This window comes from Acidovorax sp. NPDC077693, assembly GCF_044542805.1.
Lineage (GTDB): Bacteria > Pseudomonadota > Gammaproteobacteria > Burkholderiales > Burkholderiaceae_C > Acidovorax.
Window position 1 is genome coordinate 103084 of sequence record NZ_JBITVD010000017.1, and the last position, 42401, is coordinate 145484.

Annotated in this window: 42 protein-coding genes and 3 tRNA genes; 25 read left to right on the plus strand and 20 right to left on the minus strand. The window is 68.8% G+C overall.

Annotated features, from left to right (window positions below):
* Positions 1-249 precede the first annotated feature (249 nt).
* Positions 250-705, plus strand: a complete 456-nt coding sequence (locus tag ACIGHN_RS22155; protein ID WP_396506110.1) for a GNAT family N-acetyltransferase — start codon at positions 250-252, stop codon at positions 703-705.
* A 135-nt stretch (positions 706-840) separates the two neighbouring features.
* On the opposite strand, the gene ACIGHN_RS22160 is transcribed toward ACIGHN_RS22155, so the two are convergent.
* Positions 841-1482 carry an NrsF family protein gene (locus ACIGHN_RS22160; protein WP_396506111.1) on the minus strand — a complete coding sequence of 214 codons (642 nt, stop codon included), beginning with the start codon at positions 1480-1482 and terminating at the stop codon, positions 841-843.
* A complete protein-coding gene (locus ACIGHN_RS22165; RefSeq protein ID WP_396506113.1) occupies positions 1482-2048 on the minus strand; it encodes a sigma-70 family RNA polymerase sigma factor in 567 nt (188 codons plus the stop codon). Before ACIGHN_RS22165 ends, ACIGHN_RS22160 begins: the two co-directional genes overlap by 1 nt.
* A 225-nt stretch (positions 2049-2273) precedes the next feature.
* On the opposite strand from ACIGHN_RS22165, the gene ACIGHN_RS22170 reads away from it, so the two are divergent.
* The 4 genes from ACIGHN_RS22170 (at position 2274) to ACIGHN_RS22185 (ending at position 4894) form a co-directional block, all read left to right on the plus strand.
* Positions 2274-2570, plus strand: a complete 297-nt coding sequence (locus tag ACIGHN_RS22170; RefSeq protein ID WP_396506115.1) for a DUF2282 domain-containing protein — start codon at positions 2274-2276, stop codon at positions 2568-2570.
* A gap of 184 nt (positions 2571-2754) precedes the next feature.
* On the plus strand, positions 2755-3618 hold the full coding sequence (locus tag ACIGHN_RS22175; RefSeq protein ID WP_396506116.1) for a DUF692 domain-containing protein: 864 nt from the start codon (positions 2755-2757) through the stop codon (positions 3616-3618).
* Positions 3609-4421, plus strand: a complete 813-nt coding sequence (locus tag ACIGHN_RS22180; protein ID WP_396506117.1) for a DNA-binding domain-containing protein — start codon at positions 3609-3611, stop codon at positions 4419-4421. The genes ACIGHN_RS22175 and ACIGHN_RS22180 overlap by 10 nt, the downstream gene beginning before the upstream one ends.
* Complete coding sequence (locus tag ACIGHN_RS22185) at positions 4418-4894, plus strand: DoxX family protein (RefSeq protein ID WP_056422348.1); 477 nt, start codon at positions 4418-4420, stop codon at positions 4892-4894. The genes ACIGHN_RS22180 and ACIGHN_RS22185 overlap by 4 nt, the downstream gene beginning before the upstream one ends.
* A gap of 22 nt (positions 4895-4916) precedes the next feature.
* Here ACIGHN_RS22185 and trxC read toward each other — a convergent pair whose 3' ends face one another.
* Positions 4917-5363 (minus strand): thioredoxin TrxC, encoded by a 447-nt coding sequence (trxC, locus tag ACIGHN_RS22190; protein WP_396506119.1) that lies wholly within the window; start codon positions 5361-5363, stop codon positions 4917-4919.
* Positions 5364-5546: 183 nt separating this feature from the next.
* On the opposite strand from trxC, the gene otsB reads away from it, so the two are divergent.
* The 3 genes from otsB to otsA are packed head-to-tail and all read left to right on the plus strand — an operon-like array spanning position 5547 to position 9513.
* Positions 5547-6284: a trehalose-phosphatase gene (otsB, locus tag ACIGHN_RS22195; RefSeq protein WP_056414092.1), complete on the plus strand. Its 738-nt coding sequence runs from the start codon at positions 5547-5549 to the stop codon at positions 6282-6284.
* Positions 6281-8086, plus strand: a complete 1806-nt coding sequence (locus tag ACIGHN_RS22200; protein WP_056164483.1) for a glycoside hydrolase family 15 protein — start codon at positions 6281-6283, stop codon at positions 8084-8086. Before otsB ends, ACIGHN_RS22200 begins: the two co-directional genes overlap by 4 nt.
* 47 nt (positions 8087-8133) lie before the next feature.
* Positions 8134-9513 carry an alpha,alpha-trehalose-phosphate synthase (UDP-forming) gene (gene otsA / locus ACIGHN_RS22205; protein WP_396506121.1) on the plus strand — a complete coding sequence of 460 codons (1380 nt, stop codon included), beginning with the start codon at positions 8134-8136 and terminating at the stop codon, positions 9511-9513.
* Positions 9514-9671: 158 nt separating this feature from the next.
* On the opposite strand, the gene ACIGHN_RS22210 is transcribed toward otsA, so the two are convergent.
* On the minus strand, positions 9672-9866 hold the full coding sequence (locus tag ACIGHN_RS22210) for a DUF2905 domain-containing protein (protein WP_056164478.1): 195 nt from the start codon (positions 9864-9866) through the stop codon (positions 9672-9674).
* A 95-nt stretch (positions 9867-9961) separates the two neighbouring features.
* Between ACIGHN_RS22210 and ACIGHN_RS22215 the strand changes: the two genes are divergently transcribed.
* Together ACIGHN_RS22215 and eutC are read left to right on the plus strand one after the other, a co-directional pair.
* Positions 9962-11377 (plus strand): ethanolamine ammonia-lyase subunit EutB, encoded by a 1416-nt coding sequence (locus tag ACIGHN_RS22215; protein WP_396506122.1) that lies wholly within the window; start codon positions 9962-9964, stop codon positions 11375-11377.
* A complete protein-coding gene (gene eutC, locus ACIGHN_RS22220) occupies positions 11374-12228 on the plus strand; it encodes an ethanolamine ammonia-lyase subunit EutC (RefSeq protein ID WP_396506124.1) in 855 nt (284 codons plus the stop codon). Before ACIGHN_RS22215 ends, eutC begins: the two co-directional genes overlap by 4 nt.
* Before the next feature lie 233 nt (positions 12229-12461).
* On the opposite strand, the gene ACIGHN_RS22225 is transcribed toward eutC, so the two are convergent.
* Positions 12462-13580, minus strand: coding sequence for a class I SAM-dependent methyltransferase (locus ACIGHN_RS22225; RefSeq protein ID WP_396506126.1), 1119 nt, complete (start codon positions 13578-13580; stop codon positions 12462-12464).
* A gap of 19 nt (positions 13581-13599) precedes the next feature.
* Between ACIGHN_RS22225 and ACIGHN_RS22230 the strand changes: the two genes are divergently transcribed.
* Both ACIGHN_RS22230 and ACIGHN_RS22235 read left to right on the plus strand, forming a co-directional pair.
* Positions 13600-14385: an SDR family oxidoreductase gene (locus ACIGHN_RS22230; RefSeq protein ID WP_396506128.1), complete on the plus strand. Its 786-nt coding sequence runs from the start codon at positions 13600-13602 to the stop codon at positions 14383-14385.
* Between the two features lie 36 nt (positions 14386-14421).
* The gene (locus ACIGHN_RS22235) at positions 14422-14796 is read left to right on the plus strand and encodes a dihydroneopterin aldolase (RefSeq protein ID WP_056164462.1); all 375 of its coding nucleotides are present in this window, start codon (positions 14422-14424) and stop codon (positions 14794-14796) included.
* Positions 14797-14898: 102 nt separating this feature from the next.
* On the opposite strand, the gene ACIGHN_RS22240 is transcribed toward ACIGHN_RS22235, so the two are convergent.
* The 7 genes from ACIGHN_RS22240 to ACIGHN_RS22270 form a co-directional block, all read right to left on the minus strand.
* Positions 14899-15273 (minus strand): DUF1090 domain-containing protein, encoded by a 375-nt coding sequence (locus ACIGHN_RS22240; RefSeq protein ID WP_056414233.1) that lies wholly within the window; start codon positions 15271-15273, stop codon positions 14899-14901.
* A 63-nt stretch (positions 15274-15336) separates the two neighbouring features.
* On the minus strand, positions 15337-15954 hold the full coding sequence (locus ACIGHN_RS22245; protein WP_235503963.1) for an HNH endonuclease: 618 nt from the start codon (positions 15952-15954) through the stop codon (positions 15337-15339).
* A 227-nt stretch (positions 15955-16181) separates the two neighbouring features.
* Positions 16182-16367 carry a hypothetical protein gene (locus ACIGHN_RS22250; RefSeq protein WP_396506131.1) on the minus strand — a complete coding sequence of 62 codons (186 nt, stop codon included), beginning with the start codon at positions 16365-16367 and terminating at the stop codon, positions 16182-16184.
* 65 nt (positions 16368-16432) lie between these two features.
* A tRNA-Gln gene (locus ACIGHN_RS22255) sits at positions 16433-16503 on the minus strand.
* Positions 16504-16525: 22 nt separating this feature from the next.
* A tRNA-OTHER gene (locus ACIGHN_RS22260) sits at positions 16526-16600 on the minus strand.
* A gap of 47 nt (positions 16601-16647) precedes the next feature.
* A tRNA-OTHER gene (locus ACIGHN_RS22265) sits at positions 16648-16770 on the minus strand.
* A 443-nt stretch (positions 16771-17213) separates the two neighbouring features.
* Positions 17214-17492 (minus strand): hypothetical protein, encoded by a 279-nt coding sequence (locus ACIGHN_RS22270; RefSeq protein WP_396506132.1) that lies wholly within the window; start codon positions 17490-17492, stop codon positions 17214-17216.
* Positions 17493-17655: 163 nt separating this feature from the next.
* Here ACIGHN_RS22270 and ACIGHN_RS22275 point away from each other — a divergent pair, with 163 nt between their 5' ends.
* From ACIGHN_RS22275 to ACIGHN_RS22300, 6 genes are all read left to right on the plus strand, one after another.
* A complete protein-coding gene (locus ACIGHN_RS22275; protein ID WP_396506134.1) occupies positions 17656-18063 on the plus strand; it encodes a hypothetical protein in 408 nt (135 codons plus the stop codon).
* 160 nt (positions 18064-18223) lie between these two features.
* The gene (gene ttcA / locus ACIGHN_RS22280; protein WP_396506136.1) at positions 18224-19210 is read left to right on the plus strand and encodes a tRNA 2-thiocytidine(32) synthetase TtcA; all 987 of its coding nucleotides are present in this window, start codon (positions 18224-18226) and stop codon (positions 19208-19210) included.
* 62 nt (positions 19211-19272) lie between these two features.
* The gene (locus ACIGHN_RS22285) at positions 19273-19920 is read left to right on the plus strand and encodes a hypothetical protein (RefSeq protein WP_396506138.1); all 648 of its coding nucleotides are present in this window, start codon (positions 19273-19275) and stop codon (positions 19918-19920) included.
* Between the two features lie 65 nt (positions 19921-19985).
* Positions 19986-20627, plus strand: a complete 642-nt coding sequence (locus ACIGHN_RS22290; protein ID WP_396506140.1) for a histidine phosphatase family protein — start codon at positions 19986-19988, stop codon at positions 20625-20627.
* Positions 20611-21819, plus strand: a complete 1209-nt coding sequence (locus ACIGHN_RS22295; protein WP_396506142.1) for a DSD1 family PLP-dependent enzyme — start codon at positions 20611-20613, stop codon at positions 21817-21819. Before ACIGHN_RS22290 ends, ACIGHN_RS22295 begins: the two co-directional genes overlap by 17 nt.
* Positions 21820-21856: 37 nt before the next feature.
* The gene (locus tag ACIGHN_RS22300; RefSeq protein ID WP_396506144.1) at positions 21857-23683 is read left to right on the plus strand and encodes a lysoplasmalogenase family protein; all 1827 of its coding nucleotides are present in this window, start codon (positions 21857-21859) and stop codon (positions 23681-23683) included.
* Here the strand turns inward: ACIGHN_RS22300 and ACIGHN_RS22305 are convergent.
* From ACIGHN_RS22305 to ruvA, 4 genes are all read right to left on the minus strand, one after another.
* The gene (locus ACIGHN_RS22305) at positions 23625-24395 is read right to left on the minus strand and encodes a hypothetical protein (protein ID WP_056414137.1); all 771 of its coding nucleotides are present in this window, start codon (positions 24393-24395) and stop codon (positions 23625-23627) included. The genes ACIGHN_RS22300 and ACIGHN_RS22305 overlap by 59 nt on opposite strands.
* A gap of 238 nt (positions 24396-24633) precedes the next feature.
* Entirely contained in the window at positions 24634-25695 is a 1062-nt protein-coding gene (gene ruvB, locus ACIGHN_RS22310; RefSeq protein ID WP_056414140.1) for a Holliday junction branch migration DNA helicase RuvB, read from the minus strand.
* 28 nt (positions 25696-25723) lie between these two features.
* Entirely contained in the window at positions 25724-27643 is a 1920-nt protein-coding gene (locus ACIGHN_RS22315) for a trypsin-like peptidase domain-containing protein (protein ID WP_396506146.1), read from the minus strand.
* 99 nt (positions 27644-27742) lie between these two features.
* Positions 27743-28318: a Holliday junction branch migration protein RuvA gene (gene ruvA / locus ACIGHN_RS22320; RefSeq protein ID WP_056414146.1), complete on the minus strand. Its 576-nt coding sequence runs from the start codon at positions 28316-28318 to the stop codon at positions 27743-27745.
* A gap of 81 nt (positions 28319-28399) precedes the next feature.
* Between ruvA and ACIGHN_RS22325 the strand changes: the two genes are divergently transcribed.
* The 3 genes from ACIGHN_RS22325 to ACIGHN_RS22335 all read left to right on the plus strand — a co-directional run bounded on the left by ACIGHN_RS22325 (position 28400) and on the right by ACIGHN_RS22335 (position 30866).
* Positions 28400-29356 carry a PhoH family protein gene (locus ACIGHN_RS22325; RefSeq protein ID WP_056414149.1) on the plus strand — a complete coding sequence of 319 codons (957 nt, stop codon included), beginning with the start codon at positions 28400-28402 and terminating at the stop codon, positions 29354-29356.
* A 67-nt stretch (positions 29357-29423) separates the two neighbouring features.
* Positions 29424-29882, plus strand: coding sequence for an rRNA maturation RNase YbeY (gene ybeY, locus ACIGHN_RS22330; protein WP_056164422.1), 459 nt, complete (start codon positions 29424-29426; stop codon positions 29880-29882).
* Between the two features lie 240 nt (positions 29883-30122).
* Positions 30123-30866: a sulfite exporter TauE/SafE family protein gene (locus tag ACIGHN_RS22335; protein ID WP_056414152.1), complete on the plus strand. Its 744-nt coding sequence runs from the start codon at positions 30123-30125 to the stop codon at positions 30864-30866.
* Between the two features lie 89 nt (positions 30867-30955).
* Here ACIGHN_RS22335 and ACIGHN_RS22340 read toward each other — a convergent pair whose 3' ends face one another.
* Positions 30956-31492, minus strand: coding sequence for a transcriptional regulator (locus ACIGHN_RS22340; RefSeq protein WP_396506150.1), 537 nt, complete (start codon positions 31490-31492; stop codon positions 30956-30958).
* 119 nt (positions 31493-31611) lie between these two features.
* Between ACIGHN_RS22340 and ACIGHN_RS22345 the strand changes: the two genes are divergently transcribed.
* Both ACIGHN_RS22345 and ACIGHN_RS22350 read left to right on the plus strand, forming a co-directional pair.
* Positions 31612-33609: a DNA methyltransferase gene (locus ACIGHN_RS22345; RefSeq protein WP_056422358.1), complete on the plus strand. Its 1998-nt coding sequence runs from the start codon at positions 31612-31614 to the stop codon at positions 33607-33609.
* A complete protein-coding gene (locus ACIGHN_RS22350; RefSeq protein WP_396506152.1) occupies positions 33606-36605 on the plus strand; it encodes a DEAD/DEAH box helicase family protein in 3000 nt (999 codons plus the stop codon). Before ACIGHN_RS22345 ends, ACIGHN_RS22350 begins: the two co-directional genes overlap by 4 nt.
* Positions 36606-36653: 48 nt before the next feature.
* On the opposite strand, the gene ACIGHN_RS22355 is transcribed toward ACIGHN_RS22350, so the two are convergent.
* From ACIGHN_RS22355 to ACIGHN_RS22365, 3 genes are all read right to left on the minus strand, one after another.
* Positions 36654-37931: an MFS transporter gene (locus tag ACIGHN_RS22355; protein WP_396506166.1), complete on the minus strand. Its 1278-nt coding sequence runs from the start codon at positions 37929-37931 to the stop codon at positions 36654-36656.
* A 179-nt stretch (positions 37932-38110) separates the two neighbouring features.
* Positions 38111-38596 (minus strand): D-aminoacyl-tRNA deacylase, encoded by a 486-nt coding sequence (gene dtd / locus ACIGHN_RS22360; protein ID WP_396506153.1) that lies wholly within the window; start codon positions 38594-38596, stop codon positions 38111-38113.
* Complete coding sequence (locus ACIGHN_RS22365) at positions 38593-39549, minus strand: cation diffusion facilitator family transporter (protein ID WP_056422372.1); 957 nt, start codon at positions 39547-39549, stop codon at positions 38593-38595. Before ACIGHN_RS22365 ends, dtd begins: the two co-directional genes overlap by 4 nt.
* A gap of 110 nt (positions 39550-39659) precedes the next feature.
* Between ACIGHN_RS22365 and ACIGHN_RS22370 the strand changes: the two genes are divergently transcribed.
* Together ACIGHN_RS22370 and ACIGHN_RS22375 are read left to right on the plus strand one after the other, a co-directional pair.
* Positions 39660-41249 carry a sensor histidine kinase gene (locus tag ACIGHN_RS22370; RefSeq protein ID WP_396506154.1) on the plus strand — a complete coding sequence of 530 codons (1590 nt, stop codon included), beginning with the start codon at positions 39660-39662 and terminating at the stop codon, positions 41247-41249.
* 25 nt (positions 41250-41274) lie between these two features.
* Entirely contained in the window at positions 41275-41901 is a 627-nt protein-coding gene (locus tag ACIGHN_RS22375; RefSeq protein WP_056414171.1) for a response regulator transcription factor, read from the plus strand.
* Positions 41902-42401: the final 500 nt, after the last annotated feature.

Genomic DNA, 42401 nt, shown 5'->3' on the forward strand with positions numbered 1-42401 from the left:
TCTGGTTTTGCTTCTGCTTCGGTACCGGCTTCCGCGCAGGCTTGGCAACGGCCTGCGCCCCTCACAACCGTTCGGGCTGAGCTTGTCGAAGCCAGGGCACGCCGCGTGCCCCACCCCTCGCGCGCGCACCCACCGCAAGCGTGGCACAAGCCTCGCAGCACCTCTAGAATCCGCCTCCTTTGGACCACACCCTGTGCGCAGCGGCATTGCCTGCGGGCGGGCCCCTGCTCCAGCCACCACCGCTCCGCCATGAACCCTCTGCACATCCGCCTGGCCACTCCCGCCGACGCGGACACCATCGCCCCGCTGTTCGACGCCTACCGCCAGTTCTACGACCAGGCACCCGACCTTGCAGCGGCGCAGCACTTCATCGCCGACCGGCTCACGCGCGGCGAGTCCAGCATCCTCATGGCGTTCGATGAAACCGGTGCAGCCATCGGCTTTTGCCAGCTCTACCCCACGTTCTGCTCTGTGGAGGCGGCGCCCATCTACACGCTGTACGACCTGTTCGTGGCGCCCACCGCCCGCAAGACGGGAGCAGGCCGCGCCTTGCTGATCGCGGCGCGCGACCACGCACGCGCGCAGGGCAAGGTGCGCATGGACCTGACCACGGCCCACACCAACACCACGGCGCAGTCGCTGTACGAGTCGCTGGGCTGGGTGCACGACACGGTGTTTCGGGCGTACAGCCAGCGGGTGGCTTAGGCGTTCGTTCTCTCTTGCGGATTCGCTCTCGATCACAACCGTTCGGGCTGAGCTTGTCGAAGCCTCGCCGCGCTTCGACACGCTCAGCGTGAACGGCTTCGCTTTTTTCGAGCAGGGACCGTCATCAAGGCACGCTCACCAGCGCAACCACCGCGGCCCCGCAATAGCCCCTACGGCCGTCGGCACCGCCATGCCCGCCAGGTACCACACCGCGAGAAACGGCGTGGCCATCTCTGGGCAGTGCAGCGCATACACCAGCGCCCCCAGCGCCCCAGCCAGCAGGCCGGCCCCAGCGCCCGCCCAGGCCAGGCGCGTGGGTGCCGCGCCTTTCAATGCCCAGAAGCCCGCGGCGAACGCCGGCACCGACAGCACGGCGATGTTGAAGGGGCAGGTGCGCCAGGTGCTGCCCAGGATGAGCGGCAGGCGCTCGGCCGGCGCCGCCTGCGCCAGCGTGGCCAGCGCCAGGCCCCACAGCACCAGCGGCGGCAGCGCCAGCCACAGTGCGGCACGACCGGCAGGCACGCCGGGGCGCGCCATGCGCTGCAGCAGCATCAGCCCGGCCGCGGCCAGCGTGCCGGCAAAGGCCAGCTTGCCCCAGAACATGGGCATGGCCATCGTGGCGGCCAGATCGCTGCGCAGCCCGAACAGCGCCAGCATGAGCACGGCGGCCCCGGCAATGCCGGCGAACGCGGCCACGGCCAGGCGCTGCTCCACCGTATGGCGGGCCACCGGGTGCGCGTCAGCGGCCAGCAGGTCGATCAATTCATCGGTCTTCATCACATTCCCCTGATCTTGGCGGCCAGGGCCTTCAAGCCCCGGTGCACGCCGACTTTGACGGCCGACTCCGACAGCCCGGTGAGCTGCGCGGTCTCGACCACCGACAGCCCCTCGAGCTTCATGTGCACGATGGGCAGGCGCTGGCGGTCGGGCAACTGCTCCAGCAGGCGGCCCAGGTCACGCCGCGCCTCGGCCGCTTCGCTGTCGGTGCTGGCGAACAGGTCGTCGGTGTCGTCCAGCGGCACATGCAGCGACTCCTTGGCGGCGCGCGAGCGCAGCCAGTCGATGAGCTTGTAGCGCGCAATGGCGTGCACCCAGGCCGTCACCGGCGAGTCGGCCCGGTAGGTGTGGCGCTGGTTGTGCACGGCCAGCAAGGTCTCTTGCACCAGGTCCTCCACCTCGTCGGGCCGCTGCGCGAGGCGGCGGCGCAAAAAGGCACGCAGGTGCGCGCTCAGCTCCTTCAGAAATCGCTGGTACGCCGCTGCGTCGGCGTCCAGCCCCTGCAGCAGCAATCCGCGCAGCCGCTCTTCAATGTCCATGGCGTCTCCCTGCTGGGTATTCGTCACAGCGGGCCCTCCGGTTACAGCGGGTGCAAAAAATAAATAAGCGTGTGGATTGGCAGCGCCGTGTAACCCGCGGCGACGCCAGCGCGAATTACAGCGCAGATCGGGTGTTGCAGGGTGCGGGCAGTTGGCTAGTTAGTTAGTTCTGCCCCGCACGTTGCCGCCACCGGTCCGCTGCGATCCCTTTCTTATTAATTTATTTATCAAACTCTGTTGGAGAAATTTGCCATGGCCACACGCACCCTCAGCCTCGGCGCCCTCGCACTCTCGGCCATTGCCTGCACCTCCGCCCTGGCACAGGCACCTGCCCAACCCATGGCCGACGCCGCCAAGCCCGCCATGGAGAAGTGCTACGGCGTGTCGATGGCCGGCAAGAACGACTGCGCGGCAGGCGCCGGCACCACCTGCGCGGGCACATCCAAGATGGACTACCAGGGCAACGCCTGGAAGTACGTGCCCGCCGGCACCTGCGCCACGCTCAAGACGCCCAAGGGCATGGGGTCGCTGATGCCCATCAAATCCTGAAATGAAGCACCCCCTGAGGCGCTGCGCGCCTTCCCCCGGAGGGGGACGCACCCGGTGGCCCGGCAAAGCCGGCTCCACGGGCGCACTGGCCTTGGCAGCGCCAGCTGCATGGGCCGCGGGTGGTGCGCAGCGCCATGGATAACCGATACGGCAAAGCCTCCCCTCACCACTACAGCGATCTGCCATGCCATCCCCGTTGACCGCCGGCCTGGGCCTCAAGCCCCAGCACTATGCCGAGGCACTGCACTGCGGTGCGCCCGGCCTGTGGTGGGAGGTCCATCCTGAAAACTACCTGGCCGACGGCGGCCCGCGGCTGGCGTGGCTTGAGGCCATCCGTGCGCGCCACCCGGTGGCGCTGCATGGGGTGTCGCTGTCGCTCGCGGCCGATGCACCGCCCGATGCCGACCACCTGGCCCGGCTGGCCGCGCTGGTGCGGCGCATCGAGCCTGCCATCGTGTCCGAACACCTGGCGTGGTCCGCCTGGCGCGGCCACTACCTGCCCGACCTGCTGCCGTTTCCGCGCACCCACGCGGCGCTGGCCCGCATCGCGGACAACATTGCGCGCACGCAGGATGCCTTGCAGCGCACCATCGCCATCGAGAACCCCACGCACTACCTGCACATCGACGGGCACGACTGGTGCGAGACCGACTTTCTGGCCGAGCTGGTGCGGCGCACCGGCTGCGCGCTGCTGCTGGATGTGAACAACGTGCATGTGAGCGCCCACAACCTGGGCACGGACGCACAGGGGTACATCGACGCGTTCCCGCTGCACGCCGTCGCAGAGATCCACCTGGCCGGGCACCACGCCGACCCGGCGCTGGGCGACGCGCTGCTCATCGACAGCCACGATGCGCCCATCGACCCTGCCGTTTGGGCGTTGTATGAACAGGTGCTGGAGCGCACAGGCCCCATCCCCACGCTCATCGAGCGGGACGGCAATGTGCCCGCGTTGGGGGAGCTGCTGACTGAACGCGACGAGGCGCACAGCGCGCTGGCCGCCTGCGCGCAACACCCCAAACACCGCGAGGTGGCGCCATGCACCTGAGCGATTTTCAGGATGGCCTCGCCGCTGCGTTGCTGGCTTCGCCAGACGCTGCTGCGCCAACACCCGCGTGGCTCGCGGCCCTGGCCACCCAGCCCGGCTTTGCGGTGTACCGCAACACCGTGCTCACGGCCTGCATCGACGCGCTGCAGGCCAACTACCCCACCGTGTGCAGCCTGGTGGGTGCCGACTGGTTCCGTGCGGCGGCCGGCGTGTTCGCCCATGCGCAGCCACCGGCCGATGGGCGGCTGATGGACTACGGCGCGGGCTTTGCCGGCTTTCTGCAGCAGTTCGGGCCGGCCGCCGCACTGCCCTACCTGCCTGCCGTGGCACACCTGGACCGTTGCTGGACGGAGAGCCACTTGGCGGCCGACGCCCCGGCGCTCGACGCGACCTGGCTGGGCCGCCAGCCGCCCGGCACGCTGGCACTGTGGCACCTGCGGCACCTGCGGCCCCACCCGGCGGCGCGCTGGGCCTGGTGCGATGACCACCCCGCGTATGCCCTGTGGCAGCGCCACCGCGACCAGTGGCCGATGGATGCAGACCTGCTGTGGACAGGCGATGGCGGCTTGCTGACCCGGCCCGATTCCGCCGTGGTGTGGTGCGCGTTGCCGCATGCAGGCATCGCCTTCATGGACGCCTGCGCGCAAGGCCTGCCATTGGAGGCCGCTGCCACAGAAGCATTGGTGGCCGAGCCAGCTACCGACATCGCAGCGCTGCTGATGTTGCTGCTGGACGCCGGGGCGCTCACCGAAGCCGCGGCCGATGCGGCTGCACCGGCCCCATGTTCAAAGGAAACACCATGACACCCAACACCATCCCCATGCTCTCCCCAACCGCAGGCGGCCCCCGCGCGTGGCTGGCCCGGCTGGCACACATCTCCGCCTGGCTCACACCCCACAGCCTGCTCGCACTCGTCAACCGCATCGCGCTGGCCGGCATCTTCTGGCTGTCGGCGCGCACCAAGGTCGAGGGCTGGTTCACCATCTCCGACAGCGCCTATGCGCTCTTCAGCGACGAGTACAAGCTGCCGCTGATCCCGCCGCACCTGGCCGCACAGATGGCCACGGTGGCCGAGCACCTGTTCGCCGTGCTGCTGGTGCTGGGGCTGTGCACCCGGCTGTCCGCATTGGCGCTCTTGGGCATGACGCTGGTGATCCAGGTGTTCGTGTACCCGGACGCGTGGCCCACGCACCTGTCCTGGGCGGGGCTGCTGCTGTACCTGGTGGGGCGCGGCGCGGGCGGCGTGTCGCTGGACCGCGCGCTGGGCCTGCGCTGAGGCCTACCGCCTCAAAGTGCCTTCACGGGCTGGACGGGGCCGCCGTGCGCACCCAGCGCGCGATGTCCGCCGCGCCCAGCGCGCCGGAGATGCGGGCCACCTCGCGCCCCTGCCGGAACATCACCATGGTCGGAATGCTGCGGATCGCATGGCGCGCTCCCAGAGCATGGTGCTCTTCGGTGTTGAGCTTGGCCAGGCGTACCTGCGGCTCCAGCTCGCGCGCAGCCTGGGCAAAGGCGGGCGCCATCTGGCGGCACGGGCCGCACCACGGCGCCCAGAAGTCCACCACCACGGGGATGTGGCTGCGCGCCACATGGCGCTCGAACGACGCGGCGTCGAGTTCGAGCGGTGCCCCTGCGAAGAGCGGCTGGTGGCACTGGCCGCAGTCGGGCGCGCTGGCCAGCTGCGCGGTTTGCACGCGGTTGGTGGTGTGGCAGTGGGGGCAGACGATGTGCAGGGCTTCGGACATGGGGGCGCGGTGTTGGCAGTCTGAATGTGCGCAGGTGGCGGCCGCGCCGGATTTTTCAAGTCGGCGCACCCGCCGCGGCACTGTCGGCCAAATACCTGCTTGCAAAAATTTACGCGGGATTACAGGGTGTAGAACAACCCGGCGGGCCGGTCGGCCCGGTGGCATCTGCTAAGGTCTGGGCCCATGCAGCTGCTTCCGATACTGACAACTGCCCACGCCCTTTTTCTCGATTTCGACGGCACGCTCACCGAGCTGGCGTCGCGCCCCGAAGCGGTGCGCATCGCGTCCGGGCTGGTGCCCACCCTTTCTGCACTGCACGGCCACCTGGGCGGTGCGCTGGCCATCGTGACCGGGCGGCCCGAGGCCGACATCGACGTCTTCCTGGCGCCCCTGCACCTGCCGCTGGCCAGCGAACACGGCGCGCAATACCGCCTGCACGGCGCGTCCCTGCCGGCCGTGCAGCCGCCCGACCTGGCCCCCGTGCTGCAGGCCGCCTACGACCTCGCATCGCGCCACCCCGGCCTGCTGGTGGAGCCCAAGCGCGCCAGCGTCGCCCTGCACTACCGCCTGGCGCCCCACATGGAGGCACGCTGCCTGGACACCCTGGAACGCGCCTTGCAAGGCGTGGAAGGTGTGGAGCTGATGCGCGGCAAGTTCGTCTTCGAGGTCAAGCCCCGCGGGGCGCACAAGGGCCAGGCCATCATCGATTTCATGACCCAACCGCCGTTTGCGGGCCGCATCCCCGTGTTCGTGGGCGACGACGTCACCGACGAATCGGGCTTTGCCGCGGTGCAGGCCCTGGGCGGATGGGGCATCAAGGTGGGCGAAGGCCCGACCATGGCACAACACCGCTGCATGACGCCTGCCGCACTGCGCGGCTGGCTGTCGAGTGCAAGGACCAACTGGGAACGCGAACAATGAACACTGCAGCCAACGAACCCCAACAGGGCTCGCTCAACCTCGGCATGATCGGCAACTGCGCCATCAGCGCACTGATCGACAACCACGCCCGCATGGTCTGGTGCTGCCTGCCGCGCTTCGATGGTGACCCGGTGTTCAACGCGCTGCTGCAGCCCGGCGACGAGGGCAGCCATTTCGCGATCGAGATCGAGGACCTGGCCTCGGCCCACCAGTGGTACGAGCCCAACACCGCCATCCTGCGCACGCAGCTGTTCGACAAGGCCGGGCACGGCGTGGAGATCACCGACTTCGCGCCGCGCTTCAACAGCCGATCGCGGTTCTTCCGGCCCATGACGCTGGTGCGCCGCGTGCGGCCCATCGAAGGCGCACCGCGCATCCGCGTGGCGCTCAAGGTGCGCTACGACTGGGGTCGCAGCACGCCGCACATCACGCGCGGCAGCAACCACATCCGCTACGTCGGCGAGGACATGACGCTGCGCCTGTCCACCGATGCGCCGGTATCGCACGTGCTGTCGGGGCAGTCGTTCGTGCTCACGCGCGAGCACAACTTCTTGCTCGGCGCGGACGAGCCTCTGCACGAGGGCATTGCCGACACGGCGCGCTACTTCGAGCAGGAAACCACCAGCTACTGGCGCAACTGGAGCCGTGCACTGGCCTTGCCGCTGGAGTGGCAGGACGCGGTGATCCGCGCGGCCATCACGCTCAAGCTGTCGCTGTACGAAGATACCGGCGCCATCGTGGCGGCCATGACCACCAGCATCCCCGAGTCCGCCCACAGCGGCCGCAACTGGGACTACCGCTACTGCTGGCTGCGCGACGCGTTCTTCGTGGTGCGCGCGCTCAACAGCATCTCCGAAGTCGGCACCATGGAGGACTACCTGCGCTGGCTCAGCAACGTGGTCATCGAAGGCGGCGACGGCCACATCCAGCCGCTGTACGGCATCGGCCTGGAAAAAGACCTGCCCGAGTCCGTGATGCCGCAGCTGGCCGGCTACCGCGGCATGGGCCCCGTGCGCGTGGGCAACCAGGCGGCCGAGCATTTTCAGCACGACGTGTACGGCAACATCGTGCTGGGCGCCGCGCAGTCGTTCCACGACCACCGGCTGCTGCACCGCGCGGGCCAGGCCGAGTTCACCCGCCTGGAGCAGGTGGGCGCCAACGCGGTGCGCGTGTACGGCCAGCCCGATGCGGGCATGTGGGAGCTGCGCACCCGTGCGCGGGTCCACACATCATCCGCGCTGATGAGCTGGGCCGCCTGCGACCGCCTGGCCAAGATTGCGCTGACCCTGCAACTGCCCGACCGCGCCGCATACTGGCGCGACCATGCCGACCGCATGCGCGACGAGATCATCGACAAGTCCTGGAGCGAAACCCGCCAGGCCTTTGCCGAAAGCTTCGGCGGCAACGAGCTCGATGCCAGCGTGCTGCTGATGGCCGAGGTGGGCATGATCGACCCCATGGACCCGCGCTTCGTGAGCACGGTGGAGGCCATGGAAAAGAGCCTGTGCGACGGCCCGTACATGCGCCGCTACGAAGCGGCCGACGACTTCGGCAAGCCCGAGACGGCGTTCAACATCTGCACCTTCTGGCGCATCGACGCACTGGCGCGCATCGGCCGCAAGGCCGAGGCGCGGGCCATCTTCGAGACCATGCTGGCAGCGCGCAACCCGCTGGGCCTGCTGTCCGAAGACACCCATGCCGAGACGCAGGAGATGTGGGGCAACTTCCCGCAGACGTACTCCATGGTGGGCGTCATCAACGCCGCGGTGCGCCTGTCGGCCCCGTGGGACAGCGTGATTTGAGGCGGCGTCCGACAGTTTGACCACCCCATCCGCGGCGATGATGCGGCATGAGCCGACTCGTTGTTGTATCGAACCGCATTGCGGACCCCCGTAAACCTGCCGCTGGCGGCCTGGCCGTCGCCCTGGGCGACGCGCTGAACAAAACCGGAGGGTTGTGGTTCGGCTGGAGCGGCAACGTGCTGGAGGACGGCACGCCCGGCGAGAGCGATCTGCAGACACGCCAGGCCGGCGCGGTGACCCTGGCCACCGTGGACCTGTGCCGCGAAGACCACGACAGCTACTACCACGGCTACAGCAACAGCGTGCTGTGGCCCGTGTTCCATTACCGGCTGGACCTGGCGGACTTCAACACCCGCTACATCGCGGGCTACCGCCGGGTCAACCAGATGTTTGCGCGCAAGCTGCTGCCGCTCTTGCGCGACGACGACATCATCTGGATACACGACTACCACCTGATCCCCCTGGCCGCCGAGCTGCGCGCCATGGGCTGCAAGCAGCGCATCGGCTTCTTCCTGCACATCCCCATGCCGCCGCCGCTCATCATGGCGGCCATTCCGCAGCACGAGTGGCTGATGCGGTCGCTGTTCGCCTACGACCTGGTGGGCCTGCAGAGCGAGGCCGATGTCTCGCACTTCACCCGCTACGTGCGCAACGAGGCCAGCGCCGAAGAAGTGGGCGTGCAGCAGCTGCGCGCGTTCGGCGCCACGGTGCAGGTCAAGGCGTTCCCCATCGGCATCGACGTGGACGAGTTCATTCGCCTGGGCCAGGCGCCCGACGCGGTCGAAACCTACGAGAACATGCGCGACGAATACTCGCGCCGGCGGCTGCTGCTGGGCATCGACCGGCTGGACTACTCCAAGGGCATCCCGCACCGCGTGCGCGCGTTCCGCGAGCTGCTGGACCGCTACCCCGAGAACCGCGACAGCGCCACGATGATCATGATCGCCTCGCCGTCGCGCGACGACGTGCACGCCTATGCCGACCTGCGCCAGGAGCTCGAAGGCCTGTGCGGCTCCGTCAATGGCGACTACGGCGAGCTCGACTGGATGCCCGTGCGCTACATCCACCGCATGGTGGCGCGCAAGCGTGTGCCGGGCCTGTGCCGCGCCGCGGCGGTGGGCCTGGTCACGCCGCTGCGCGACGGCATGAACCTGGTGGCCAAGGAATACGTGGTGGCGCAGAACCCCGAGGACCCCGGCGTGCTGGTGCTCTCGCGTTTTGCGGGCGCGGCCGAGCAACTGAAGGAAGCGCTGCTGGTGAACCCCTACGACACGCAGGGCACGGCGGACAGCATCCAGCAGGCGCTGCAGATGCCGCTGGCCGAGCGGCAGGCCCGCCACCAGAAACTCATGGCGCGCATCCGCGAGCACGATGTGCACTGGTGGCGCAAGTCGTTCCTCGCAGCATTGGAAGCAGCGGGCGACTGATTAGGATTTGCACTGCACGCATTGAACACCGTTCGGGCGGCGCCTGTCCAAGCCCTGCGCGGCGCTTCGACAGGCTCAGCGTGAACGGTTTGTATAGTGGACGGATGTGGGCATGACCTCATGACCATATGACCACATGACGACCACCACGCGGCGCGCTACAGCAGTTTGGTGAGCAGGCTCACCACGAAGCTCAGCAGCAGCGTGGACGCGAGCGGCACGTCCCAGTCGCGCCCCAGCCACCGAAAGCGCAGGTCGCCGGGCAAGCGGCCAAAGCCCATGCGCCGCAGCAGGGGCGAGAGCCAGCTGAGCAGCATCAGGGCCAGGAAGATGACGAGGAGCCAGCGGATCATGGTGCGCCGAGTGTAGGCGCTGCAGGTACCCGCGCACGCAGGCAGGCATGGGCCTTGCACCACGCTGGCATGTTCGCAACCGACCGAGGGCACGCATGGATTGGAGCTACCACCACACCGCCGGCGGGCAGCGCTGGCAGTTCGACGGCCTGCGCGACGTGCTGGCCAAGGCGTCGCCCCTGCGCTCGGGCGACGTGCTGGCGGGCATTGCGGCGGCCACGGCGGTGGAGCGCATGGCCGCGCGCATGTGCCTGGCAGACGTGCCACTGTCGCGGTTCCTGACCGAGGCCCTGGTGCCCTACGAGTCCGACGAGGTCACGCGGCTCATCATCGACACCCACGGTGCCGCCGCGTTCGCGCCCATTGCCCACCTCACCGTGGGCGACTTTCGCAACTGGCTGCTCGACCACGCCACCGACAGCGCCGTGCTGGCGGCCGTGGCCCCCGGGGTCACGCCCGAGATGGCCGCTGCCGTGAGCAAGCTCATGCGCAACCAGGACCTGATCGCGGTGGCCCGCAAATGCCGCGTGGTCACGCGCTTTCGCAACACCATCGGCCTGCCGGGCCGGCTGTCGGTGCGGCTGCAGCCCAACCACCCCACGGACGACCTGCGCGGCATCGCGGCGTCGATGATCGACGGGCTGCTGTACGGCGCGGGCGACGCGGTGATCGGCATCAACCCGGCGACCGACAGCATCGCGGCCCTCACCGGCCTGGTGCACCGGCTGGACGACGTGATCGCCACGCTGCAGATCCCCACGCAGTCATGTGTGCTGACCCACGTGACCAACACCGTGCAGATGATCGAGCGCGGCGCGCCGGTGGACCTGGTGTTCCAGTCCATCGCGGGCACCGAGAAGGCCAATGCGGGCTTCGGCATCAGCCTGGCCCTGCTGCGCGAGGCGCACGACGCGGCGCGGTCCCTGCAGCGCGGCGCGGACTTTGGCGATGGCCGGGGCGACAACGTGATGTACTTTGAGACCGGCCAGGGCAGCGCCCTGTCGGCCGACGCGCACCACGGCGTGGACCAGCAGACCTGCGAGGCGCGGGCCTACGGCGTGGCGCGGGCGTTCTCGCCGCTGCTCACCAACACGGTGGTCGGCTTCATCGGGCCGGAGTACCTGTATGACGGCAAGCAGATCATCCGCGCGGGCCTGGAAGACCACTTCTGCGGCAAGCTGCTGGGCGTGCCGCTGGGCTGCGATGTCTGCTACACCAACCATGCCGAGGCCGATTCGGACGACATGGACACGCTGATGACGCTGCTGGGCACTGCGGGCCTGACCTTCATCATGGGCGTGCCGGGCGCGGACGACATCATGCTCAACTACCAGAGCACCTCGTTCCACGACGCGCTGTACCTGCGCGAGGTGCTGGGCCTGCGGCGCGCGCCCGAGTTCGAGGCCTGGCTTGCGCGCATGCACTTGGCCGACGGCGCGGGCCGGCTGCTGCCCGCCACACAGCAGCAGGCGGCCATCGCACAGCTGCGGCAGATCGGGATGCGGGTATGACAGACCCCACCGGCACCCCACCCCCCTTCGGCCCGCCGCCCGACCCCTGGGCCGACCTGCGCGCCCACACCGCCGCCCGCCTGGCCCTGGGCCGCGCGGGCACGGCCATCCCCACGCGCGAACTGCTCGACTTCGGCCTGGCCCATGCGCAGGCGCGCGATGCGGTGCATTTGCCGCTCGATGCCGATGCGCTGGCACAGCGGCTGGCAGGCCTGGGCTGCACCACGCTGCAGGTGGCCAGCGCCGCACCCGACCGGGCCACGTACCTGCTGCGCCCTGACCTGGGCCGGCGCCTGTGCGACGGGGATGCACAGCGTCTGCGGGCATTGGGCCAGGGCGGCCAGGCGGACTGCGACCTGCTGCTGGTGGTGGCCGACGGCCTGTCGGCCCTGGCGGTCGAACGCCATGCCGAGCCGCTGGTGCAGTGCATCTTCAGCACCGCGCCCCAGGGCTGGCGCATCGGCCCCGTGGTGATCGCCACGCAGGCGCGCGTGGCGCTGGGCGACGAGGTGGGCGCACTGCTGGGGGCCCGCCTGGTGGCGGTTCTGATCGGCGAGCGCCCGGGGCTGAGTTCGCCGGACAGTCTGGGCATTTATCTGTCCTGGCACCCCCGGGTCGGGTGCAGCGATGCGGAGCGCAACTGCATCTCCAACGTGCGTCCGCAGGGGTTGCCGCCTGCCGCCGCCGCTGCGCGCCTGTGGTGGCTGTGTGCAGAGGCGCGGAGGCTGGGACTGACGGGCGTGCCGTTGAAGGACCGCAGTGAGGGCGTGACGCTGGCGGCGGGCGGGCCGCAGAGGCCTCAAGACGAGCCCCCTCTCCCCCACCCTCTCCCGCGAGGGGAGAGGGGGTAAGGCCGGCGCTCGGTGGCTCACAGCGCGCGTCCCATTCAGACATTCGCGAAGGCGGCCTCCGCGCCTGTCGCCGACAACTGTCTTCCCAATCGCACCCAAAGGCGCAGCGGCCCTCACCAGCCAGCGCAACCAGCGCCCCGGAAACCCCCTCTCCCCTTGCGGGAGAGGGCTGGGGAGAGGGGGCAATGAGCAGCAGGGCCTCGACCCAGCGCCCCCCACTCCACTCCACCCCCTCACAACCGGTGCGACCGATCCCCCCGCACAAACCCCATCGGCTCCCACGCCGGCCCCGCGCCCAAGGCCAGCACCTTGAAGAGCTCGCCCATCTCATGCTCCATGATCAATTTGGCCGCTGTCGCCCGCTCCGCCTGCGGTAGCTGCTCCATTTTTGATAGCAATCCACAGTTAATGAGGAAATGCGCCTGCGTCGTGTAGCCCAGCACCTCCAGCCCCGTCTCCTGCGCGGCCAGGGCCATGGCGGTGAAGTTGACGTGGGCGGTGATGTCCTTGCGCCCCACCGCCACCAGCGGGTCGCCGTCGGCCAGGTGGCCCTGGTGGCACATCACCGTGCCCATGTGGCGCTGGGGGTGGTAGTACTCGCTCTCGCCAAAGCCGTAGTCCAGCAGAAAGGCCGCGCCGCGCGTGAGCCGGTCGGCCAGCATGCGGATGAAGCCTTCGCCCTGGGCGTGGATCTCGGTCAGGTAGTCCTGCGGGCCTTCGATGTCGATGGGCGGGCGCAGCGCGGTGGGGCGGTCGGCCCAGGCAAAGCTGCCGTCGTCCTGCGCCACCACGCCGCGCTCGTGCCACACGCCTTGCGCCTGGCCGCCGTGGCGCGCCAGCAGTTGCACGGGCATGGCGTCCAGCACCTCGTTGCCCACGACCACGCCTTCGATGCGCTCGGGCAGCGCGTCCACCCAGCGCAGCTTGTGGGCATGCGCTGCCAGCCGCACCTGCTGGCGCGCGCGCAGGCTGCCCGACAAATCGACGATGGTGTAGCGCTGCACCTGGTCGCCCAGAGCGTCCAGCAGTTGCAGGGCCACTGCGCCGGAGCCGGCGCCGAACTCCCACACCTCGGAGGTGCCCGTGGCGGCCAGCGCCTGCGCCACCTGCCGCGCCAGCGTCTGGCCGAACAGCGGCGTGAGCTCGGGCGCGGTCACGAAGTCGCTGCCGGACTCGGGCATGGCGCCGAACTTGGCACTGTCGTTGGCGTAGTAGCCCAGGCCCGGCGTATACAGCGCCAGCGCCATGAAGCGGTCAAAGCCGATCCAGCCGCCCTCGGCGGCAATGGTCTGGCGGATGTGGGCCGCCAGGGCGGTCGTTAAACTGTCGGGTTGTTGGGTCACGGCCCGCATTGTCCCCCACCCCGCCACCATGCCCCACCCCACCCGTTTCCGCACCGTGCTTGTGACCGGCGCCGCCAAGCGCCTGGGGCGCGCCATTGCGCTGGCGCTGGCCGAGGGTGGCTGGCAGGTGGCGGTGCACTACCGCACGTCCGAGCAGGATGCTATCGAAACAGTAGCTGCTTGCGCACGCCTGGCAGGCGGTAGCGCCCATTTTGATGCCGATTTCGACGACGAGGCCGCCGTGCGCGGCCTGCTGCCGCGTGTGGTGGCGCACTTTGGCAGCGTGGACGCGGTGGTCAACAGCGCCTCGCTGTTCGAGCACGACAACGCACAGACCTTCGGCTTTGCCGCGCTGGAAAAGCACCTGCGCAGCAACACCGCCGCGCCCGTGCTGCTGGCCCAGGCGCTGCACGCGCACCTGGCCGACCGCGCTGCCGCCGGCGAGGCCGATGCCCAGGGCGCCGTGGTCAACCTGCTGGACCAGAAGCTCTGGAACCAGAACCCCGACTTCGTGAGCTACACCCTGTCCAAGGCGGCCCTGGAAGCCGCCGGCACCATGCTGGCCCTGGCCCTGGCGCCGCGCGTGCGCGTGGTGGGTGTGGCGCCGGGCCTCACGCTCACCAGCCACATGCTGGAAGAGCAAAAATTCCAGCAGCTGCACGCGCTGAGCCCGCTGGGCCGCTCGTCCACGGCCGAGGACGTGGCGAGCACCGTGAAGTTTGCGCTGGAGAACCGCTCCATCACCGGCACCACGCTGCTGGTGGACGGCGGCCAGCATTTGATGAAGTTCGAGCGTGATTTTTCAATGATGTGAGCGGGCGCCGGCCCACGCAGAAAGAAGCTATCTCCCATGGACCACACCGCCGTCGGCACCCAGATCCTCACCCTGACCGGCCTGCGCTTTGACGCCAACCTGGGCATCCTCTCGCACGAGAAGACCGCCCCCCAGCCCATCCAGGTCGATGCCGAGCTGAGCCTGGGCGTGCAGCCGCTCACCCCGCGCGACGACGACATCCTGCACGTGCTGGACTACCGCAAGGTGCGCCAGATCATCATCGACGAGTGTCGCGCCGAGCACGTGAACCTGCTCGAGAGCCTGATCGGCAAGCTGGCCAACCGGCTGATGCAGCTGCCCGGCGTGCTGGGCGTGCGCGTGAAGATCGCCAAGCTGGAGATCTTCGACGACTGCGAGGTGGCGATCCGCATCGAGACCGGGCAGTGGTGACCACCCCGAGCAACCGGCCGCAGTAGCCGGCACGAAGCGAAGCCGCGCGCCCCCAAAAGGGAAGGGCCGCAGTCATCGACCACGGCCCTCCAGGGGGTTGCGCTACAACGGCTTTTGCGCCTCGGCCAGCGCGCTGCGGGCTTCGTCCAGCTTGGCCTGGCGCGCGGCGATCTTTTTGGCATCGCCCTTCTTCTGCGCCTCGGCCAGGCTTTTCTCACGCTCGGCCACCTTCTTCGTGGCCTTGCGGATCTCCGCGTCGCGCTCCTTGGCCAGCCAGGCGTCGGTGCAGTGCGCCTTGTTGGACCGGCGCGCCTGCCGCAGCCCCGCGACCTCGCGGGTGCGGCCCTGTGCGGTGGCCTCGGCCAGTTGCGCTTCGATGCGCGCCTGCTTGGCGGCGCAGGCAGGCGATGCATCGGCCGCCAGCGCAGGCGCGGCATGCAGGGCCAGGAGACAGACACCCACAACAAGGTTCTTCACGGCAACGCTCCGATCGGTGGTACAGCGCTCCATCGTAGCGGCCTTGCCGGGGCCCGTAGCTTCTCAATGAAGCCGGGAGCCCTTGGGCAGCCGTTTGGCCAGCCACTCGTGCACGTCGGCCCGCACATTGCGGCCGTCCAGCAAGAACGACTCGTACCGGCTGGGCACGTACGGCAGGAACAACAGGCGCATGCCCGCCTCTTCGGGCAGGCGGGCGGCCTTGTAGCCGTTGCACGCGGCGCAGGCGGCCACCAGGTTGGTCCACGACGTGGCGCCGCCGCGCGACTGCGGCACGATGTGCTCGCACTGCAGCACGTCCTCGCTGAACACACCGCCGCAGTAGGCGCAGGTGTGGCGGTCGCGGCGCAGCAGCCGGCGCTTGGTGAGGCCCGGCACCACGTCAAAGAGGTTGATCCGGGCCACACCGCGCAGCGCGATGATGGGCGCGACCTCCAGCACCGACTGCCGGCCCGTCGCCGCGTTGTGCCCGCCACGCAATGTGGCCAGGGGCGCCAGGCCGGCATCCCACGCCACGGCGCCGCTGGCGTAGTGCACGGCGGCTTGCTCCAGCGGCATCCAGGACTGGGGCGTGCCGTGCAGGTCCAGCTGCAGCACGCGGGGCGCGGGGGTGCGGGGTTTTCGGGACGAGGGTTCGGTGGGGGTGATGGTGGTGCGGGGCATGGGGCTCTCCTTTCTGGGGATGAAGGGCGCAGCCGCCCAGCCCAGCGCACGCCCCGGTTAATACATGGTCATCGACGACTGCGACAACGAAGACAAAGCGACAAACAAAAGCACAAACAAAAGCGTCAGGGGCCGCCCACCGTCAATCGGTGGGGGCCGGCGTGGATGCATGCCCAAGGCGCGCAGGGACCGCGAATGCGAAAGCGGACGCTCGCAGGGGCGTGCCGTTACCACTCGCCGACCTCGCGCACGCGCTGGTCGAGGTCGAGCTGGTCGAGCCGGCGCGCTGCGGCTGCGCGGCCTGGGGCCGTGCGTTGCAGGCGCGCGCGCACGGATGCCAGGCGGGCCAGCCAGCCTACAAGGCCGACACGGCGCCGCTGGGCGCCCAAGGGGAAGGAATGCTGGATGGCCATGGGGGATCTCCTGGAGGTGAATGGAGGGTTGGAAACGGGGTGGGTGGGTTGATGAAAAGGAAGGGCAGACCGGGGAGGGATCGAACCTCCGAATGGCGGAATCAAAATCCGCTGCCTTACCACTTGGCGACCGGTCAGCAAAAAGGAAAAAGAAGGGGCGCCACAGACAGGAGTCGAACCTGCAATCCCCGGTTGAACCAACCAGGCGCCCCATCCGACAGGGCTGCTGCGGCATGCCTGCCAAGCCCGCGCAATGCGGGTGATGGACAGGGAAAGAAATTGGCGCGCGCGGAAGGAGTCGAACCTTCAACCGCTAAGAACCTGCTGACGCCTTATTCGAGGCCCGAATAAGGCGTCAGCAGGTTCCCGGAGACCAGTGCTCTGCCAGTTGAGCTACACGCGCATGGAGCCTGAATGGGCGTTTCTCGCCCAATGCATATCCATTTCGGCTGTGCCTTCACGCGACCGCAGCCCGCCGGGGGCTGCGCATGCACGTCGCTGCACTGGGCGATCAACCCCAGCACATCCCGCCGGGCCGCGCATGCGGCCGGGTCCGGCGGTGTGAGCAAAGGCACACCCGAAATGGAGAAGGGGTGCAATGCGGTGAACGCGCAAACCCTTCTGCTTTCGATGCAGGTCGGCCATCACTCCCTCGGAGCGCGGCGCCTGCGGCAAACTTTTAATGAACGGAATCCCCGGCAGGTCGATGCCTGCGGGGGCAGCGCTGGCGCTGCAAACAAAAAATAAGGGTGGAGAAAAACGACCGGCAAAAAGAAAAAGGCCCGGAACCACTTGGTTGCCGGGCCTCTTGTCGATCAAGAGATCGGGAGGGAGAACGCTCTGGGACTACTGCCCTGCGTTGCAACCTCCGCCCGGTGACGGAGCGGTATCCTCAAAACCATTACCCAGCCACTGCGGCTGGCTGGTGCGGGAGCTGCCGTCCATGCAGCTGTCCATCTGGCTGTCCATGTGGCTATGGCCCTGCAAATACGCCGCGGCGCCTTGGTGCGAAGGCAGTCGTTTGGACATCAAGCCGATGGACGACACCTGCGCATTGAACGCCCCACGCACGGCCACAGCGCACTGGGGGGTACGGCGGTGGATGGCGTTGTGGCGGGCGTTCATGGCGGTCTCTCGGAGGTGGTCGGCGTGTTCGTAGGGAAAGGGGACGGGGACATGGAGTCCTGATGACCGTAGACTGTAAATAGTCTTTACACTCCGGTCAACGCCCCGTACCCGCTTTTTTTGCGTCTGTTGTTTTTTCTTTGTGACCCCGCCGCCCACCACCGTGACCCGCCGCACCAACGTGCTGGCCCTGCACCGCCTTTTTCTCGAACAACAGATCGCCGCCGGCAAGCCCGCCAAGGGGCTGGACCAGGCGTTTGCCGCGTCGCTGGAGATATCGCCCAGCATGTGGAGCCAGATCAAGAGCGCCCGCCCCATCGGCGACACGCTGGCGCGGCAGATCGAGCGGCATGCGCGCGTGGACATCGGCTGGCTGGACGCCCAGCACGCCACCGACCACCCCGACCCGGCCGAGGAACGCTTTGTGGCGCTGGCGCGCGACGCCTGGCGCAGCGCCAATGCCAAGGGCAAGCGCGAGCTGCGCGTGTGGCTGACCGCGCGTGCCAGCGCTGGTGAGCCGCAGAGCAGCAGCAGCCCCTCTGACCACAAGCCGCCCAAGGCGCAAAAATAGCCCCCCTGGGCGCAGAACGCCCCCCTGGAGAGCCCGCCCTACCCCACGGCACGGCGGTTTCACCGACAATTGAGGGCTTGTTGACGCCTTTTGGCACCGCCCGTGCGCACCACCCTTGCGCCCCGCGGCACCGCTTTACCCGACCCCAGAGCCCCTTCCCATGAGCGCAGTGATGAACGACACCCCCCAGGCCGGCTGGACCGCCGAGCCCCCCGAAGTGGCAGCCACGGGCGCCGATGCCCTGGCCGCAGCGGGCCCGGCGCGCCTGAAGATCGAGCGCGAGACCCACAAGCTCGAAAAGCGCCTGTGCCGCGAGGTGGGCAAGGCCATCGTCGACTTCAACATGATCGAAGAAGGCGACAAGGTCATGGTGTGCATGTCCGGCGGCAAGGACAGCTACACCCTGCTGGACATCCTGCTCAAGCTCAAGGCCCGCGCGCCCATCCATTTCGACCTGGTGGCGGTCAACCTGGACCAGAAGCAGCCCGGCTTTCCCGAGCATGTGCTGCCCGAGTACTTGAAGACCACCGGCGTCCCGTTCCACATCGAGAACGAGGACACCTACAGCATCGTCAAGAAGCTGGTGCCCGAAGGCAAGACCACCTGCAGCCTGTGCAGCCGCCTGCGCCGGGGCATTCTGTACCGCGTGGCCGACGAACTGGGCTGCACCAAGATCGCGCTGGGCCACCACCGCGACGACATCCTGCAGACGCTGCTGCTCAACATGTTCTTCGGCGGCAAGATGAAGAGCATGCCGCCCAAACTGGTCAGCGACGACGGCAGGCACGTGGTGATCCGCCCGCTGGCCTACGTGGCCGAGAAGGACACCGCGCGCTGGTCCGCGCACCGCGACTTCCCCATCATCCCGTGCAACCTGTGCGGCAGCCAGGAGAACCTGCAGCGCAAGCAGGTGGGCGAGATGCTGCGCGAATGGGACAGGAAATTCCCCGGCCGCGTGGAGAACATGTTCAACGCGCTGCAGAACGTGGTGCCCTCGCACCTGCTCGACGGCGGTTTGTTCGACTTCAAGAACGCCCGGGCCACGGGCGTGGCCAGTGAAGACGGCGACAAGGCTTTCGACAAGGAAGAGTTCTCGGCGCCATCGCTGCCGGGCATGGGCGGCGTGCAAGTGGTAACACTGTCGTGAACCTCCGGGGCCGGGCGCACTCTCACCGGGATCCTGTTACCCCGCCCAAGGAGACTCTCACCATGATGCGCCGCCCCCTCTCCGTCGCCCTGCTGTGTGCCACAGCAGCGGCCGTCCTTGCCGGTTGCAGCACCGGCCCGCGCCTGGTCGAAGGCCAGGTGCAGAGCTTTTCGACCCTGCAGGCCATTCCCACGCCCGCCACCTACCGCATCGAGCGCCTGCCGTCGCAGCAGATGCCCTCGTTCGATCCGGTCATGGCCCTGGCCGAGCAGGCGCTCGGCCGCGCCGGCCTGCGCCGCGACGACGCCGCGCCCAAGCTGCTGGCACAGGTCGGCGTGCAGGCCGACTTAGTGCCGCGCGCGGACCCGTTCCGCCCCTATGGGCCCTACGGATACGGCCCCTCCCCCTGGGGCTGGGGCTTTGGCGGCTGGCACGGGCGGGGCGTTGGCCTGTACGGCGGCTGGGGCTTCTACGAGCCCACGCCCTTGCACCGCCGCGCCGTGAGCATCGTGCTGCGCGACGCCGCCACGCAGGCCGTGGTGTACGAGACCTCCGCCGTGCACGAGGACGTGTGGGTGAGCGACCCTGCCGTCTACGGCGTGCTGTTCGACGCCGCGCTCAGCGGCTTTCCGCAGCCGCCCCAAGGCCCGCGGCTGGTGCGCCAGTCCCTGGCGCCCATGCCCGCCGCCGTGCCCGGCACCGTGCGCTGACCGCGCCGCACCGCACGCACCGGCGCTGCCCCTTTCAACCCCACACGCCCCACACCACCGCCCGCATGCACGCCACCCGCATCGTTGCCGTCCGCCACGGAGAAACCGCCTGGAACGTGGACACCCGCATCCAGGGCCACCTGGACATCCCGCTCAACGACACCGGCCTGTGGCAGGCCGAGCAGCTGGGCCAGGCGCTGGCCGGCGAGAGCTTTGCCGCCATCTACACCAGCGACCTGCAGCGCGCCCACGCCACGGCGCAGGCGGTGCAGCGCACCACCGGCGCGCCGCTGACCACCGTGCCGGGCCTGCGCGAGCGCAGCTTCGGCCACTTCCAGGGCCGCACCTTCGCCGAGATCGAGGCCGAGCTGCCTGACGACGCGCGCCGCTGGCGCAAGCGCGACCCGCACTACACACCCGAGGGCGGCGAGTCGCTGGTGACCTTGCGCGAGCGCATCGAGCGCACCGTGATGGCGCTGGCCGCACCGCACGCGGGCGAGCAGATATTGCTGGTGGCGCACGGCGGCGTGCTCGACGTGCTGTACCGCCTGGCCACCCGCCAGGAGACCCAGGCGCCGCGCACCTGGCAGCTGTCCAACGCCGCCATCAACCGCCTGCTGTGGACCCCGGACGGCCTCACCCTGGTGGGCTGGGCCGACACGCAACACCTGGACGACAACGCGATGCGCGATGAAACCCATTCCTGAGGCACTGAAGGCGTCCATCGGCCAACGGGTGGACCTGATCGATACGCCCTCGCTGGTGGTCGACCTGGACGCCATGGACCGCAACATCCAGCGCATGGCCGACTTCGCGCGCAAGCACCAGGTGCGCTGGCGCCCGCACGCCAAGATGCACAAGAGCGCCGAGCTGGCCCTGCTGATGCAGCGGGCCGGCGCGCAGGGCGTGTGCGTGCAGAAGGTGGCCGAGGCCGAGGCGCTGGCCGCCGGCGGCATGAACGACATCTACATCAGCAACCAGGTGGTGGCCATGCCCAAGCTGCAGCGCGTGGCGCGCCTGGCCGCCCTGCTGGCGGCGCGCGGCGGCCGGCTGGCGATTGCGGTGGACCACCTTGAAGGCATCGAGCGGCTGGCCGAGACCATCGCCCAGATCGGCATGCCCCTGCCGCGCGAGGGCCACTGGGCGGCCGGCGACAGCACGCTGATCGATGTGTTCGTGGAGATCGACGTGGGCCAGGGCCGCTGCGGCGTACCGCCCGGCGAGGCCGCCGTGCCCCTGGCGCTGGCCGTGGCACGCAGCCGGGGGCTGCGCTTTGCGGGCCTGCAGGCCTACCACGGCCGCGCCCAGCACTTGGCCGGCGCCACCGACCGGCGCGAGGCCATGGCCGCCGTGGTGCGCGCCGCCAGCCACACCCGCGACCTGATCGAAGCGGCCGGCGTGCCCGTGCCGCTCATCACCGGATCGGGCACCGGTACGCTGGTGCACGAGGCGGCCAGCGGCGTGTACGGCGAACTGCAGGCCGGCTCCTTCCTCTTCATGGACGCCGACTACGCCCGCAACGAACGCGAGCCGGCGCAGCCCGCCTTCGAGCACGCGCTGTTCATCAAGACCCAGGTGGTGTCGGTGCGCGAGAACGTGCACGCCGTGTGCGACGCGGGCCACAAGAGCCACGCCATCGACTCCGGCCTGCCCACCGTGGCCCTGCTGCCGCCCGACCGCGGCCTGCGCTACGCCAACGGCGGCGACGAGCACGGCATCCTGCACCCCGACAGCCCCAAGTCCCGCCTGCCGGCCCTCGGCCGCATGCTGTGGCTCATCCCCGGCCACTGCGACCCCACGGTCAACCTGCACGACTTCATGATCGGCGTGCGCGGTGGCCTCGCGATGGGCGTGGTGGAGCGGATCATCCGGGTAGATGCCAGGGGCGCGCTGACCTGATCGGGGCAAGAATCGGCGAACTCTTCGTCTCGCCGCCATGAGCCCCAGCCAGATCATCGTCCTTGCCACGCCTGTCTTCTTCCTGCTGATCGCCATCGAGCTGGCCGTCGGCTACAAGCGCCAGCGCAATACCTACCGCCTGGCCGACGCGGTCAGCAGCATCAGCCTGGGGATGCTGAGCCAGACCAGCGCGGTGTTCACGCGGCTTTTGCGCATCGGCATCTACACCGCGTTGTTCGAGCACGTGGCCCTGTGGCGCAGCGATGCGTTCTGGACCAGCCTGCCGGGCTGGCTGCTGGCGCTGGTGTTCTACGACTTTTGCTACTACTGGCTGCACCGCATGGGGCACGAGTCGGCGGTTCTGTGGGCGGCGCATGCGGTGCACCACCAGAGCCAGGACTACAACCTGTCGACCGCGTTGCGCCAGACGAGTTCGGGCGCGCTGCTGGGCTGGGTGTTCTATGTGCCCATGGCGCTGGCGGGCGTGCCGCCGCTGGTGTTTGCGGTGGTGGCTCTGGTCGATCTTCTCTATCAATTTTGGGTGCACACCGAGCAGGTGGGCAAGCTCGGCTGGTTCGACCGCTGGTTCTGCAGCCCCAGCAACCACCGCGCGCACCACGCCGTGAACGACGCCTACCTGGACAAGAACTACGGCGGCATCCTCATCGTGTGGGACCGGATGTTCGGCACGTTCCAAGAAGAGGACGACCGGGACCGCTGCGTGTACGGCACGCGCGGCCTGCTCAACAGCTGGGACCCGCTGTGGGCCAACGCCCAGGTGTACGCGGGCCTGGCGCACGACAGCTGGCATGCGCGCAGCTGGGCCGACAAGCTGCGGGTGTGGATCAAGCCCCCGGGCTGGCGGCCGGCCGATGTGGCGGCGCGCTTTCCGAAGCCCGCATTCAGCATGGCGCAGATGGTGCCCTACCACCCGCCGATGTCGCGTGCGGTGCAGTGGTTTGCGCTGGTGCAGTTCACGCTGATGCTCGCGGGCGTGGCGGCGTTTTTGTGGCGGGCCGACAGCGCGCCGCTGGCCGAGAACGCGGTCTGGTTTGCCACGCTGCTGGTGGCGCAGTGGGCGCTGGGCGCGGTGATGCAGGGGCGCATCGGCCTGCTGATGGCGCTGGTGCTGCAGAGCGGCGCGCTGGCCACGGCCACCAGTGCGCTGGGGTTCGTGCAGTGGCACTGGGTGTTCAAGCCGCTCACCATGGTGATTGCTATTTTTTTGGTAGCTACTAGCGCTTATCAGTTCAGCGGCAGAGGCCGATTTGACTCCAAAACCTGGGCGCTGCTGGGCGCCGCGCTGGCGGGGTCGCTGGCGGGGGATGTGTTTTTGATGGTCGAGGGCTTCTTCATCCCGGGGCTCGTGAGTTTCCTGATCGCCCACTTGTTCTACGTGGCGCTGTTCAAGACCGGGCAGCGGTGGTTTCCACACCGCGGGGCGCTGGCGGCCACGCTGGGTGTGGGCGTGGCAATGTATGCCTTCTTGTGGACGGGCGGGCTGCCGGCCGCGCTGCGGGGGCCGGTGGCAGCGTACGTGCTGGTGATCGCGCTGATGGCCGCGCAGGCCATCGGGCGGGCCAGCGTGCTGCGCGACAAGGCGGCGGTGCTGGTGGCGGTGGGCGCGGCGTTCTTCATGCTCAGCGATTCGCTGCTGGCCACGCACCGCTTCGTGTCGCCGCTGCCGTGGTCGCAGGTGTGGGTGCTGGGCACCTACTACGCGGCGCAGGCGTGCATCGTGGCGGGGGTGTTGAAGGCGGCAACGGCGCCTGACGGTCTGCCGGTCGCTGCGACTGCTGCTGTGGCTAGTGCGCCCATGTGCGGGCCAGCGCGGCAGCCGGAACATACGCCGCACCCGCAATGAACAGCACGCCGGCCAGGGTGAACGAGCCGGCGCTCAGCAACCACAGCAGGGTGTCGGCGTTGTACCAGCCGGGCCGCGCCTGCAGCAGCGCGGCCAGGGCCGGTTCCTGCGCCGCGATCAAGCCCCGCCCCGCGGTGTAGTGGTACACGGCGCCGCCCAGGGCCCAGAACCCGGTCAGCACCAGCGCCAGGCCATAGAACGCGTACCCGGTGCGCCAGCGCTTGGTGCTGCCCGCCGTGCACCACACGCCCAGGCAGCCCGCCAGCACCGCCGCGGCCACCGACCAACCCTGAATCAGGTCGCTGGCCACTGGCAGCAGCCAGTGCCAGGCCCAGGGCAAGGGCGTGAGCAGCCATTCCGATTGCGACCCGAGCCCCGGCCAGCGCTGCGGGGGCAGGTCCATGGAGAAGCGCGGTCGGTCCACCATGGTCAGCACGAAGGTCACCGGCACCAGCACGGCGAAGAGGATGTAGGCACTGGCACGGCCCACCAGCAGGCGGTGCGCCCACGGAGCGGCCGTGCCGTCACGCCGTTGCCCGCTGAGGAGCTGCGATGCGATGCCGGCCGCCAACGCGGCTTCGGCGATCGCGCCGCACACGGCCACGCGGCCGCGCAGATCGGCAAAACCTTCCAGCACGAAGACCGAGAGCTGGCCATAGACGAGCGCGCCCAGCGCGTGCAGGGCCAAGGTGCCCGCCAGCAAGGCCCACATGCAGGACCTCAAAAAGCGTTGCTCGGGAACGATGTCCGCCCCGCTGGCACTGACCCAGCCCCGCGCGGCGCGCGCCCGGGCTTCGGCCCGAAGCTGGCGGCGGCGGTCATTCTTTTTATCTGGCTTGCGCGGTGGTGCCATGGCTCTGTGGTGCGGCCTGGACGGCTGCGGCAAGGATGGGCGAAAGCGAGAGGGTGAGCGAGGGAGACGGGGGACGGAGGACAACAACCGGAGCCGCTCAGGCGCCGAACAGCCCGGGCGCCCCCGCGCTGGGCGGCGCCACGCCCAGGTGCCGAAACGCTGCCAGCGTGGCGATGCGCCCGCGCGGCGTGCGCTGCAAGAAGCCCTGCTGGATGAGGTAGGGCTCGATCACGTCCTCGATGGTGCCGGCCTCTTCGCCGATGCTGGCGGCGATGTTGTCCAGCCCCACGGGTCCGCCGTCGAAGCGGTGGATCACGGCCTCGAGCAGCTTGCGGTCCATCACGTCGAAGCCCTGCGGGTCCACGTCGAGCATGGCCAGCGCGCGGTCGGCGATCTCCTTGGTGATGCGGCCGTCGCCCTTGACCTCGGCGTAGTCGCGCACGCGGCGCAGCAGCCGGTTGGCGATGCGCGGCGTGCCGCGCGAGCGGCGGGCGATCTCGAAACCCCCGTCTTCGTCCATGGGCGCACCCAGCAGCCCGGCGCTGCGCTTGACGATGCGCGCCAGCTCTTCGGAGGTGTAGAACTCCAGCCGCGCCACGATGCCGAAGCGGTCGCGCAGCGGGTTGGTCAGCATGCCCGCGCGCGTGGTGGCGCCCACCAGGGTGAAGGGCTGCAGGTCGAGCTTGATGCTGCGCGCCGCCGGCCCTTCGCCGATCATGATGTCGATCTGGTAGTCCTCGAGCGCGGGGTAGAGGATTTCCTCGACCACGGGCGACAGGCGGTGGATCTCGTCGATGAAGAGAACGTCGTTCTTCTCGAGGTTGGTGAGCAGCGCGGCCAGGTCCTTGGGCTTTTCCAGCACGGGCCCGCTGGTCTGGCGCAGGTTCACCCCCAGCTCGGCCGCGATGATGTGGCTCAGCGTGGTCTTGCCCAGCCCCGGGGGGCCGAACAGCAGCACGTGGTCGAGCGCCTCGCCGCGCTTCCTGGCCGCACCGATGAAGATCTCCAGCTGCTCACGCGCCTTGGCCTGCCCCACGTACTCCTGCAGGAGCTTGGGGCGCAGGGCGCGTTCGATGGCTTCTTCCTGCGGGGAGGCAGGGGCTGCGGAGACGACGCGTTTGGCGGGAGCGGGGGCGAAGTCGTCGGTTTGGATGGTCATGCGGGGATCGGAGGGGTCATGACCGGTATCACTGGCTGGTCCAGGCGTAGTACATGGGACCTTCGTAGCGGAAGTCTTTGTGCACCTGGATCACGAAGTCGCGCTCTGCCACGCTGATGGTGTAGAAGTGCGCGCCGGTCTTGTCGTTGTAGAAGCGGAATATGGCGGAGGCGTCGTTACCGGCGTTTGTCTGCGCATACCAGCTCACGACTTCGTATCGGAACTCGGGAAGCCTGGCAATCACGAAGTCCCGCTCCGCTACGCTTCCAGAATAGAAATGCGCACCCGTCTTGTCGTTGTAGAAGCGAAACACGGGGTCTTTGCCCGAACTGGCATCAGCGTATGCATAGAACGCGATGTTCTCGTAGCCGAACTCCGGGAATGTCCGGATCACGAAGTCGCGTTCGGCAGCGCTAGCCGTGTAGAAATGAGCGCCCGTCTTGGCGTTGTAGAAGCGATAAACCGCCGTGCGCGTCGCGGCCGAGGCGGCGGGCGCCAACCAGTTCTTCAATGCGGCGTTGTACGCCACGTCGAAACGACCGTAGAACTCGGGAGAGGCTGTGGACAAGCAACTGGCACTCCCGCCGTACAGCGTACCGATGACATGCGTGCCGCCCTTGAAAAGCGCAGATCCGCTGCTGCCGCCTTCGGTGGTTCCCTGGCTCCAGTTCACGCGGTAGAAGTTGCCTGCGGTCCCGCTGCACTGAAACTGCGTGCTGCTGGTGGAAGTGCAGTTGGACAGGCTGTTGAGCGTGCCGAAGCTGATTTTCAGCAGGTCGCCCTGCGGGTGGTGAAGCCCCACCACCGAGGCGCCGATGGCCTGGGTGCTGGCATCCCATCCCGCAAAGAACGCGCCGGCCGGGGGCGCGTCATTGAGCCTGAGCAAGGCCGTGTCGGTGCTGTTGCTGGCATACAGCAGCGTGGCGCCGTTCACCCGCTTGGCGGTTGTGCTCGACAAAGTGCGGGAATTGCACGCGGGCGCCCGGTAGAACCAGTCCGTCTGCAGCGTAGAGGCCACCGTCTGCGACGAGATGCAGTGGTTGGCACTGAGGAAGTAAGGCGTGCCCGACGACTTGTTGTCATTCAGCAATGTGCCAGTGCATGCGAACGTGTCCGCACCGGATGTGAAGAGCATGCGTGCCACCGCATTGCGCTGGCTGGCATAGCTTTCGTAGCAGCTCGCGTCCAGCTGGCAAGAGGCGGATTCGTTGATCTTGATCGAGAGCTCTTCGTCCGTGGGAATGGACAGGTTTTCAAAGATGTGAGAGACGCGCGGCACGGCGATGTCCACCGCGCTCGCAGGCGTTCCAGGCGGCAACTCCACCTCCAACGTCGCCTCATCCGAACCGAGGTCTGGCGTCCACCAGGTCTGGCCGTCCAGGGTGGTGTCACCCGCCTGCGCATTGCGCTGGATGCGCTGCAGAATGTCCTGGCCGGACGTCTGGAAAACCGTCCCGGCCCTGGCCTGGCTGTAGACGCGCAACTGCGCGCTGCCGGGCAACTGCTTGACGACCACACCCAGACGCAAGCCATGCGCGCCCTGCGCCGTGAAGCTGATGGCCGCCACCTGGCCGCCGTTGGCCGAAGCCTTCCACTGGAGCTGCTTCAACGTCTGCGCGGCATCCCGGGTAGCGCCCACATCGCGCGCAGCACCCACCTTGCGGGGCCCCACGGTAGACGCCAGCGCAGCCGTCTTTTCCTGCGCCAGCTCACCCAGTACGACCTGGGTGGGCTTGGGCGCTTCCACCACGCTGCGCGACTTGATGCTGGAGACACCTTGGTCGGTGCTGGCGGGTTGTACCCAGCCATCGACCTTGGTCACCGGAGCTGGCGCCTGCGCCTGCGCAGCAGCCACCGAACCACCGTCCTGGCCACCTCCGCACCCTGCAAGGAGAGCCAGCGTTATGAAAAGGGCACCGGCCCCACGCATGAAAAAGTTCTTTGTCATCTCTTCACCTGTGTCTACTACAGACCGCACCATTCGACGGCAAACCGTCCACCCGCAGGCTGTGAATTGAGAAATCAGCCGGACCGATGCCGACAGCTCCTATTTCGCCAGCGCCTTCAGCGCCAGCTTGATCCCGTCACTCACACCCACCTCCGCGGGCAGCGCCTTGAGCGCTGCCGCAGCTTCCTTGTCGTTATAGCCCAAGGCCAGCAAGGCCTGAAGGATATCTGTCTGCGCGTCGCTGGTCGCCCCGCCCGGTGTTGCGCCGATGTCAGCGCCCAGCTTGCCCTTGAGCTCCAGCAGCAGGCGCTCCGCCGTCTTCTTGCCGATGCCCGGCACCTTGACCAGCCGCCCGGCCTCCTGCAGCGAGATGGCCTGGGCCAGGTCGGTCACGCCCATGCCCGACAGGATGGACAGCGCCGTGCGCGGCCCCACGCCCGAGATCTTGATGAGCTCGCGAAACGCCTGGCGCTCGGGCGCCGTGGCAAAGCCGTAGAGCAGTTGCGCGTCCTCGCGGACGATGAACTGCGTGAGCAGGCTCACGCGCTCGCCCACGGCGGGCAGGTTGTAGAAGGTGCTCATGGGCACATTCACCTCGTAGCCGACGCCGTGGCAGTCCAGCAGCACCTCCGGGGGATTCTTCTCCAGCAGGGTGCCGGTCAATTTGCCTATCATTGGTGTCCTTTGATGCCGCCGGCCACACAGCCAGCGCCGTCGTTCTTGCCGCTTTTCCGTTGTTTGACTGGAATTATCCGCGTGATCCTGCGACACACATTCACTCCCCACAACAACATGCGGCTCACGCACTTGTGTGGTCCGGCCGACGCCCATCTGCGCACCATCGAGGAATCGCTCGGGGTGAGCATCGCGCACCGCCACGAGCAGTTCAAGGTCGACGGTCCCAAGGCCAAGGCGACGCAGGCCATGGAGCTGCTGCAGGCGCTGTACGAGATGGCCGACCGGCCCGTCACCGAGGACTACCTGCAGCTCATGCTCGCGGGCGACACCGCCCTGGTGGAGGCGCCCGAGGGCGCCATCGTGCTCAACACCCGCCGCGCCGACCTGCGCGGGCGCACCCCCACGCAGAGCCTGTACCTCGAAAACATCGCCAGCCACGACATCACCTTCGGCATCGGCCCGGCCGGCACGGGCAAGACGTACCTGGCCGTGGCGAGCGCGGTGGACGCGCTGGAGCGCAGCGCGGTGCAGCGCATCGTGCTGACCCGCCCCGCGGTGGAGGCCGGCGAGCGCCTGGGTTTTCTGCCCGGCGACCTGGCGCAGAAGGTGGACCCGTACCTGCGTCCGCTGTACGACGCGCTGTACGAGCTGATGGGCTACGACAAGGTGATGAAGGCGTTCGAGCGCAATGCGCTGGAGATCGCGCCCCTCGCTTTCATGCGCGGGCGCACGCTGAACAATGCCTTCGTGATCCTGGACGAGGCGCAGAACACCACGCCCGAGCAGATGAAGATGTTCCTCACCCGCATCGGCTTCGGCGCCAAGGCCGTGGTCACCGGCGACGTGAGCCAGATCGACCTGCCCAAGGGATCGATGAGCGGCCTGATCGACGCCGAGCGCGTGCTCAAGCGCGTCAAGGGCATCTCGGTCACGCGCTTCACCACCGCCGACGTGGTGCGCCACCCGCTGGTCGCGCGCATCGTCGACGCGTACGACGCCCCACGGCGGGCGCCCGCGGCCCGCGCCCGGGACTGATGCTCACTTTTTAATAGCTGCCAGCGCTTTCCGATCAAGCGGTAGCGGCCAAAAATAACAATAAAACATGCCCCTGAACCAACTGTCCCTCTCGCTCCAGTTCGGCCGCTTCGACGAACTGGCCGCCCACCGCGCGGTGCTGCCGCGCCACAAGGTCGCGCGCTGGATCCGCCACGCCCTGGCCACCGATGCCGAGATCACGGTGCGCATCGTGGGCAGCGAAGAAGGCCAGCAGCTCAACCGCGAGTACCGCAAGAAGGACTACGCCACCAACGTGCTCACCTTCGACTACACCCAGGAGCCGGTCGTGACCGCCGACCTGGTCCTGTGCGCCCCCGTGATCGAGCGCGAGGCGAAGGAGCAGAACAAGACCCTGGAAGAGCACTACGCCCACATGCTGGTGCACGGCACGCTGCACGCCCAGGGCTGGGACCACGAAACCAGCGAGGCCGACGCCGACGAGATGGAGTCGTACGAGACGGACATCCTCGCCGAACTGGGGTTCGAAGACCCGTACGCCAAGTAGCCTGGGACTGCGGGCCCTCCAGCACCACCAGCGCTCCCGCAGCCACGGCACGGCCTGCGCACCGGCTGCGTTCAACAGGGTCCTTCAGTTGGGCTGCGGGGCGGCTGGGCAGCGCCTGCAAATCTCTCCAACCTTTTTCCCACCCAATCCGCGCGGGTGGCGGGCGTTTTCGCACCTAAGATCGACTCAATCATCCAATGACAACACCCAGGGCCCGGCAACGCGCCCCATGGGGGAGACATGCTCGAGACCGCCCTGCTGCTCACCGCCGCGTTCATCGCCGGCGCCCTCAATGCCGTTGCCGGAGGCGGCAGCTTTCTGACCCTGCCTGCGCTGGTGTTCACCGGCGTGCCGCCGGTGGTGGCCAATGCCACGGGCACGGTGGCGCTGCTGCCGGGGTACATCGCGGGTGCCTGGGGCTTTCGCGAAGACACCGCCCCGCCGCCGGGGCTGTCGATGCGGCTGCTGGTGGCGCTGGCGCTCATCGGCGGCGCGGCCGGGGCGGCGCTGCTGCTGGTCACGCCCGATGCAACCTTCAGGCGCGTGGTGCCCTGGCTGCTGCTGGCCGCCACCGCGCTCTTCGCGTTCGGGCCGTGGCTGCGCAGGCGGCTCGCGGGCGGCCACCCGTCCACGGCCAAGGCCACGCTGGGCGTGCTGGCGGTGGCCGCCTACGGTGGGTACTTCAATGGCGGGCTGGGCATCTTGCTGCTGGCGCTGTTCGGCCTCTTGGGGCAAACCCACCTGAACGCCATGAACGGGCTCAAGAACTGGGTCTCGGCCCTGCTCACCGCCATTGCCGTGGCGATCTACGCCGCGGGCGGGGTGGTGCTGTGGCCCCAGGCGCTGATGATGATGGTGGCGGCCACGGCAGGCGGCTACGGCGGCGCGCGGGTGGCGCGGCGCCTGCCCGCGCCCGTGCTGCGCTGGGGCATCGTGGCCACGGGGCTGGTGATGGCGGGGCTGTTCTTCTGGCGGCAGCCGTGAGCCGCGATGCATCGCGATCACCGCGGCCACCCCCGGGGTGCCCGCACAGCGATGCGGCCTAGGGCGGCGGCGGTGGCGGGGCCGGCTGACTACTTCGCCCGGCCCTGGGGTGGCTTCTTGCGCGTGCTGCCAGTCGCAGCGGCGGCCGAGGACGCAACGGGCCCGGCAGGCCCGGCAGGGGCAACGCGCGCCACGCGAACCACGGGTGCCACAGGTACCGGCGGCACCACCGGCGGCGCCGGATACACCTTGGCAAAGGTCAGGATGATTTCGCGCACCAGCTTGCGCTGGGGTGCAGGCAGCTGCAAGAAGGCGTCGAAGGTCTCGCGCTCCAGATAGCCCACGCCGACCTGCCAGCGGTTGCGGTGCTCCTGCACCGCGTGCCGCACGCTGGAGCCGAACCGCAGCACTTCCGGCTCGATCTTGAGCAACTCCGCCAGTACCACCAGCTTGTCCTGCGCCGGGATCGCCTCGCCCTTGAGCCAGCGCGACACCGCCTGGAAGGTCACGGAGCGCCCCCAGTACTTGCCATTGAACAGGCTCAGCAACACCCCTGGCCGCGGCTCCAGGCCCGCAGCCACCATGGCGTCACGCAATCGTTCGGCGAACTCCAACTTGTTGTCCATCCTCCAACCGTAAAGCGGCGGTTGAATTGGCCATCAACTTCTTGTTGCACAATGGATTCAATCATTTGTTGATTGAATCACCCAACAGGCTTGCAGGCATCTGCGGCCGCGTACGCCGTATGCCCAAATCGCTGCTTGAACAACTCCCCGAGATCGTGGCCCAGGGCCGCAAGGAAGCCGAAAGAATTCTGGAGGGCCTGGAAGGCCGCTACCGCGTGAGCCTCCAGACCCGCGAAGTGGTGCTGCCCGCCCGGGCCAGCGCCACCACCGACTGGGTTCAACACCAGGCCCGCCAGGAGCAGCGGGACGGCAGCGACGGCGCGTGGGCCAACCGGTTGGTCTATGGCGACAACCTGTTGGCCATGGCCGCGCTGCTGGCGGGCGATGCCCATACGCCCAGCTTGCGCGGCAAGGTGGACCTGATCTATATCGATCCACCGTTTGACAGCAAGGCCGACTACCGCACCAAGGTGACGCTGCCGGGCCTGGAGCTGGAACAGCGCCCGACTGTCATCGAGCAGTTCGCGTATTCCGACACCTGGAGCGATGGTACGGCCTCCTACCTGGCCATGATCACCCCGCGCCTCATCCTGATGCGGGAGTTACTGGCGGACACAGGCTCCATCTACGTGCACCTGGACTGGCATGTGGGCCACTACGTTAAGCTGGTGATGGACGAGGTCTTCGGCAAGCAGCACTTCGTCAACGAGATCTGCTGGTGGTACAAGCGCTGGTCGGCCGCGGCCAGCACGTTCCAGCGGATGCACGACACGATCTACTTCTACCGCAAGTCCGAGAACTACAGGTTCAACCAGCTGTTCCAGCCCCTGGCCGCGTCCACCGCCGCCATCCACGGCAACACCCGGCGTGTGAATGTGCCGGACGACAGCGGCAAGCTCGTCACCGTGCGCACCGAAGAGCCCAGCCGGGGCGTGCAGATGCACGACGTGTGGGAGGTGCCTTTCGTCGTGGCGCACTCGCAGGAGCAGGTGGGCTACGCCACGCAAAAACCCATCGAGCTGGTGGCGCGCATCCTCGAAGCCTCGTCCAACCCCGGCGACCTGGTGGCCGACTTCTTTGGCGGCAGCGGCAGCTTTGCGGCCGCCGCCGAGGGGCGGCGCGTGGCCAAGGACGGCAACAAGAGCGTCTACTCCAACGCCGCAGCGCGCCGCTGGATCACCACCGACCTGGGCAAGCCCGCGTGCATGATCATGCGCAAGCGCCTGATCGACCTGCAGGCGCGGCCTTTTCTCTACCAGGCCATCGGCGACTACCAGGTCGAAGCCGCCAAGGCCACGCTGGGCCGCGACTTCCGCATGGGCGACCTGTCGCACATCGTGCTGTCGCTGTACGGCGCCCTGCCCCTGCCGGCCGATGTGAACCCGCAGCGCAACCTGGGGCAGATCGCGGGCTTCGACTTCGGCGGCAAGCGCGGCAGCAAGACGCTGGTGCTGGCCGACTCGCCCAACAAGCTCACCGGCATGGCCACGCTCAAGAAGGCGGTAGCCCAGCGCGACAACCTGCTGGGCGGCTGGGACCGCGTGGTGGTGCTGGGCTGGAATTTCGAGCCCAGCATCGGCGAGACCATCACCGCGCTCAACGACCCGCGCCTGGAGGTGCTGGTGATCCCGCCCGACCTGATGGACAGGCTCAAGAAAAAGGGCGGCATCGACAAGCTGCGCGGGCAGGTGCGCTTTTCCAGCCTGCAGTACCTCACCATCCACCCGGTGCACCGGCAGGCGTCGGCGGGCACGGCGCACCCGGGCGGGGTGGCCGAGGAAACGCTGACCGTGCGGCTCAAGAACTACGTGCTGCTCTCGCCCGAGGCCATCAACCTCGATGACGACAACCGCACCAAGCTGCAACAGGTCGCCAATGCCGAGCCCCTGGCCCTGATCGAGTACTGGGCGGTGGACCCGGACTACGACGGCCAGGTGTTCCGCTCGGTGTGGCAGGACTACCGGGGCAACACCGCGAGCGACGCCGATGCGCTGCGCGTGGTCAGCACCGCCGTCGTGTCCACCCCCGCCAGGCCCGGCCCGCGCAAAGTGTGTGTGCGGGTGGTGGATGTCTTCGGCTTCGAGGCCGAGGTGGTGGCCACGGTGGAGGCCGCATGAGCGCCCACGCCAACGCCCCGCACACCACCGACCCGCTCGCCCTGGCCGCCGGCCTGACCGCCAAGACCCGGCAACTGTGCCAGGGGCTCGAATCCGGCACGGCGGACATCCTGGACCTGGTCACCCCCACCACGGCCGAGCTGCTGCACTGGTGGTTTGGCGACGACATGCTGCTGGCACGGGGCGCGACGGCCGCGGGCGGCGGCGGGCTCAACTTTCACGCGGGGCAAAAGCAGGCCATCCTGAACGCCATCGTCGCGCACGAAGTGCTGGGGAACCACCGCGACCACGGGCCGCTGCTGCAGCTGTACGAGGCCTGCGCGCCCGCGGCGCTGCAGGGCGGCACGCTCCGGGGCGAGCTGGCGCGCCCGCGCCACGCCCACCCCAAGTACTGCTTCAAGATGGCCACCGGCACCGGCAAGACCTGGGTGATGCAGGCGCTGATGGTGTGGCAGCTGCTGAACAAGACCGCGGCGCTGGCCAGCGGCGCGGACGATGCGCGCTTCACCCGCCAGTTCATGGTGGTGGCGCCCGGACTCATCGTCTACGAACGGCTGCTGGACGCGTTCTGCGGCAAGCCGGTGGCGGGCAGCGCGGCGCGGGACTTCAGCCGCTCGGACATCGCGCTGTACGCCGACCTCTTCGTGCCCGAGGCACACCGCGACGCCGTGCTGGCCTTCGTGCGCGGCAATGTGTGCACCAAGGCGGAGATCGGCCTCAAGACCACCGGCAACGGCCTGATCGCCATCACCAACTGGCACCTGCTGGCCGAAGGAGACGCGCCGCAAGACATCATGGACGAGCCAACCGCCGCCGCTACCGCAACACCGCTGCCCGCCCATGAAGTGGTGGCTGCGGTGCTGCCGCTCACCCCCGGCCGCGCCACCGGCAACAGCCTGGACGTGCTGGACCGCCGCTACGCCCGCGGCAACGTGCTCGAATTCCTGGCGGACCTGCCGGAGCTGATGGTCTTCAACGACGAAGCGCACCACATCCACGAGCTGCAGCGCGAGGGCGAGACCACCGAGGTAGAGTGGCAAAAAAGCCTGACCCGCATCGCCGCCAGCAAGGGGCGGCGCTTCGTGCAGGTGGACTTCTCGGCCACGCCGTACAACGACGTGGGCAGCGGCAGAACCCGACGCAAGCTGTACTTCCCGCACATCGTGGTGGACTTCGACCTGCACAGCGCCATGCGCGCCGGCCTGGTGAAGTCGCTGGTGCTCGACCGCCGCAAGGAGATCGGCGCGCTGCCGCTGGAGTTCAAGGCCGAGCGCGACGAGGCCGGCCGCCCGACCCTGAGCGAGGGCCAGCGGGTGATGCTGCGGGCGGGCCTGCACAAGCTGCGCAAGCTCGAAGCCGACTTTGCCCGCATCGACCCGCACCGCCACCCCAAGATGCTGGTGGTGTGCGAAGACACCGGCGTGTCGCCCCTGGTGGCGGACTTTTTGCGCCAGCACGAGGGCCTCGCCGACGAGGATGTGATGACCATCGACTCCGGCAGAAAGGCCGAGCTGGGCGAGAAGGACTGGGCGCCCGTGCGCGAGCGCCTGTTCAGTGTGGACAGCCACGCCACGCCGCGCGTCATCGTCAGCGTGCTGATGCTGCGCGAGGGGTTTGATGTGAACAACATCTGCGTCATCGTGCCGCTGCGCTCCAGCCAGGCGCAGATCCTGCTCGAGCAGACCATTGGCCGAGGCCTGCGGCTGATGTGGCGGGACGCCGAATACACCGACCTCAAGCGCGAGAACCGCGAGCGCATCAACGCAGGCCAGGAGCCCGGCAGCCTGATCGACGTGCTCTCCATCGTGGAGCACCCGGCCTTCCAGTCGTTCTACGACGACTTGCTGCACGAAGGCCTGGCCGGCACCACCGGCGACGGCACCGATGAAGCCTCCAGCACCGGCGACGTGGTGGCGGCAGAACTGCGGGACGGCTTCGAAGTGTTCGACTTCGGCATCCCCTTCATCCTGCAAGAGGCCGACGAGGTGCGCGAGCACCGCAGCCCCGACCTGGCCACGCTGCTGGCCTTCACCGCCATGACGGCCGATCAGCTGACCGCCCTGCTGGGCCGGGGCGACACCTTCATCTCGCAAGACCTGCAAAGCGCCACCCTGTTCGGCGACTACCGCGTGGACGGCGCGGTGATGAACGTGGGCGGCTACAACGAGTACCTGTCGCGCCTGACCCGGCGCATCAGCCAGGCGCTGAGCGAACCCCTGCCCAGGGGCCAGAAGATTGCCACGCACCTGGCCAAGCCGTATTGGCAGGTGCACACGGCCGAACTGACCGGCTGGCTGGACGACTACATCTGGACCACCTTGTTCGGCGGCGCCTTCAACCCGCTGGCGGGCGAGAACTGGCGCGTACTGCTGCTGCAGCCGGTGGTGGACCACATCACCAAGGTGTTTGCCGTGGCCTTGCTGGAGTCCGAGCAGCGGCACGCCGCGGGACACACCGAAGTGCATCTGCGCAGGCTGAGCGAAGCGCCGCGCCTGATGGTGCGCGAGAGCCAGTCCGTGGCGGTCAGCAAGTGCATCTACACCCGGCTGGGCTGGCCCGCCAGGAACGGCGGGCTGGAGCGCACGTTCATCCACTGGGCCCAGGCGGATTCGCAGGTGCTGGCGTTTTGCCGCATCAGCGAAAACCGGCACCCCTTTGCCCGGCTGCGCTATGTGAAGGACGACGGCTTGCCCGCCTTCTACTCGCCCGACTTTCTGGTGCGCACCGCGGACGCGGTGTACCTGGCAGAGACCAAGGCGCAGCAGCAAACCACCCACCCCAACGTGCTGCGCAAACGCACGGCGGCGCTGGCCTGGTGCGAGCGCATCAACGCGCTCACGCCCGCGCAGCGCGGCAGCCCGCCCTGGCACTACGTGCTGCTGGCAGAAGACGCCATGGCCGAGTGGCAGGCCAAGGGCGCGCGCCTGGTGGACCTGCTGGACTTTGCGCGCCTGCGCCCGCAGGCCCACGCCGCACTGCAAGCCAGCCTGCTGTGAAGGCCAAGGCCTGCGGCCCGCCCGCCACGGCGGTGGCAGCGCCAGGCGCTACAGGGCGCTGCGCGCCAGCAGGGGCGAGCGAGGCAAGAACCGGAATGCGGTCGACGCCGCCGCCAGCATGCATGCAATGCAGATCATCACCGCCTGGTAGGGCTCGTGCCCCTGGCGCTGCGCCCAGGCGGCCAGCAGGCCGGTCAGCCACTGCATGAGCGCAATGCCCATGAACATCGACATCGTGTACAGCGACAGCGCGCGCCCTGTCATCTCGGCGGGGTAGGACGAGCGCACGTCCGCGTACTGCAGCACACCATAGCCCGACAGCAGCCCCATGAGGAAGATCAGCACCACGTTCGCCGCCGCATGGTGCAAAAACGCCATGAGCAAAAACAGGCTGCCCATGAGCAGCGAAAAATTGGTGATCCACCGCCGCCGCCGCGCAGGCCCCGGGTCCACCCGGCCGAACAGGGCGGGCATGAACAGCGAGATCACCGACAGCACCAGGGCCACATTGCCGCTTTGCACCAGCGAAAACCCATACCGCCCCATCAGCAGCGGCCCCAGCCACAGGCCGCGCAGCGTGAGGAACGCCGCGTAGCAGCACATGCCCAGGATCAGGATGCCCCAGGTGTGCGGCACCTTGAACAGCGCGCCGAACCGCCCCGCCGCCTGCGCCCACGACTCGCGGGGGCGCTCGTCGGCCCGGGGCAATGCAGGCTCGCGCACCCGCAGAAAAATCAACAGCCACGCCAGCAGCGACAGCACCGACAGCACCGCAAAGCCGGTGCGCCAGCCCCAGGTCTGCACCATGAACGCCAGCGGCGTGCCGGTGAAGATGAGCCCCAGCCCTCCCACCCCCATGCCCAGGCCCGAGAAGAAGGCGAACCGCTGCGCCGGAAAGTGGCGTGCGATGAACACCGTGCTGGCCAGAAAGGCCGGCGAGCAGCCCACACCGATCAGCAGTTGCCCCAGCATCAGCCAGCCGTAGCTCGGCGCAGCGGCTGATACGGCGGCGCCCAATGCGGCCAATGGAAACGCCGTGAGCACCGTGCGGCGCAGGCCGTACAAATCCATGCCGATGCCCATGAGCAACTGCGCCACGCCGAACGACAGGCCAAAGAGCCCCGCGAACGCGCCCAGCGAATCCGGCGAGATGCCGAAGTCGGCCTGCAGGCCGGTGGCGATGATGCTGGTCACTGTGCGGTACGCCTGGCTCAGCGCAAAGGCCGACAGCAGGCACAGGTACATGACCCACAGGGCGCGGCCTGGCGGCGGCAAGGGGGCTGGCGGAGGGGGGGCGGTTTCAGTCACAGGTCGGGCACGGGCCATGGCAGCGGCTGTCGCCATGGCGCAAGGAGGAGAGCAGGCACCCGCCCGAGCCTACAGACTTTGCGCGCGGCCTGCCGTCGCCGTGCGGACATGCCCCGGCCACCGCAGCCGATGCGCCGGCGGGCCCATTGGTCACAGGCGGCACGCATGCGCCGCAGACCCGCCGCACTGACGCAGGATCACGGTGCCGCCGCGGGCGCTGGTGCGGACGTTGGTGCGGGCGTTGGTGCGATCCGCAGCGGGATGGTCACCGGCCCGTCGTTGACCAGGTGCACCTGCATGTCGGCCGCGAACTGGCCGGTGGCCACCTGCGGATGCGCGGCGCGGGCCCGGGCCACCACGTAGTCGTACAGGCGCCGCCCCTCGTCGGGGGCCGCGGCCTGGGTGAAGCTGGGCCGGTTGCCGCCGGTGGTGTCGGCCGCCAGCGTGAACTGGCTGACCAGCAGCAGGCCGCCGCCGGTGTCCTGCACGCTCTGGTTCATCTTGCCCGCCGCATCGGAAAAGATGCGCAGCTTCAAGATCTTGGCCAGCAGTTTGTCGGCCTCGGCCTCGGTATCGCCGCGCTCGGCACACACCAGCACCAGCAGGCCCGCACCGATGGCCCCCACGGTGCACCCTTCCACATCCACCCGCGCTTCGCGCACACGCTGCAAGACACTGATCACGTCACTTCATCCTTGGGGTCGTCAAAATGTGCTTCCACATCGGTGGGCAGCAGCTCGATGGTGGCACGCAGGCCGGGCACGGCGGCCATCAGCGCGCGCTCGACCTGGCCCCGCAGTTCCGCGGCGCGGCCCAGGGTCCAGTGGGCAGGCATGTGCAGATGCAGGTCCACGAACTGGCGCTGGCCCGCACGGCGGGTGGAGACATGGTCAAAGCGTACTGCGCCGGGCGGCCGGGCTTGCACGAACTGCTGCAGGGTGGCGTCGATGGTGGCCTGCACCTCAGGCTCCACGGCGGAATCCATGAGCCCCTGGGACGAGCGCCAGACCAGCTCCACGCCCTCCTTGAGGATGTTGAGCGCCACGGCGATGGCCGCCACGGCATCGAGCCACAGCCAGCCCGTGAGGGCCGCGCCGACGATGCCAACCAGCACGCCCGCCGAGGTCCACACGTCGGTGACGAGATGGCGCGCATCGGCCTCGAGCGCGATGGAGCGGTGCTCGCGCGCCGAGCGGAACATCACCCAGGCCAGCAAGCCGTTGAGCGCCGAGCTGATCACCGACAGCCCCAGGCCCCAGCCGATCTGCTCGATGGGCTGCGGGTCCACCAGCCGGTGCCCCGCCGCCCACAGGATGCCGGCCGACACGCCCACGATGAGAATGCCCTCGAACCCGGACGAAAAATACTCGGCCTTGTGGTGGCCGTAGGGGTGGTCGTCATCGGCCGGCCGCGCCGCCACCGTCACCATGGCCAGCGCAAACATGGCACTGGCCAGGTTCACGAACGACTCCATCGCATCGGACAGCAACCCGACCGAGCCCGTGACCACCCAGGCCAGGGTCTTGAGCGCGATGGTGACCACGGCCACGGCCACCGACGCCCAGAGCAGGTTGCGGGGCTGGAGCCAGGGGTGCGAGGCGCGGGGGGCGCCGGATGTGGGCGGAGGCGAGGACATGGACTGCGTGCATCAAGGCCCGGAAGGCCGAGCCCGGAATTACACCAGAGCCACCTTAAGCACCGCTTGCGCCCGGGCAGCCACGCCCACCCCATGCCAGAATCGGCCGCATGACCCAGGCATGGCGACGCCACTTCACAGGACTGCATCTCGCCGCGCTGGCGCTGTGGGCGCTGGTGGCCTGCGCAGGCTGCGTGTGGCTGGCATCGGCGCGGCTGCAGCAGCTGCATGCGGCGTTCGAGACCGATGCGCGCATCGTGCACCGCCTGCTGAGCCAGCGCGTGGTGCAGCACGACGCGGTGATGTCCACCCTGGCCCTGCTGCAGCCCCCGCCCGCGCAGGGGTCCACCGCAGCATCGGGCACAGGCGGCGACGCCACCGCGCCGGCCGCCACCCTGCCCCGCCTGCCATCGGTGTACCCGCAGATCCTGTCGGTGCTGCAGCGGCCCGCCGGCGGCGCCTGGCCTGCAGCGCTGCAGGCCCCGCTGGCAGCGGCAGAGGCCGCGTCGCGCCGCTCCGGCCACCCCGAGATGGCCCTGCTGGACCTGTCCGCCGGCCGCTTCTACCTGGTGCTGGGCAGCACGCCCGCCAGCCACGCCCTGCAGATCGACCTGCGCGCCACCGTGCCACAGGACGAATGGCCGATGGACATGGCGACGAGCCCGGTGCGTGTGACGCTGGAGCACGCGGGCGCCGCTTTTGTCGTGCAGCCGGGTCGGCTGGGCGGCGGCCTGGGCTGGTCGTACGAATTCCACAAGCTACTGGCCGCGGCCAGCCAGCCGCTCGATGTGGTGGCGCGCCGCCAGGTGGGAATGGCCGAGCTGCCCTGGCTGGCCATGCTGGGCTGGTGCGTGCTGACGGCGGCGCTGTGGGCCGGTGGCGTGGCCTGGTGGCGCCAGCGCGTGGCGCGCCAGCGGGCCGAAGAACTGCTGCGCCTGGGCCAGGTGGCACGGCTCAACACCCTGGGCGAGCTGGCCGCCGGTATGGCGCATGAACTGAACCAGCCGCTCACCGCGCTGCTGTCCAGCACGCAGGCCGCCCAGCGCCTGCTGGCCGATGAAACACCCGACCTTGCCACCGCCCAGACGGCCATGGCCCGCGCGGTGGAGCAGGCGCGCCGCGCCACCGCCGTGGTGGGCCGCCTGCGCCGCCTGGTCGAGCGCCCCGACCTGGCCGGCCAGGCCCAGCCGCTGGCGCCCGCGGCCGCCGTGCAGGATGTGCTGCACCTGCTGGAGCCCGAGATGGCGCAGCGCGGCGTGGCCCCCACGGTGGCCGTCGCCGCCGACCTGCCCGCCGTGCTGGCCGAGCCGGTAGCCCTGCAGCAGATCGTGCACAACCTGCTGATGAACGCGCTGCAGGCGCTGGACCAGGTGCCGCCCACCGAGCGCCAGCTGGCGCTGCGCCTGTGGATGCCGGACGCCGCGCACGTGGCGCTGTCGGTGCGCGACCACGGCCCCGGCGTGCCACCCGAGGCGCGCGCGCACCTGTTCGAGCCGTTCTACACCACGCGCACGGGCGGCCTGGGGTTGGGCCTCACGCTGTGCGAAAGCCTGGCGCAGGCCATGGGGGCCAGCCTGGTGCTGGCGCCCCAGCCGTCGTCTGCCAGCGCGCGGGGCGCGGAGTTTGTGCTGACCTTGCCCGCGGCGCCCGGCACGGCCCCGCTGCAGCCCGCGCAGCCCCTATCTGCCAGCGCGCCCTAGTTTTGCCCTTGCACTTGCCATCGCCATGACCACCGACAACGCCACCTCGCTGTCCCCCCTGATCCACCTGGTGGACGACGACGCTGCCGTGCGCGAGGGCCTGTCGCTGCTCATCAGCACCGTGGGCCTGCGCGTGCAGGCCTGGGCCGAGCCGCAGGCTTTCATGGCGGGGTTTGACCGCGCCAGCATCGGCGCCATCGTGCTCGACGTGCGCATGCCCGGCATCAGCGGGCTCACGGTGCTGGAGCAGTTGCTGGCGCAGGGTGTGGACCAGCCCATGATCTTGCTCACCGGCCACGGCACGGTGGAGATGTGCCGCCGCGCCTTCAAGGCCGGTGCGGCGGAGTTTCTGGAAAAACCCGTGGACGACGAGGTGCTGATCGAGGCCCTGCAGAACGCGGTGCGCCAGCATGTGCGCTCGCGCGAGCGCCACCAGGCCGACCAGCAGGCGCGCGAGCGGTTTGCCCAGCTCTCGGCGCGGGAGCGTGAGGTGCTGGGTCTTATCGTCGAAGGGCTGACCAACAAGGAGATCGGCAAGGCGCTGGCGCTGTCACCGCGCACGGTGGAGACGCACCGGGCCAATCTGTTTGGCAAGTTGGGGGCGGAGTCGCTGGCGCAGTTGATACGGCGGTATGCGGCGCTGGTGGAGTGAGGCGTTCTCGGGTGGCTGCTCACGGCGTAGGGCCCGTGACCGCCATCCGTTCGGGTTGAGTCTTTCGCGACCGGGTCAGATTGAATCCCACCCGTTCGGGTTGAGCTTGTCGAAACCTGGGCGCTCGATCCACGCCCGTTCGGGTTGAGCCTGTCGAAACCTGGGCGCATCGATCCACGCCCGTTCGGGTTGAGCCTGTCGAAACCTGGGCGCATCGATCCACGCCCGTTCGGGTTGAGCTTGTCGAAACCTGGGCGCATCGGTCCACGGCCGTTCGGGCTGAGCTTGTCGAAACCTGGGCGCATCGGTCCACGTCCGTTCGGGTTGAGCCTGTCGAAACCTGGGCGCATCGACCCATGGCCGTTCGGGTTGAGCCTGTCGAAACCTGGGCGCATCGACCCATGGCCGTTCGGGTTGAGCTTGTCGAAACCGGGGTGCGCTCGCAGGCTCGCTGGTTTGTACCGCGTGCCTGGTTCAAGGGCGGAGGCCGGGAGTCGCCC

What these genes read in the sequence shown, in the direction of transcription:
- ACIGHN_RS22155 (WP_396506110.1), top strand. Translation starts at nt 250, where the DNA reads ATGAACCCTCTGCACATCCGCCTGGCCACTCCCGCCGACGCGGACACC.
- ACIGHN_RS22160 (WP_396506111.1), bottom strand. Translation starts at nt 1,482, where the DNA reads ATGAAGACCGATGAATTGATCGACCTGCTGGCCGCTGACGCGCACCCG.
- ACIGHN_RS22170 (WP_396506115.1), top strand. Translation starts at nt 2,274, where the DNA reads ATGGCCACACGCACCCTCAGCCTCGGCGCCCTCGCACTCTCGGCCATT.
- ACIGHN_RS22175 (WP_396506116.1), top strand. Translation starts at nt 2,755, where the DNA reads ATGCCATCCCCGTTGACCGCCGGCCTGGGCCTCAAGCCCCAGCACTAT.
- ACIGHN_RS22180 (WP_396506117.1), top strand. Translation starts at nt 3,609, where the DNA reads ATGCACCTGAGCGATTTTCAGGATGGCCTCGCCGCTGCGTTGCTGGCT.
- ACIGHN_RS22185 (WP_056422348.1), top strand. Translation starts at nt 4,418, where the DNA reads ATGACACCCAACACCATCCCCATGCTCTCCCCAACCGCAGGCGGCCCC.
- trxC (WP_396506119.1), bottom strand. Translation starts at nt 5,363, where the DNA reads ATGTCCGAAGCCCTGCACATCGTCTGCCCCCACTGCCACACCACCAAC.
- otsB (WP_056414092.1), top strand. Translation starts at nt 5,547, where the DNA reads ATGCAGCTGCTTCCGATACTGACAACTGCCCACGCCCTTTTTCTCGAT.
- ACIGHN_RS22200 (WP_056164483.1), top strand. Translation starts at nt 6,281, where the DNA reads ATGAACACTGCAGCCAACGAACCCCAACAGGGCTCGCTCAACCTCGGC.
- otsA (WP_396506121.1), top strand. Translation starts at nt 8,134, where the DNA reads ATGAGCCGACTCGTTGTTGTATCGAACCGCATTGCGGACCCCCGTAAA.
- ACIGHN_RS22210 (WP_056164478.1), bottom strand. Translation starts at nt 9,866, where the DNA reads ATGATCCGCTGGCTCCTCGTCATCTTCCTGGCCCTGATGCTGCTCAGC.
- ACIGHN_RS22215 (WP_396506122.1), top strand. Translation starts at nt 9,962, where the DNA reads ATGGATTGGAGCTACCACCACACCGCCGGCGGGCAGCGCTGGCAGTTC.
- eutC (WP_396506124.1), top strand. Translation starts at nt 11,374, where the DNA reads ATGACAGACCCCACCGGCACCCCACCCCCCTTCGGCCCGCCGCCCGAC.
- ACIGHN_RS22225 (WP_396506126.1), bottom strand. Translation starts at nt 13,580, where the DNA reads ATGCGGGCCGTGACCCAACAACCCGACAGTTTAACGACCGCCCTGGCG.
- ACIGHN_RS22230 (WP_396506128.1), top strand. Translation starts at nt 13,600, where the DNA reads ATGCCCCACCCCACCCGTTTCCGCACCGTGCTTGTGACCGGCGCCGCC.
- ACIGHN_RS22235 (WP_056164462.1), top strand. Translation starts at nt 14,422, where the DNA reads ATGGACCACACCGCCGTCGGCACCCAGATCCTCACCCTGACCGGCCTG.
- ACIGHN_RS22245 (WP_235503963.1), bottom strand. Translation starts at nt 15,954, where the DNA reads ATGCCCCGCACCACCATCACCCCCACCGAACCCTCGTCCCGAAAACCC.
- ACIGHN_RS22250 (WP_396506131.1), bottom strand. Translation starts at nt 16,367, where the DNA reads ATGGCCATCCAGCATTCCTTCCCCTTGGGCGCCCAGCGGCGCCGTGTC.
- ACIGHN_RS22270 (WP_396506132.1), bottom strand. Translation starts at nt 17,492, where the DNA reads ATGAACGCCCGCCACAACGCCATCCACCGCCGTACCCCCCAGTGCGCT.
- ttcA (WP_396506136.1), top strand. Translation starts at nt 18,224, where the DNA reads ATGAGCGCAGTGATGAACGACACCCCCCAGGCCGGCTGGACCGCCGAG.
- ACIGHN_RS22285 (WP_396506138.1), top strand. Translation starts at nt 19,273, where the DNA reads ATGATGCGCCGCCCCCTCTCCGTCGCCCTGCTGTGTGCCACAGCAGCG.
- ACIGHN_RS22290 (WP_396506140.1), top strand. Translation starts at nt 19,986, where the DNA reads ATGCACGCCACCCGCATCGTTGCCGTCCGCCACGGAGAAACCGCCTGG.
- ACIGHN_RS22295 (WP_396506142.1), top strand. Translation starts at nt 20,611, where the DNA reads ATGAAACCCATTCCTGAGGCACTGAAGGCGTCCATCGGCCAACGGGTG.
- ACIGHN_RS22300 (WP_396506144.1), top strand. Translation starts at nt 21,857, where the DNA reads ATGAGCCCCAGCCAGATCATCGTCCTTGCCACGCCTGTCTTCTTCCTG.
- ACIGHN_RS22305 (WP_056414137.1), bottom strand. Translation starts at nt 24,395, where the DNA reads ATGTGGGCCTTGCTGGCGGGCACCTTGGCCCTGCACGCGCTGGGCGCG.
- ruvB (WP_056414140.1), bottom strand. Translation starts at nt 25,695, where the DNA reads ATGACCATCCAAACCGACGACTTCGCCCCCGCTCCCGCCAAACGCGTC.
- ACIGHN_RS22315 (WP_396506146.1), bottom strand. Translation starts at nt 27,643, where the DNA reads ATGACAAAGAACTTTTTCATGCGTGGGGCCGGTGCCCTTTTCATAACG.
- ruvA (WP_056414146.1), bottom strand. Translation starts at nt 28,318, where the DNA reads ATGATAGGCAAATTGACCGGCACCCTGCTGGAGAAGAATCCCCCGGAG.
- ybeY (WP_056164422.1), top strand. Translation starts at nt 29,424, where the DNA reads ATGCCCCTGAACCAACTGTCCCTCTCGCTCCAGTTCGGCCGCTTCGAC.
- ACIGHN_RS22335 (WP_056414152.1), top strand. Translation starts at nt 30,123, where the DNA reads ATGCTCGAGACCGCCCTGCTGCTCACCGCCGCGTTCATCGCCGGCGCC.
- ACIGHN_RS22340 (WP_396506150.1), bottom strand. Translation starts at nt 31,492, where the DNA reads ATGGACAACAAGTTGGAGTTCGCCGAACGATTGCGTGACGCCATGGTG.
- ACIGHN_RS22345 (WP_056422358.1), top strand. Translation starts at nt 31,612, where the DNA reads ATGCCCAAATCGCTGCTTGAACAACTCCCCGAGATCGTGGCCCAGGGC.
- ACIGHN_RS22350 (WP_396506152.1), top strand. Translation starts at nt 33,606, where the DNA reads ATGAGCGCCCACGCCAACGCCCCGCACACCACCGACCCGCTCGCCCTG.
- ACIGHN_RS22355 (WP_396506166.1), bottom strand. Translation starts at nt 37,931, where the DNA reads ATGGCCCGTGCCCGACCTGTGACTGAAACCGCCCCCCCTCCGCCAGCC.
- ACIGHN_RS22365 (WP_056422372.1), bottom strand. Translation starts at nt 39,549, where the DNA reads ATGTCCTCGCCTCCGCCCACATCCGGCGCCCCCCGCGCCTCGCACCCC.
- ACIGHN_RS22370 (WP_396506154.1), top strand. Translation starts at nt 39,660, where the DNA reads ATGACCCAGGCATGGCGACGCCACTTCACAGGACTGCATCTCGCCGCG.
- ACIGHN_RS22375 (WP_056414171.1), top strand. Translation starts at nt 41,275, where the DNA reads ATGACCACCGACAACGCCACCTCGCTGTCCCCCCTGATCCACCTGGTG.